General features: G+C 44.8%; 39 protein-coding genes and 1 tRNA gene. 25 read left to right on the top strand and 15 right to left on the bottom strand.

What is annotated here, in order from left to right:
* Positions 1-679: 679 nt before the first annotated feature.
* From J3998_RS10080 to fabB, 4 genes are all read left to right on the top strand, one after another.
* Positions 680-1447 (top strand): type III pantothenate kinase, encoded by a 768-nt coding sequence (locus J3998_RS10080; protein ID WP_208150538.1) that lies wholly within the window; start codon positions 680-682, stop codon positions 1445-1447.
* A gap of 57 nt (positions 1448-1504) precedes the next feature.
* Positions 1505-1580: transfer RNA gene (locus tag J3998_RS10075), tRNA-Thr, on the top strand.
* A gap of 126 nt (positions 1581-1706) precedes the next feature.
* Entirely contained in the window at positions 1707-2222 is a 516-nt protein-coding gene (gene fabA / locus J3998_RS10070; protein WP_208150537.1) for a 3-hydroxyacyl-[acyl-carrier-protein] dehydratase FabA, read from the top strand.
* A 2-nt stretch (positions 2223-2224) separates the two neighbouring features.
* Positions 2225-3445, top strand: coding sequence for a beta-ketoacyl-ACP synthase I (gene fabB, locus J3998_RS10065; protein ID WP_208150536.1), 1221 nt, complete (start codon positions 2225-2227; stop codon positions 3443-3445).
* A 91-nt stretch (positions 3446-3536) separates the two neighbouring features.
* Here fabB and J3998_RS10060 read toward each other — a convergent pair whose 3' ends face one another.
* From J3998_RS10060 to ftsY, 3 genes are read right to left on the bottom strand one after another with little or no spacing between them, the layout of a single operon-like run.
* The gene (locus tag J3998_RS10060; protein WP_208150535.1) at positions 3537-4127 is read right to left on the bottom strand and encodes a transglycosylase SLT domain-containing protein; all 591 of its coding nucleotides are present in this window, start codon (positions 4125-4127) and stop codon (positions 3537-3539) included.
* On the bottom strand, positions 4114-4917 hold the full coding sequence (locus J3998_RS10055) for a DUF2914 domain-containing protein (protein WP_208150534.1): 804 nt from the start codon (positions 4915-4917) through the stop codon (positions 4114-4116). The genes J3998_RS10060 and J3998_RS10055 overlap by 14 nt, the downstream gene beginning before the upstream one ends.
* A 15-nt stretch (positions 4918-4932) precedes the next feature.
* Complete coding sequence (ftsY, locus tag J3998_RS10050) at positions 4933-6189, bottom strand: signal recognition particle-docking protein FtsY (RefSeq protein ID WP_208150533.1); 1257 nt, start codon at positions 6187-6189, stop codon at positions 4933-4935.
* Between the two features lie 165 nt (positions 6190-6354).
* Between ftsY and J3998_RS10045 the strand changes: the two genes are divergently transcribed.
* Together J3998_RS10045 and J3998_RS10040 are read left to right on the top strand one after the other, a co-directional pair.
* Entirely contained in the window at positions 6355-7749 is a 1395-nt protein-coding gene (locus J3998_RS10045; RefSeq protein ID WP_208150532.1) for a M16 family metallopeptidase, read from the top strand.
* The gene (locus J3998_RS10040; protein ID WP_208150531.1) at positions 7749-9083 is read left to right on the top strand and encodes a M16 family metallopeptidase; all 1335 of its coding nucleotides are present in this window, start codon (positions 7749-7751) and stop codon (positions 9081-9083) included. The genes J3998_RS10045 and J3998_RS10040 overlap by 1 nt, the downstream gene beginning before the upstream one ends.
* Before the next feature lie 69 nt (positions 9084-9152).
* Here J3998_RS10040 and olsF read toward each other — a convergent pair whose 3' ends face one another.
* On the bottom strand, positions 9153-10898 hold the full coding sequence (gene olsF / locus J3998_RS10035) for a bifunctional ornithine lipid synthase OlsF (protein WP_208150530.1): 1746 nt from the start codon (positions 10896-10898) through the stop codon (positions 9153-9155).
* Between the two features lie 89 nt (positions 10899-10987).
* Positions 10988-12358 carry an ATP-binding protein gene (locus J3998_RS13510; RefSeq protein ID WP_208150529.1) on the bottom strand — a complete coding sequence of 457 codons (1371 nt, stop codon included), beginning with the start codon at positions 12356-12358 and terminating at the stop codon, positions 10988-10990.
* A 161-nt stretch (positions 12359-12519) separates the two neighbouring features.
* On the opposite strand from J3998_RS13510, the gene J3998_RS10025 reads away from it, so the two are divergent.
* The 6 genes from J3998_RS10025 (at position 12520) to doeB2 (ending at position 17617) form a co-directional block, all read left to right on the top strand.
* Positions 12520-13443, top strand: coding sequence for a LysR family transcriptional regulator (locus tag J3998_RS10025; RefSeq protein WP_208150528.1), 924 nt, complete (start codon positions 12520-12522; stop codon positions 13441-13443).
* A 240-nt stretch (positions 13444-13683) separates the two neighbouring features.
* Positions 13684-14301, top strand: a complete 618-nt coding sequence (gene rsmD / locus J3998_RS10020) for a 16S rRNA (guanine(966)-N(2))-methyltransferase RsmD (protein ID WP_208150527.1) — start codon at positions 13684-13686, stop codon at positions 14299-14301.
* Between the two features lie 129 nt (positions 14302-14430).
* Positions 14431-14913, top strand: coding sequence for a pantetheine-phosphate adenylyltransferase (gene coaD, locus J3998_RS10015; protein WP_208150526.1), 483 nt, complete (start codon positions 14431-14433; stop codon positions 14911-14913).
* Positions 14914-15151: 238 nt separating this feature from the next.
* Complete coding sequence (locus J3998_RS10010; protein WP_208150525.1) at positions 15152-15802, top strand: peroxiredoxin; 651 nt, start codon at positions 15152-15154, stop codon at positions 15800-15802.
* Positions 15803-15899: 97 nt separating this feature from the next.
* On the top strand, positions 15900-16364 hold the full coding sequence (locus J3998_RS10005; RefSeq protein WP_208150524.1) for a hypothetical protein: 465 nt from the start codon (positions 15900-15902) through the stop codon (positions 16362-16364).
* An 80-nt stretch (positions 16365-16444) separates the two neighbouring features.
* Positions 16445-17617, top strand: a complete 1173-nt coding sequence (gene doeB2, locus J3998_RS10000; RefSeq protein ID WP_208150523.1) for a N(2)-acetyl-L-2,4-diaminobutanoate deacetylase DoeB2 — start codon at positions 16445-16447, stop codon at positions 17615-17617.
* Here doeB2 and J3998_RS09995 read toward each other — a convergent pair.
* Positions 17614-18591, bottom strand: coding sequence for an HPP family protein (locus J3998_RS09995; RefSeq protein WP_208150522.1), 978 nt, complete (start codon positions 18589-18591; stop codon positions 17614-17616). The genes doeB2 and J3998_RS09995 overlap by 4 nt on opposite strands.
* A gap of 122 nt (positions 18592-18713) precedes the next feature.
* On the opposite strand from J3998_RS09995, the gene J3998_RS09990 reads away from it, so the two are divergent.
* The 5 genes from J3998_RS09990 (at position 18714) to J3998_RS09970 (ending at position 23099) form a co-directional block, all read left to right on the top strand.
* The gene (locus tag J3998_RS09990; protein ID WP_208150521.1) at positions 18714-19520 is read left to right on the top strand and encodes a TOBE domain-containing protein; all 807 of its coding nucleotides are present in this window, start codon (positions 18714-18716) and stop codon (positions 19518-19520) included.
* A 98-nt stretch (positions 19521-19618) separates the two neighbouring features.
* Positions 19619-20386 (top strand): molybdate ABC transporter substrate-binding protein, encoded by a 768-nt coding sequence (modA, locus tag J3998_RS09985; RefSeq protein WP_208150520.1) that lies wholly within the window; start codon positions 19619-19621, stop codon positions 20384-20386.
* Positions 20387-20412: 26 nt separating this feature from the next.
* Complete coding sequence (gene modB / locus J3998_RS09980) at positions 20413-21108, top strand: molybdate ABC transporter permease subunit (protein ID WP_208150519.1); 696 nt, start codon at positions 20413-20415, stop codon at positions 21106-21108.
* A gap of 125 nt (positions 21109-21233) precedes the next feature.
* Positions 21234-22304 (top strand): molybdenum ABC transporter ATP-binding protein, encoded by a 1071-nt coding sequence (modC, locus tag J3998_RS09975; RefSeq protein ID WP_341829264.1) that lies wholly within the window; start codon positions 21234-21236, stop codon positions 22302-22304.
* Between the two features lie 3 nt (positions 22305-22307).
* On the top strand, positions 22308-23099 hold the full coding sequence (locus J3998_RS09970) for a sulfite exporter TauE/SafE family protein (RefSeq protein WP_208150518.1): 792 nt from the start codon (positions 22308-22310) through the stop codon (positions 23097-23099).
* 58 nt (positions 23100-23157) lie between these two features.
* Here J3998_RS09970 and J3998_RS09965 read toward each other — a convergent pair whose 3' ends face one another.
* From J3998_RS09965 to J3998_RS09950, 4 genes are all read right to left on the bottom strand, one after another.
* A complete protein-coding gene (locus tag J3998_RS09965) occupies positions 23158-23691 on the bottom strand; it encodes a hypothetical protein (RefSeq protein WP_208150517.1) in 534 nt (177 codons plus the stop codon).
* Between the two features lie 256 nt (positions 23692-23947).
* A complete protein-coding gene (locus J3998_RS09960) occupies positions 23948-24460 on the bottom strand; it encodes a hypothetical protein (RefSeq protein WP_208150516.1) in 513 nt (170 codons plus the stop codon).
* A gap of 122 nt (positions 24461-24582) precedes the next feature.
* Entirely contained in the window at positions 24583-25434 is an 852-nt protein-coding gene (gene mutM, locus J3998_RS09955) for a bifunctional DNA-formamidopyrimidine glycosylase/DNA-(apurinic or apyrimidinic site) lyase (protein WP_208150515.1), read from the bottom strand.
* A gap of 46 nt (positions 25435-25480) precedes the next feature.
* Positions 25481-25753, bottom strand: a complete 273-nt coding sequence (locus J3998_RS09950) for a TIGR03643 family protein (RefSeq protein ID WP_208150514.1) — start codon at positions 25751-25753, stop codon at positions 25481-25483.
* Positions 25754-26014: 261 nt separating this feature from the next.
* On the opposite strand from J3998_RS09950, the gene J3998_RS09945 reads away from it, so the two are divergent.
* Together J3998_RS09945 and J3998_RS09940 are read left to right on the top strand one after the other, a co-directional pair.
* Positions 26015-26212 carry a hypothetical protein gene (locus J3998_RS09945; RefSeq protein ID WP_208150513.1) on the top strand — a complete coding sequence of 66 codons (198 nt, stop codon included), beginning with the start codon at positions 26015-26017 and terminating at the stop codon, positions 26210-26212.
* A gap of 125 nt (positions 26213-26337) precedes the next feature.
* The gene (locus J3998_RS09940) at positions 26338-29013 is read left to right on the top strand and encodes a diguanylate cyclase (protein WP_208150512.1); all 2676 of its coding nucleotides are present in this window, start codon (positions 26338-26340) and stop codon (positions 29011-29013) included.
* A gap of 77 nt (positions 29014-29090) precedes the next feature.
* On the opposite strand, the gene rpmG is transcribed toward J3998_RS09940, so the two are convergent.
* From rpmG to J3998_RS09920, 4 genes are all read right to left on the bottom strand, one after another.
* On the bottom strand, positions 29091-29243 hold the full coding sequence (gene rpmG, locus J3998_RS09935; protein ID WP_173274019.1) for a 50S ribosomal protein L33: 153 nt from the start codon (positions 29241-29243) through the stop codon (positions 29091-29093).
* A gap of 12 nt (positions 29244-29255) precedes the next feature.
* Positions 29256-29492, bottom strand: a complete 237-nt coding sequence (rpmB, locus tag J3998_RS09930) for a 50S ribosomal protein L28 (protein ID WP_208150511.1) — start codon at positions 29490-29492, stop codon at positions 29256-29258.
* Between the two features lie 236 nt (positions 29493-29728).
* Positions 29729-31714 (bottom strand): hypothetical protein, encoded by a 1986-nt coding sequence (locus J3998_RS09925; protein WP_208150510.1) that lies wholly within the window; start codon positions 31712-31714, stop codon positions 29729-29731.
* A 75-nt stretch (positions 31715-31789) separates the two neighbouring features.
* Positions 31790-33682 (bottom strand): PhoX family protein, encoded by a 1893-nt coding sequence (locus J3998_RS09920; protein WP_208150509.1) that lies wholly within the window; start codon positions 33680-33682, stop codon positions 31790-31792.
* 414 nt (positions 33683-34096) lie between these two features.
* Between J3998_RS09920 and J3998_RS09915 the strand changes: the two genes are divergently transcribed.
* The 3 genes from J3998_RS09915 to J3998_RS09905 all read left to right on the top strand — a co-directional run bounded on the left by J3998_RS09915 (position 34097) and on the right by J3998_RS09905 (position 39444).
* Positions 34097-36310: a hypothetical protein gene (locus J3998_RS09915; RefSeq protein WP_208150508.1), complete on the top strand. Its 2214-nt coding sequence runs from the start codon at positions 34097-34099 to the stop codon at positions 36308-36310.
* A 95-nt stretch (positions 36311-36405) separates the two neighbouring features.
* Complete coding sequence (locus J3998_RS09910; RefSeq protein ID WP_208150507.1) at positions 36406-37473, top strand: hypothetical protein; 1068 nt, start codon at positions 36406-36408, stop codon at positions 37471-37473.
* Positions 37474-37527: 54 nt separating this feature from the next.
* The gene (locus J3998_RS09905) at positions 37528-39444 is read left to right on the top strand and encodes a PhoX family protein (protein ID WP_208150506.1); all 1917 of its coding nucleotides are present in this window, start codon (positions 37528-37530) and stop codon (positions 39442-39444) included.
* Between the two features lie 6 nt (positions 39445-39450).
* Here the strand turns inward: J3998_RS09905 and radC are convergent, their stop codons facing one another.
* On the bottom strand, positions 39451-40131 hold the full coding sequence (gene radC / locus J3998_RS09900) for a RadC family protein (RefSeq protein WP_208150505.1): 681 nt from the start codon (positions 40129-40131) through the stop codon (positions 39451-39453).
* A 106-nt stretch (positions 40132-40237) separates the two neighbouring features.
* On the opposite strand from radC, the gene J3998_RS09895 reads away from it, so the two are divergent.
* The 3 genes from J3998_RS09895 to J3998_RS09885 all read left to right on the top strand — a co-directional run bounded on the left by J3998_RS09895 (position 40238) and on the right by J3998_RS09885 (position 43203).
* Positions 40238-40636, top strand: coding sequence for an acyl-CoA thioesterase (locus tag J3998_RS09895; RefSeq protein ID WP_208150504.1), 399 nt, complete (start codon positions 40238-40240; stop codon positions 40634-40636).
* Between the two features lie 302 nt (positions 40637-40938).
* Positions 40939-41913, top strand: a complete 975-nt coding sequence (locus J3998_RS09890; RefSeq protein ID WP_208150503.1) for a c-type cytochrome — start codon at positions 40939-40941, stop codon at positions 41911-41913.
* A gap of 9 nt (positions 41914-41922) precedes the next feature.
* Complete coding sequence (locus J3998_RS09885; protein ID WP_208150502.1) at positions 41923-43203, top strand: FAD-dependent oxidoreductase; 1281 nt, start codon at positions 41923-41925, stop codon at positions 43201-43203.
* The last annotated feature ends 416 nt before the right edge of the window (positions 43204-43619 follow it).

Here is a 43619-nt window from a genome sequence, read left to right as displayed (position 1 = left end):
GGGAGGTCCCATGTGAGAGTAGGTCATCGCCAAGCTTATATCCTAAAACCCTGTTAGGTTCTTTTGAACCTGACGGGGTTTTTTTATGTCTTTACGAAATGACCTACGGGAGAGTAGGGCGAGACGCGTATAGAAAATATGCCCAATGGCATATTTTTAGCAAGCGAGCGACCAGGCCTCTGTGCCTGGGCTGGGTCATCGCCAAGGTCTTGTACCCGAATGGGTATATATCCTAAAAAACCGCTGATTCCAGAAGGAACGGCGGTTTTTTTTTGCCTGAAATTCATCCATATTAACCTTGGTAAGCTTCTTCGCTGAGTTTTAAGAAGTTAGTGTGTTCGTTCTGCATTTTCTAGAGATTTAATCCATTGCGTGCCCTTAATATTTCCTTACTTTGCTCTATACTTGCTTGTAAAGCTGTTATTTCAGTAAACCCTGATTAGAAAACTACATGTTTAGTTATATTGTTTAGTGAAGAGCTTATAAATGGTATTTTGCTTAATCTAAAAAACCTTTATTATTTTGTTATCGGCGCTAGGGCTTTTGTGTATGATACGGCACCGATACATATACGATATGTATCCCAACCTTATTGCCTCAGGAGAGTTAAATAGTAGGCGGTAAAGGTTCCTTAGACAAAATCATTCAGGATAGGTCTAACCAGGCCATGAATTGAACTATGAATAGAATTTTTATCGATATCGGCAATAGCCGTATCAAGTATGCCATTGCAGAAAATGGCGACTATGAGTACCTCGGTGCTGAAAACTCACAAGATTTTATTACCAATATTGATGAATTGCTTTTTGCAGAATTCGATCGTGTTGATGAAGTGTATTTTTGCACAGTGGGGAATTTACAAAATCTAGATGATTTAACCGCTGCTATTCAAGATGAATGGAATATTATCCCTACTCAGTTAAGTTCACAGCGTCAGTGTTGTAATTTGGTTTCGGGTTATAAGGATTTCCATAAATTGGGTAGTGATCGTTGGTTAGCGATGCAAGGTGCTTTGGCAATTACCAATGAACCATTTGTTGTGGTTGATGCTGGCACTGCGATGACGGTCGATGCTGTGGTTGATGGTCAGCATAAGGGCGGTTTTATCGTTCCAGGCCTTAAGACGATGCATCATTCGTTGGCCGGTAATACTGCACTATTGGATTTACCGGACTCAGATGATTTACAGGATGAAGAATTATCTGATGAGTTATTGGCGAAGGATACGGCAGGTGCGATTTTGGCAGGTACTTTATATATGTCTGCTGCCTTCGTAAATCAGCTGATTATCGACCTGAATCAACAGATAGGGACGCAGTTTAAAGTCTTCTTAACTGGCGGTGATGCAGCGCAATTAGCATCACTTTTAGATCATCGCTATACCTACATTCCCGATCTGGTTTTGCACGGAATGTATAGCGTTGTTGAGTCAGTTAAAAAATCCTAATTTTTTTAAAAAAAGGCGTTGACAGTAAAATCGATTTCTTTATAATACGCCGCATCAGCCGACATAGCACAATTGGTAGTGCAACTGATTTGTAATCAGTAGGTTTCAAGTTCAAGTCTTGATGTCGGCACCATATTTAAAAAGCCCGCAATCTTAAACTAAAGGTTGCGGGCTTTTTGCGTTAGAAGGCATTGATTTGTACTGCTTTCTTCGGAACTGCTATAATGCACAGGTTTAATTTTTAATATCGGAAGACCGGATGGAACAACAATCTAGTTACAGCAAAGAAGAGCTTTTGGCCTGTGGCCGTGGCGAACTTTTCGGGCCAGGTAATGCACAATTGCCTTTACCACCAATGTTAATGTTTGATCGCATTACACACATTTCTGAAGAAGGTGGCGCTTACGGAAAAGGACAGATTAAAGCGGAATTAGATGTAACTAAAGATCTATGGTTTTTTGAGTGTCACTTCAATGAAGATCCGGTAATGCCAGGTTGTTTAGGTTTAGACGCTATGTGGCAGCTAATCGGTTTCTTCCTAGGTTGGACTGGTGGTCCTGGGCGCGGTCGCGCACTAGGTTCAGGTGAAGTTAAATTCTACGGTCAAGTACTACCAACCGCGAAGAAGGTTGAATATGTTATCGACATGAAACGCGTTATCAAACGTAAGCTATATATGGGCATGGGTGATGCCAAGCTATACGTTGATGGACGTGAAATTTACAGCGCTAGCGATCTTAAAGTTGGCCTATTTACCAATACGGAAAGTTTTTAAGCATGAAACGAGTTGTCATCACAGGAGTTGGGATTGTTTCCAGTCTTGGGAATAATAAAGAAGAAGTGACAGAGTCTCTGAAGAACGGTCAATCGGGTATCGTCTTCGCGCCTGAATATGCAGAAAACGGTATGCGTTCTCAAGTTCATGGTGCTGTTAAAAATCTAGATTTTAAAGACCACATTGATCGCAAACAACTCCGTTTTATGGGCGATGCAGCGGCTTACTCTTATATCGCTATGAAACAAGCGGTAGAAGATTCTGGTCTAAGCGATGAACAAATTTCTAACCCTCGCACCGGTCTAATCGCCGGTTCCGGTGGCGGTTCTAACTCAAATTCGACAGAAGCGGTTGCTATTGCTAAGGAAAAAGGTGTTCGTCGTGTAGGTCCTTACATGGTGACTCGTACTATGGGATCGACTGTTTCGGCATGTCTGGCTACACCTTTTAAAATTCAAGGGATTAATTATTCAATTAGTTCTGCGTGTTCGACTTCTGCGCACTGTATCGGTTCTGCGGTTGAGCAAATCCAGCTTGGTAAGCAAGATGTGGTTTTTGCCGGTGGTGGGGAAGAACTACACTGGACGATGTCTGTTCTATTTGATGCGATGGGTGCACTATCGAGTAAATATAACGATACGCCTGAGAAAGCATCTCGTGCTTATGATGCAGACCGTGACGGTTTTGTCATTGCCGGCGGCGGCGGTATGGTTGTTGTTGAAGAACTAGAACACGCTCTTGCTCGTGGTGCGAAAATCTACGCGGAAATTACCGGTTACGGTGCCAATTCTGATGGTTATGACATGGTTGCTCCTTCTGGTGAAGGTGCGGTACGTTGCATGCAAATGGCGCTTTCTACCGTTGAAGGTCCGGTTGACTATATAAATCCGCATGGTACTTCTACGCCGGTAGGCGATACTAAAGAAGCCGCCGCAATTCGCGAAGTATTTGGTGATAGTATTCCTAAGATTAGCTCGACTAAATCAATGTCGGGTCACTCATTAGGTGCGGCTGGTGTGCATGAGTTTATCTACAGCCTCTGTATGTTGGAAAATGACTTCATCGCACCGTCAATAAATGTTGAAACCTTGGATGAGCAATGTGAAGGTATGCCAATTGTTACCGAGCGTATCGATAACGCTGGCCTAAATCGTGTTATGAGCAACAGCTTCGGTTTCGGCGGTACAAATGCTTGTGTCGTCTTTGAGAAATACAAAGCTTAAGACCTAGCCTCTAGGCATTTTGTCTAGAGATTAAAAAAGCCGAGTAGGTTAGACCTGCTCGGCTTTTTTTGTTTTTAGTCGCTTGATACTTCTAGCGGCATTTTTGATATTGGTTGCGGTACATACGCGCTCGATTGGAAACCTTTTTGGCAATTGGTGGCAACCATTCTTTTTTAAGATAAGATCGTTGTTTATAACCAGTATGACCTTCGTGGTAGGCTAAATAAAGCTTAAAAGTATCATGTTTGGAAATTCCTAAGCGCTTATTCGACTGATTGTTATACCATCCGATAAAATCGAGGGCATCATCTATATCATTGCGTTTAGCACTCCAACGATTGGTGTGTTTTTGATAATCATACCAAGCGGCATCGGTGGCCTGTGCATAGCCATAGGCGCTTGAAGCCCGACCAATTGGTATTCCGAGGAAATACTGCATTTTGGGTTTGGCGTTTGGTTTGAACGTCGATTCCTGGTGTACAAAGGCTAGTTGAATCCATGGCGGCGTTCCCCAGCGTTTATAAGAATTTTGCGCAGCATCAAACCAATCGTCATCGTAATAGAAAATAGAGCAGATATTATCGAGCGATTTTTTTGGTGGCGGGGTCGAGCTACAACCTTGAACCAAAACCACCATTACCGCAAGATGGATACCGAGCCATAAGGATTTAGTGATTTTCATTAAAGGTTCCATAATTAAAGGCCAGACGCGCGAACACTTGTTGTTGTGCGTCGACAAATTCCAAATACCATCGCCCTTGGCGCGCGCTACTCATCTGTTGAACGGATTGCACGCTTTGTTCGCCAGAGCTAAGCTGATAGCGCTGTTTTTGTATGACAATTCCGTCATAGCGCCAGTGCAGCCAAATTGTCTGAGGCTTATTCAAGCTGAGTTGCGCGTTAAATTCAAGCTTTCGCAGGTACTTAGGTACAGAAATCATTGATTTATCAATGCTTTGTGTCGGGGAAATACTTAATTTTTGCTCTTGTCCGCTTAGCGTTGTACTGAGTAATTGCAGGTTAGAGTTATCGCTTAACGGTTGTAATGGTGTGCGTTGCGAGGCGAGCTTCGCTAACTGTTGTTGATGAAATAGCATATCAGTACGTTGCTGTTCACTCATCAATGCGTTGTCTGACGCGGTGCTAGTAGTTTGAGAAAGGGGAACCTGGCTGACCTGTTGTTTCTCTTCAGCGGCTTGTTGCAACATGACCGCGGCGGTAGCAATTCCACCGAGTACCATAATTGAGAACCAGACGATGCGATAGCGCCAATCCGGTTTGGATAGAATGACCTGTTGTTCGGCCATAGCATCTTGTGCCGTTTCTAAACCCTGTGCGAAATATTCGCGTAAATCCCCGTGCTGGCGAATGTCATGCGGCATATGGCTCAGAGTTTTGCCGGCCAGACCATAGCGATAACCGGTTTTAAACGCGCGTTGATGTTCGGGTTTATCGGAATCGGCTATCGGCATGGGACACCTATAAGATTAACTACTCTCTTTCTGGTCGAACAGCGCAGCGGTAAAGTCTTTGCTGTCGAACGGACGTAAGTCATCGATTTTCTCACCGACGCCAATAAAACGAATCGGGATTTGGCATTGTTCGGCCAGAGCATACACAATCCCGCCTTTTGCCGTACCGTCCAGTTTAGTTAAAGTAATGCCGGATACCCCAACCGCATCGTGGAACTGCTTGGTTTGATTGAGAGCGTTTTGACCGGTTCCGGCATCAATCACCAGCATTACTTCATGTGGCGCCGTATCATCAACCTTACCAATAACGCGTTTTACTTTTTTTAATTCTTCCATCAGGTTCGATTGGGTGTGCAAACGACCGGCAGTGTCGGCAATCAATACATCAATGTTTTTCGCTTTAGCAGACTGAACCGCATCAAAAATCACCGCTGCCGAATCTGCCCCGGTTTTTTGCGCGATAACCGGTACATTATTGCGCTCGCCCCAAGTTTGTAGCTGCTCGACGGCTGCGGCACGGAAAGTATCCCCGGCCGCTAGCATCACTGATTTACCTTCCATTTGGAATTTCTTCGCCAGTTTACCGATAGTTGTGGTTTTACCTACACCATTGATACCAACCATCAAGATTACATAAGGCCCGCCGTTTTGTTTTAGGAAATCGTCGATTTCCAATGGACGGCTCATCGGATCGATAATCTGTTCCAGTTGGGCTCTCAGTGCATCAATCAATGCTTGCGGGTCTTTTAGTTCTTTACGCGATACTTGGTCGGTCAGGTTTTGGATAATTCGGTCAGTCGCTTCGATACCAACATCGGCAGTCAAAAGAATCATCTCAAGGTCATCAAGCAGATCGTCATCAATCTCTTTCTTGCCAAGAATCAGTGAACCTAAGCTATCGGTAAAGCTCTTACGCGTTTTGCTTAAACCATCTTTAAGGCGAGCAAAGAACCCTTTTTTCTTTGGTTCTTCTTCAGTGACGTCGACTTTTTTAGGAGCAGGCTGGTGTAGAGGCTCGGGTGTCTCTGCAACTACTGCCTCAGGTTGGGGCTCGGCTTTTACTTCAACCTCTACAAGAGGCTCGACAGTTTTTTCCGGCTCTGAAATAGCAAGGCTTTCTGCTTGGCTTTCTTGTACTGTATTATCGACAACGTCTTGCTGCGGCGCTTCTTGCTTTTCTGGCACCGATTCTGTTGTTTCAACTGCAATTTGGTTGTCTAAATTCTGTTCTGTTTCAGGTTGATTTTTCTTCTTGCGAAAAAAGCTAAACATTGAGCGGGTTTCCTGTTCCAAGGTTTTTTAATACTTGCATTAAAATGCGTGCTTTATTATAAAGCAATTCTTTACTAAATCCTGTGCACATAGTGCGTTTCACGCACGCTGTTATACGGAATGACAAACTCAGGTCTGTCATAACACCAAATTAGGGGATAAGGCATGGCAACTAAGCTAGTAAAAACCTTGCGAAAACAATTTATCGGGCTGATAAGTCTGGGCTTAATGAGTACGTCCGCTTTCGCTCAAGTTAGCTCGTACAAATTAGATAACGGTATGCAGGTTGTAGTCAAACAAGATCACCGTGCGCCTGTGGTCGTTCATCAGGTTTGGTACAAAGTTGGTTCTAATTTTGAACACAGTGGTAAAACCGGTATTTCGCATATGCTGGAACATATGATGTTTAAAGGCACCAAAGAATTGAAGCCGGGCGAGTTTTCGAAAAAAGTGGCGCAGATGGGGGCCAAAGAAAATGCTTTTACCTCGAGCGACTATACCGCTTATTACCAAATTCTCGGTAAACAGCATCTTGGCGAAGTGATGAAGTTGGAAGCCGATCGCATGCGTAATATCGTTCTAACCGATGAAGAGTTTCTGAAGGAGCGTGATGTGGTGACCGAAGAGCGTCGTTGGCGTGTTGAAGATAACCCAAACAGCAAGCTGTATGAAAAATTCAAAGCGGCGGCGTTTATCAATAGCCCGAATCATCATCCGGTCATCGGTTGGATGTCGGATATTCGTAGTTGGACGGCGCAAGATGCGCGCGATTGGTACAAGCAGTGGTATGCACCAAACAATGCCATTTTGGTTGTGGTTGGTGACGTTGAGCCGGATAAGGTCTACCAAATGGCGAAACAGTACTACGGCAAAAATAGCCCGGAAAACATCGAGCCGCCAAAGCCACAGATTGAAGTCAAACAAGAGGGTGAACGCCGTTTAACCATGAAAGGCGCGACCAAATTACCGTCGTTGTTGATTGGTTTCCATGCGCCGACTCTTGTGACCGCAAAAGATGAAGCAGAGCGCCAAGAAGTGTTTGCTCTGAGTGTGATGAGTGACATTCTTTCCGGTGACGATTCTTCGCGTTTTAGTAAAAACTTAATTCGTGGCTCAGAAGTGATAGCGAGTGCCAGTGCCAGCTTTGATCCAACCGACCGTATCACCACATTGTTTACCTTGAGCGCAACGCCAAACCAAGACAAAACCCCGCAACAAGCGGAGCAAGCTTTATGGTCGGAAATCAAAAAACTGCAAGATGAAAAAATCTCGCAACAAGAACTAGACCGTGTTTTGGCGCAGGCCGAAGCGCAGTATGTGTATCACCAAGACTCGATTCAGTCGCAAGCGATTATTATGGGCTCGCTACTTAGTGTTGGTCTGCCTGCGGATACGCTAGATAACTGGGTTGATAATATGCGTAAAGTTACACCGGAAATGATTCAAAAAGTGGCGCAGAAATATTTCAGCATTGACCAGCAGACCGTGGCGACACTACTGCCAAATGGTGAACAAGCGCGTAATAATGGCGCGGCAATTCCAGGCAAAGGAGTGCACTAATGGCGAAATTAGCAAAGTTACAATTTTCTGCACCGGCTTGGCTGGCAAGTTTTATGGTCGTGGCGTTGATGTTGTTCAGCTCCATTAGCCAAGCGTCGGTGAAAATCGAATCTTGGATGACCGAGCAGGGCGCTAAGGTAATGTATGTGCATTCACCGCAGTTGCCGATGTTGGATATTGAAGTCACTTTTGATGCTGGTTCGATTCGCGATGGTGATGATTTCGGTTTGGCATCTTTTACCGCTAGCTTGGTTGGTACCGCGACTAAAACGCAAAGCGAAGATCAGATTGCTGACGGTTTCAATAAGATCGGTGCGCAGTTTGGCGGCAGCGCCAGCCGCGATAATGCTAGCTTCTCTTTGCGTACTTTAACGCGTGATGGTGTTATGCAAGCGGCGTTTGAGCAGTATTTAGATGCTTTGACGCAAGCGCAATTTAAGCCGGAAATTATCGAACGTGAACGTGAGCGTTTGCTATTGGGCATTAAACAGAAATCGGTCAAACCGCAGCAAATCTTAAATGACCAACTGTGGGCGAACTTGTATCCAAATCACCCATACGCACATCCAACTATCGGCACCGAAGCCACAGTGGCGAAATTGGATCAAGCGAAGTTAGAGCAGTTTTACCAAAGCCACTATTTGGCGAATAATGCGGTGATTGCAATTGTCGGTAATATTGATAAGAAGCAAGCTGAGAAGATGGCGCAACAGCTTTCCAGCTCGCTACCAACCGGTGAAAAGCCCGCAGCTTTGGCAAAACCGAAAGCGCTAGCGAAAGCGCAAAGTATCAGCAAGGAATTTCCATCTTCACAGACTTACTATTCGCTAACTCAGTTAGGCATTGAACGCGGCAATAAAGATTATGTGCCACTGTTTGTCGGTAACCATTTATTTGGCGGTAGCGGTTTCGGATCGTATCTAATGGAAGAAGTGCGTGAAAAACGCGGTCTGGTTTATAGCGTGTACAGTTACTTCGCGCCGATGAAGCAGAATGGCCCATTCATTATTGGTTTATCGACTAAAAACGCTTCTGCCAAAGAAGCCGAGCAGGTGGTGCAGCAAACTCTAAAAGATTTCTTAAACGATTTCTCGGAAGAGCGTTTACAGGCGATTAAAGACAACCTAATCGGCGGCTGGCCTCTGCGTATGGACAGCAACTCGAAAATCTTGGGCTATATCTCGATGATCGGTTTCTACGGTATGCCATTGGATTATCTGGAATGGTTCCCGGAGCAGATTAAGAAGGTGACTAAACAAGACATTCTCGATGCATGGAATCGTCAGATTCAACCGGATAAGATGTTGACCATTATGGTTGGACAGCCTGAATAATTGTTTTTCACCAAAAACGAAAAAACCGACATCGATGTCGGTTTTTTTCTTATGCCTGCAAACAAACAATTATGCGACTGAGATTTTTGCTTCACCCATATAACGTTGGCGTTTTTTGTCTTTGACTTTGCTGATATCGACAAAGATAAAGGCATCGATGCAATCGGCGAACAGCGGGTCGATGTTGAAGTCGATAAAACGGCAACCTTTGTCATCGCACAGTTCGGCATACTGTTTAAATAAGGTTGGGAGTTTTACGCCTTCCAAAGCTAAAAGCGCATTAAGCTTTTTCAAACTTGCACTGTAGTCACTGCTAAATTCTTGCTTAGCTATTGCTAGGCTTTCCTCGCTAATCGCAAATGGTTGGCGCGCTTGCACCAGTGATTGGTAATCGCCGAATTGCTGCAAATAGAAAGCGGCGATTAACTCTTTAGCATTTTGCGGATAGGCGTTGCTAAGGCTGACAGGCCCGAACATATATTGGATATTCGGGTGCTGTTTGAGATAAGCACCGATACCGAACCACAGATAATCCAGACTGCGTTTTCCCCAGTATTTTGGTTGTACAAAACTGCGGCCAAGTTCCAAGCAATTTTGCAATTCTGCATGGATACTTGGTTTAAAGTCAAACAGACTGGCGCTGTAGATTTCTGCATCGGTTTTTAGTCTATCTTGTTGTGGGTGGGTGCCTTGCCCCAGTCGGTAAGCGCCGACGATTTCCCATTCACTTTCATCCCATAAAACCAGATGCTGATACAGTGCGTCATAGTGGTCAAGGTCTGAGCTTTTGCCGGTTCCTTCTTGTACGCTGCGAAAGGTCAGTTCGCGCAGGCGGCCAATTTCTTGCATCACCGGTGAGTTAGCATCAAAGTCAAACAGATAGATTTTCTTGCGGTCATTAGTTTCGCCTAATAACTGACCTTGATGAATCGCTTGTTTTAATGCCTTGCGATCAATCGGGTGCGCAATGGTTTCAATGGTTGGTAAAAACGGCTTTTTATTAAGTCTTTTTGGTTTAGCCAAGCGATATAGGTACTTACGGAACTGCTTGGCGACCACTTTAACCGAACTTTCCTTGACCGCTTTTTGCAATGTCTCGGCAGAAATGGGTTTACCGATATGAAACTCGATCTTCTGTGCGGTTTTATTAAACATTTCTTGCACTAAAAATAGCGAACCAAGTGGCTTGTATAGGGTTGATAGCGCATAAAACAAGCTGGAGTTGCGGGCATCAATTTGAATTGGAAGAACCGGTGCTTGGCTACGTTGCGCCAGTTTTAAAAAGCCGCTTTTCCAAGCGCCGTCTTTAACGCCATTGGGACGAATCCGCGACACTTCTCCGGCCGGAAAAATAATCACGGCTTGTTCGCCTTCTAGCGCATTTAACATCGCTTTAAATGCCGCTTTATGTTGGTTACTCGCCATATTATCGACGGGCAAGAAAAGATCTTGTAATGGTTCGATATTGGAGAGTAAATCATTGGCGACGATGCGCACATCGGCGCGCACCGAACGCACCAATTTCAATAGCGCTAAACCATCCAGTGAGCCGATAGGGTGGTTGGCGACAATGATCACTTTGCCTTCCGCAGGAATCCGTTGCAGTTGTTGGCTGTTTACCTGATAACTGAAATCAAAGTGTGCCAGCACCTGATCAAGAAAAGCAAAGCCGCGCAGATGCTGATTCTGTTCGATAAAGTCGTTGATTTCTTTTTCGTGCAGGAGTTTTTTCAGCAGTTTGATAATCAGCGGATAGGCCGGATTATTGGCTAGGTTTGGCCACTTTCCAGTGAGCGCTTGTTCGATATGCAACATGGTGTCACCTCTGACAAAATTTTTAGCAATTGTCGGACTATTAGATGACAGTTAGATGACGTAAAAGTGATGCTTGAGTGAAGCTTTTATCAGTCGGCGGGTTTGCTTAATGGTGCCTTAATCCAGAAGCTGAAGAGACTGCCTTGATTCGTTGCGCTTTGCACGGCAATATCACCGCCCATTAAATCGACTAAACGTTTAGCGATTGATAAGCCTAGTCCTGTTCCACCAAATTGTCGAGTGCTGCTGCCGTCGGCTTGCGTAAAGGCTTCGAAGATTTGCTGTTGTTGAGCAGGTGCGATGCCAATGCCGTAATCCTTAATTTGGCACTCTAATAATTGTTGTTCGGCATCGTATTGTAGATTGACTTCAATACGAGCGTGTTGCGGAGAAAATTTAATTGCATTAGAAAGAAGTTTTGCTATGACCTGTTTCCAACGAAAGACATCAAAATAAAGGTAACTGGGTACCTTGTCCGAGATATCGATTTCAATCAGTAATTCTTTACTATGAACGCTTGGTTGCAATGAATTGACAATGTGTTGCAAGGCTTCCTGAGCAGAAAAATTCCCGGCTTGTAATTGGATATGGTTTTGTTCGATTTTACTGAAATCAAGGATGTCATCAATTAAAAGAGTCAGTTTCTCGCCGCCTTCACGGATATTTTCTAAATACATCAGCCACTCTTTTTTACTGCAATTTAATAACATCAGATCGGTAAAGCCGACAATGGCGTTCAGCGGTGTGCGTAATTCGTGGGAAACGGTGCGCATAAAATCACTTTTCAGGCGGCTATTATTCTCTTCTACTTGTTTCGCTATGGTTAGCTGGTCAATGAGTGCAATGTTCTGTAGGTTGAGATGGATAGCGCGTTCTAAAGAGTTATGGAATTGGCTTGCGGCTTTGAGGGTAAATAGCGCATAAAATAGGAACATTAAACCGAAGACAGCTAAATAGTATTGCTGAAAACTAAAGAATAAAACCGCTAAGGGAACCACTGTGAGCAATAGAAACCCACGAATGTACATTGGGATCGCGGCTAATGAGGAGACGCTCCCTGCTACGATTCCGGCGATGACGATTGCAAACAGTGCGAGAGTTTCAGGGTTTTCTGATTGGTAGAACAGCCAGGGAAACAGTGCCCACATAAAACCTGTAGCGTAGATAAACGGTGCGAATTTGCGGACGTGTAGCCTGGTTTCGGCATGGTTAGGTTTGGTTTTCTTAAAAGCTCGCAATATATTTTGGCCGACTAGATAGCGTGCACTGAGTACTATGACAAATACACTAAACCAAGCTGCAAGCAGTAGCCATTCACCGGTATTGAATTCCAGTACAGAGCCGAGCAGTGCGACACCTAAATTGCCGACTACGCTATTGCGGTTATTTTGTAGTACAAATTGAAATTTCTCTAACAAACTTGCTCTTTGTAACTCTGTAGGCGTTTCGGAATTCGACACGGTTTGATTTCCTGAATGGTTGGCATGAATAAGTTTAGCATTCTGTTTTACAAAGCTATATATTCGAGAACAATTTCTTATGGATAGGCGCTTAGTCTAAAATCCGTTAGAATCACTCCACAATGACAACAAAAATAACCATTCTTAAATAAGGTCTATCTATGGGGGCACAGCTTGATTCGATTAAAATCGAACAACTTTCCATTTTGCTTGCGGCAGTCAAATTAGGCAGTTTTGCGGCAGTTGCTCAAGAGCGTAATATCAGTGCTTCATCTATTTCTAGAACGATCCAAGGTTTAGAAGATCATCTCGGTTTCCAACTGTTTGAACGCAGTACTCGCCATCTGCAATTAACTGAGGCAGGAGCGATTTATTGTGAATCCATTAAACCCGGTTTAGATTGTCTATGCCAAGCGCAAGTCAAAGCACTGGATAGCCAGAATATCGTACAGGGGACTTTACGGATGACTTTTCCTCCAGGGTTTGCCGAACAGCAAATTTTACCGGTTTTAAAGAAATTTCGAAAAAAGCATCCGCAACTCAAATTAGATATTTTAATTGACAGTGAAGTGCTTGATTTAGTGCGTGACCGAATTGATATTGCTGTGCGCGTCGGCGGGCAAGCGCAGACCGGATTAGTGGTGATTCCTTTGAGTACGGTCAATATGAAATTGGTTGCTACGCCAGAATTTTTACAAGATTACCCGATACACAATTTTAAAGATTTAGAGCAAACTCCGATCATCCATTTTCTGGAACATCGGGTCTGGAATTTCACCTCTTACGAAGACGAACAGGATTTCCATGATGTCGAAGTTCCAAGAACCATTTTCGCGAGCAATGTTAATGCGGCGCGAGAACTTTGTCTGCAAGGTTTCGGGGTTTCTTTATTACCGGATTGGTTAATTGGCAAAGAGTTGGCGTCAGGTGAAGTGATTAACTTGATGAGCGAATATCGTGCCGCTTTCGATCGCAATACCTATCGCATTAACTTACTCTATCCGAACACGAATTATCTGCCGATGAAAACGCGTGTTTTTGCTGAGTTTCTTGAGAAAGAATTAAGCGATTTGAGCTTTAAGTAAACCAAGAGTTCGACGCCCGACGGAGTAAGTTGAGGCAAGGGCTTTGTAAAATTTGTCTAAGCGGTGTTGGCCGTTTTGTCAGGTTTAGACATGACGGCACAGCCGCTTTGATTAGCCAAAATTGTACTTTGCCTGAGGACGATTTGGATTTGTTCTGTGTTTCCTTAAATTAAGTTGCTGTTCTCGTCACTGTCCTCTACGGTTATAATTCGGTTCTGTAAATTACAAAGTCTCTCTGAAATGTCTCGTCAACGTCGTTCTCAAAAATCTACTGGTTCTAAAAATGCCCAAGGTATGGGTGAGGTGCGCATAATCGGCGGTGATTTTCGTGGTCGAAAGTTGCCGGTACTTTTAGCCGACGGACTACGTCCAACGTCTGATCGAGTGCGTGAAACTATTTTTAACTGGTTGCAATTTGATATTGCTGGTGCACGCTGCCTAGATGCTTTTGCAGGTTCTGGTGCTATCGGGCTCGAAGCTTTGTCGAGAGGGGCTAAGAAAGTGGTCTTTCTAGATGCTTTGCCGAAAGTGCAAAAACAGCTTCAGCAAAATCTGCAAACGTTGAAAGTTGAATCACAACAAGCACAAGTCATTTGTACTGACGCTGTGCATTGGGCGCAAAGCACAGCCGAGATTCCGTTTGATGTGATTTTCTTAGATCCTCCGTTTCATAAAGATTTGATGCACACGATGTTGCAAAACCTGTTCGACCAAGGCTGGGTTAGCGACCAGACTTTACTCTATCTTGAACAAGAGAAAAGCCTTGCTTGGCCGGAACTGCCGGAAGGTTGGTCTTGTCGCAAAGAAAAGACCACTTCGCAAGTGCGTTTTGGTCTGTTTACGAAACAAGATCAATAACGATTTGGCGATGTCCTTAAATGACACGGTCAATACAAATTTGGGTTCGGTGTCGCAAATGCGATAAATTTCTGTATTATATGTCTCAACTTTTAAGACCCGAGCATAACGCTTGTTAACAACATTCCTATGACTATTACAGCTGTCTATCCCGGTACTTTCGACCCAATTACCAGTGGCCATTTCGATTTAATTGAGCGTGCGGCGCGTTTTTATGACTGTTTAATTATTGCCGTTGCGCAAAACCGTAATAAAAACTCGCTGTTTACGCTGGAAGAGCGTGTCGAACTAGCGAAACAAGTCGTGGCTCATATGCCTAATGTTAAGGTGATCGGCTTTAGTGGTTTGCTGGTGGATTTTGTTAAAAGGGTGGATGGCAACGTGCTTTTACGTGGTCTTCGTGCGGTGTCGGATTTTGAATATGAATTTCAACTGGCATCAATGAACCGCAAATTGGCGCCGGAAGTCGAGACGATGTTTATGACACCGGCAGAGCAGTATGCCTTTATCTCTTCATCACTAGTTCGAGAGATTTCTGCTCTAGGGGGCGACGTGTCCGAATTTGTGCACCCGGTTGTTTCCAAGGCTTTGCAGAGCAAACACGCGCAATAATTTCTTCACATTCCACTGCAATGCATTGTTTTAAGATGAATTTGTATTGACGGTATTAAACCCTTCTAATACAGTAAATTTATTATATGCTTTCAATAAGATAGTTTTTGGCTATCATACACTTCAAAAATTCCTATTGGATTTTTGGCGCTTCGATGTTTAATCTTATCGCCACATTAAACGAGCTTATGAATTTAAGCCGGACTTTACTTAAAAACAACATCTAGGAGATTCTTCGATGGAAGTTACAACTCAAACTGTTGGCCTACCACAGCTAAACAAACCAGCTCCAGCGTTCGACGCAATTACTACTCACGGTCGTAAAACGCTAGAAGACTACAAAGGTAAGTGGCTAATTCTTTTCTCTCACCCTGCTGACTTCACTCCAGTTTGTACAACTGAGTTCATCGGTTTCCAGGAGCGTAAAGATCAGTTTGATGCAATGAACTGTGAACTACTAGGTCTATCTATCGATTCTCACCACTCGCACAACGCTTGGACGCTAAACATCAAAGAAAAATTTGGTGTAGAAATCCAGTTCCCAATCATTGCTGACCTAGACATGAAAGTTGCTATGTCTTACGGCATGATTCACGAAGCAGCAGCAGACACTTCAGCTGTTCGTGCTACCTTCATCATCGATCCAGAAGGTATCTTACGTGCAATGGTTTACTACCCAATGTCTAACGGCCGTCAAATCGATGAGTTCGTTCGTCTATTGAAAGCGATGCAAACTTCTGATTCTAACGCTTGTGCAACTCCAGAAAACTGGCGTGAAGGTGAGAAAGTAATCGTTCCTCCTCCAGCTACTATCGACGAAGCGCGTGCGCGTCTTGAGTCTAACGAGTATGAGTGTACTGACTTCTACTTCTGCAAAAAATCTCTGTAATTTTTTGTAAGTAGGGCATAAGTCTCAGCTTAGAAAACCACAGTCGAAATCTTTTCGGCTGTGGTTTTTTTATATCTATTCTTAAATGGAGAACCTTATGAATTTTCTAAAACAAGGCATGCTTGCCGTTGTGCTAACGCTAGGTAGTTTTGCCGCTCAAGCACAGACTCTTGGTACAGTATCGTTAAATGATCAGTTTGAACAGCCAATTGCTTTTGGTTCCGAGACTAAATGGGTGTTGCTGTCTTCCGAAAAAGACGCCGGTAAATTGGTAAAAGAGACGTTAAATACGCTTGAATTAACGGACTTAGCGGCGCAAGGCGGTATTTATATTGCCGATGTTTCTGCTATGCCGGGCTTGATTACCAAACTGTTCGCGATTCCGAAAATGAAAGATTACGCCTTTAAAATGGCTGTGGTGAATGACGAAGAAATGCTAAAGGATTGGCCAAAACAAGAAGATAAAGTCACTGCGATGCAGCTGGATAATCTAGAAGTGAAGTCGGTCGAATATTTTGATTCTGCCGAAGCTCTGCAAGCGTGGATTAAAGCGCAAATGTAAGCTACACTGCTTGTATCAAAACTAAAAAAGCGCCTTACGAGCGCTTTTTTTGTCGGTCGAATTTTACAAAGGGCATCACTATGCAATGGAATGAGGTCTTAGACGTCGCAATACAACTACGCCACTGGTTTCACCAGCATCCGGAACTGACTTGGCAGGAAGAAAATACTGCCGAGCGTATTCGTAAATGTCTGGATGATTGGGGAATTGAATGGCGCGTCTGTGCAAAATACGGCACCATTGCACAGATAGCTCCGCAGGCCAAACAACAGTATGGCGGTAAGAATATCGCCTTACGAGCTGATATGGATGCTTTGCCGATTAATGAAATCACCGAAGTAGACTTTGCCTCGAAAACGCCGGGAAAAATGCACGCCTGCGGGCATGACGGCCATATGGCGGTATTGTTAGGCACGGCTTTGTGGTTGAAAAGACATGAAGATAAACTGCGTAATACTGTGACCTTGGTTTTCCAGCCAGCCGAAGAGGGCGGGCATGGTGCTAAGAAAATGATTGAAGATGGCGCATTAGATGGCGTCGATGAAATCTACGGCTGGCATAACTGGCCGGCTTTGGCATTCGGTACCGCAGTTTGTCCGGATGGCCCGATTATGTCTGGCAATGGTGGTTTTGAAATCAACGTTCACGGTCTTGGCGGGCACGCTTCTCAGCCGGAGCTGTGCCAGGACCCGTTACTGGCCGGTGCTGCGATGGCGCTTAATTTACAGCAGATTGTCAGTCGTCGTATGCCTCCGCAAGCCGCGGTAGTTATCAGTACAACCCAGTTTGAAACCGATAGTTCGGCAACGAACGTGATTCCGCAAACTGCGACGTTACGTGGCAGTATTCGTGTTTCTGAACCGAAATGGCTACAACCGGCAATGCAGTTAATCGGGCAAATCGCTAAGGATACCGCGCATAGTTATGGCGTGACAGCGGAGAGCGAAGTTAAGGCTTACTATCCAGCGACGATTAATCATCCCGAGCAAGCAGCCAACTATCGCCAAGTATTACAAAATCATCTTGGCGAAGGTTTTGATCAAGTAGACATGATGTTGCCGATTATGGCATCGGAAGACTTTAGCTACTTCCTGCAAGAGAGACCGGGCGCCTTTGCGTTAATAGGAATGTCCGAGCAAGAAGGTCAGAAATACCACCTTTCTTGCCATAACCCGGGATATGAATTCAATGACAAACTGCTTGAATTGGTGATTAAAACATTCAGCAATCTGGTTGGTTTGTCATTTGACTAATATTTCGGCTTACTAATTTTCTTTTGCCAGCCGGAAGTGGCTGGTTCAACCTCGTAAGCAGCCCATTTTAGAAAGTTAGAGACAGTAATGCAGTCGGTTTTTAGTTTTTCCGAACCGGCTTTCTGTTTGAAAATCACCAGCTGTTTTTCACCGACTGCTTGATCGTCTTCCACCAATTCCTTAATTTGGCGCACGCTCCAATCTCGTCCTAAAGCACCGTTACTGTAATAACCGCCGGAATTAAGCTGTTCAGCGATAAGCGGTTGTGTGGGTGCACAAACCTGAGTCAGCTCTAAAATTCGGCGTAATTCCTGTTCGTTGATATCGACAAAACTGTCTATTTCTGCCAGAGCGCTTAGAAACTCTTCATGCGATAGAGCGTCGGGCATTTGTTCTTGGTTTTCTGACCGTTTGCGGAAAGTGTTTTGGGCAAAAAAGACAGGGTATTTTTTGCTGCCAAGGCTGTGAAAGAAAACCGCAATAATCAAAATAACCACTAAATTAAGTAGTAATGGGAAGGCCAGAAAATCAAAGTTGACAGTGCTTGGCGCTTTTTCTGCGGAGAGGACAATCGTTAAGGCCGTTGCTCCGCCCGGCGGGTGTAGACAGCCAAGCGCATACATGGCGAAAATGCTAACACCGACGGTGATTGCGAGGATTAACAGCGGGTCAATCCACGGTAGTAAATAGAGACTGAAGGTCAAAGCGGTAATTGCCGATACCATGTGGCCGCCGAATACCGGCCAAGGTTGTGACATAGGACCGTGCGGTGCGGCAAATAACAAGACTGCCGATGCGCCCATTGAAGCAGTCATCAGCCACGCGCTTTGCGGGTCGGCGTAGTGATGGCTGATAATCGCCACTGCTAAGATGCCGATAAACCCGCCAAGTGCTGAGTAAAGTTTTTCCAGTAGTGAACTATTGGTAAGGGTTGGCGCCAAGATTTGTAGAGTTTTACTTAACCAAGGTTGCACATTAACTCCTTTTAATGCTCGATACATTACGAATAAATATTCTAGCGGATTTAGCATTGCAGTTATTGTATTTGCTGACTATAATGCTTCGTTATTACTTGCAGTATATAAAGCTTTGAATAATGCAGAAACATCAACCGGAACAACTTGTTCAGTCGTTTTTACTTGGTTCTCGCCAGACCCGTTCCGGGCAGCGTCGTCTTGAACTATTGAATAAGGTCGACTCGCTTGGCTCGCTTTCACAAGCGGCTAAAGCGTGTGGTATCACCTATAAAGGGGCGTGGCAAGCGATTGAGGCCATGACCGAAGCAGCCGGTGAAAAATTGGTACATACCCAAAAAGGGGGAGCCGGCGGGGGCGGAATGGTTTTGACTGAATCGGGCAAACAGTTGCTGAACGCTTATTTGCTCTTTCAGGAACAGATGCAACATTGGATGCGTCATCTGGAAGAGCTGTCGCCGGGAATGCTCAGCCAGCTTGATATTATGAGGAAAATTTCCATGAAAACCAGCGCACGTAACTTGTTTCACGGTACGGTTAAATCCATTCAAAAAGGCGAAGTGAACTGTGAGGTTATTCTGGCGGTAGGAAATTCCACTGAAGTCGTCGCGCAAATCACGCCAAGTAGTTTGGAGCGTTTGCATCTAGACGTCGGCAGTGACGTTTATGCGCTGATTAAAGCCAGTTGGGTGATTATTTCTGAAGATGTTGCGGGTATGCGTACCAGTGCTCGTAACCAGTTCTGCGGTGAGATTGTTGAATTGGAACAAGGGTCGGTAAACAGTGATATTACCATTGCATTGGAAGGCGGCAATAAGATTTCGGCCATTGTCACCAATGGCTCGGTTGAAGCCTTAGATTTAAAAGTGGGTGGTAGCGCTTGTGCTTTGGTAAAGGCATCGCATGTACTGCTTGCAGTGGCAGATTAAACGTTTCGTATTGAAAGCCTGGTTTAGATCCAGGTTTTTTTAAAATTTTCGATATATAGTAAGTTACATATAAAGTTATATTCTATTTGGAGTTTTCGATGAAAAATACATTTTTAGCAGGTCTATTTGGCACGGTGGTAATGCTTGTAAGCAGTGGTGCGGCACTAGCGCAAACAGCGACTATTGCAGTGGCAGCAAACTTTACTAAAACAATTGAGGTGATTGGTGACGAATTCACTAAAGAGACAGGGCATAAATTGAAGTTCTCTTTTGGGCCGACCGGAAAGTTATTTGCGCAAATTAAAAACGGCGCGCCGTTTGATGCCTTTTTCGGTGCCGATGAAAAACGTGCGCTAAAAACCATTGAAGATGGTACTGGTGTGAACGGGACTTATTTTGTTTATGCGCAGGGACAAATTGCACTTTACAGTGACAAGTATCCGGTTAAAGAACAGCCGTTAGAGGTTCTTAAAAAAGCTGAGTTTCGTCATATTGCGATGGCCAATCCACGCACTGCGCCTTATGGCGAACGTGCGCAAGCCTATGTGAAAAAGATGGGTTTGTATGACGGCCTAAAAAGTAAAATCGTCAATGGCGAAAGTATCGCGCATGCTTTCCAGTATGTGGCAACTGGCAATGCGCCAATCGGCTTTATCGCGCTATCGCAGATAGTTGATCCGCAAAGCCCTATCTACAAAAAGGGCGAGTATTGGGTTGTGCCGCAAGCCGATTACGCACCAATTAAACAGGGTGCCGTGGTTCTAAAGCGTGGTCAAGACAATACCGCGGTTAAAGCGTTTATGGAATTTGTGCAGTCGCCAAAAGCGATCGAGATTATTCAGTCTTACGGTTATAGTACGCCTTAATTTTTAAATAGAGTTTTTATCGGTTCATGATTGAGATTTTTGGAGTTGAGGTCAGCTTAGACCCAATTTGGTTAACGCTGGAGGTGGCTGCTTGGACCACCTTTATTCTTCTATTGCTTGGTACACCGTTAGCGTGGTGGATGGCACGAATGCAGCATTCATCAAAAATTGTATTAGAAGCGCTGGTTGCCTTACCGTTGGTTTTACCGCCAACGGTTTTGGGGTTTTATCTGCTGATTATTTTTAACCCCAATGGCTATGTGACCGAGTTTTTGCGCTTTTTTGGTTTTGAAGGGCAGCTGACCTTTTCTAAAACCGGTCTGATTGTCGGTTCGGTTTTCTATTCTTTACCGTTCGCCGTACAGCCTTTGATGCACGCTTTTGAAGCGGTGCCGCAAAAATTATTAGATGCCGCTGCGACCATGCGCGCTAATGTTCTAGACCGTTTTTTCACTATTGTTTTACCGCTGTCTCAGCGAGGTTTTTTGGTGGCAGCAACCCTGACCTTTGCGCATACCGTAGGTGAGTTTGGCGTGGTCTTGATGCTTGGCGGTAATATTCCAGGTGAAACGCGCATGGTGTCGATTGATATCTTTGACCACGTGGAAAGTTTGGAATACGACCAAGCGCATGTGCTCTCGGCGATGATGTTGATTTTCTCTCTTATTGTGTTGATGCTTGTGTATGGAATTAATCGACGATTTGGCGTAAAAGTCGGTTAGATTGCGCTAAAAATCCAGCCCTCTGTGTTGCTCATTCACTCATTTATTAATAATAAACTTCGCTCTGAGCGCCTTGATGGCTAGATTTTTATCTGCACTCTAAATGGAATTGTATTGGATTAGATGTGACAACTCTACGTGGAAATTTAAATTTAAAACTCGGTAACTTTGAACTGAATTCTGGCGCTTTTGAACTACCGCTGGAGGGCGTGACGGTTCTTTTTGGCCGTTCCGGTTCGGGTAAATCCACGTTATTGCGTGCCATTAGCGGGCTGGATAAGCATACCGAAGGTGAGCTCTATTTTGGCGATGTCTGTTGGCAAAACGGTAAAACGGCGCTTGCGACGCAGAAGCGTCATATCGGGTTTGTGTTTCAGGATGCAGCGCTATTTCCGCATATGTCGGTGCGTCAAAATCTGATGTATTCGGTTAAGCGTTTGCCAAAATCGGTAGAGCCTGCTGATTTTGATGAAATCGTCACTCGTGTCGGTATTGCCGATAAGCTCGACCGTGGCGTCAATTTCTTGTCCGGCGGCGAGAAACAGCGCGTGGCGATTGCGCGAGCGTTGCTGACGCGTCCGGATATTCTCTGTATGGATGAACCGCTATCGGCACTGGATTGGCGTTCTAAAGCCGAGATGCTAACGCTGATTGAAGACATTGTTGCTGCCTACCAAGTCCCGGTTTTGTATATCACCCATGCTCCTGCGGAAGTAGAGCGTTTGGCGAATCAAATCGTTTTTATGAAAGACGGTGCAATTGAACGTATTGAAACTTTGCAGGAATCGCTATCGCGCGTCGATTCTCCGTTATTTGATGATGAAGGGGCGGTTTCGGTTCTGCAAGGGACGCCACAGGCGATTGAGCAAGGTTTGCGCCCGATTCAGATGGGGCAAAATACCCTATGGTTATCGGATTTAAATGAGCTAAAAAAAGACACGGTGCGCGTGCGCGTTCTGGCAAAAGACGTTTCCTTGGCATTATCCGACCCTGAGCAGTTGAGCATTATTAACCATCTTCCGGCAGAAATTCTGAAAATAGTGCCGGAAGACAATCATCGGGTTTTGGTGCGCTTGCAGTTGCAAGACGGGCAGAAGCTATTTGCCGAGATTACCGAGCATTCGGCACAGCGCTTGCAGTTAGAGGTCGGCACAAAGCTGTTCGCGTTGATTAAATCTGTGGTGTTAGCGGAGTAACCAATGCAATCTCGACGTGGTATTGTGCACAGTTTTATTGGCGGCGGAGCGATTGGTTCGCTCGGTGGTTTAATCGGTCTTGGCGGTGCCGAATTCCGTTTGCCATTACTGATTAGCTATTACGGTTTTGCCGCGATTCAGGCGGTGATGCTGAATAAGGTCATGAGTTTGGTGGTGGTCGCCTCGGCGATTCTATTCCGCAGTGATGTGGTACCGTTTTCTGAATTGTGGGGTCATAACGAAATTATCTTCACTTTACTGGCGGGCAGTCTAATCGGTGCTTGGCTGGGCGCGGATTGGGTCACCAAGCTGGCGAATCAGACGCTGTATAAACTGATTGCCGCGTTGCTTGTAGCTATGGCCGCGTTATTGATTTGGGGGCATTCGTTTTCCGGTCAGGTGAATTGGCAATTGAGTTTTACTGAGCGTTTACTGTTCGGCATTTCGGCCGGTTTTGCCATAGGGGTGGTGGCGTCGGTGATGGGCGTAGCTGGTGGTGAATTGCTGATTCCAACCATTATGCTACTGTTTGGTGCGGATATTATTCTTGCAGGCAGCTTAGCGATGATGGTCAGTTTGCCGACTATGTTGACCGGCTTGGCGCGTTACCGTAAAGATGCGCGTTTTGCGGTGGTCGTAGAGCAAAAACGTTTTGCTTTAGCGATGATTTTCGGCTCGATTGCTGGCGCGGCTTTAGGCGGTTATCTGCTCAGTTTTGTTGAGACCGATATGCTGTTATTGATGCTTGCCGCCTTATTGTTAATCTCGGCCTATAAGGTTTATCGTCACGATTAAAACAACAACGCCAGTCGTACAATTTGCACACCGGCGTTAGGGCTGTCTCAAGCGGCGTTTAATGACGCCAACTCACATTTGAATAATACCCTAAGTGATTCCATTGACGGCGCTGTTTCGGCGTTAACATTTTATGGACTTGGCGTGCTTCTTTACGGTTCATATGACCGTCCCAATGATCTCCCAAAATCACTCTTAAACGCATGTCTTGAAATGGCGATAGGAATAGATCCTGACTTAAAACAATCAACGGTGATACGCGATGGTATTTCCCAGAGCGATAATCGCGGTTGTTTTTGGCATGTTTGCCGTAACGTTCTTGATAAGGATTGTGCTGATAGCGTTGCGACTGTTTGTGAGAGTGGGCATCGTAACGATGTCGGCTTTCATGGCGATGCATTTTCTGTGGAGCCGGTTGCTGGCGTGGCTCTCTATGTTGGCCGCCGAATAATTCGATATCAATCGATAAAACGCCGTTAGTGCGATGTTCTTGCGCCACTGCAGCTCCGCTGGTTAAAAGCAGCGCGCCGGTGAAAAGACCGATTAAGGTATTGCGAACAGTGTTTGTGTGAGTGCTTTGAAAGGTTTGCATAATCTCATCCTCTTTTTATAACGACCGGCTAAAGCGATAGATGATTGGCTTAGCGGTCAATTGAGAGGATTGCTTGCAAACTTGTCATGCTGTCCTCTCGACTCGCTTCCAGTATGCAAACAAAATGTGCAAACTTTGTGTGTTCAATGGGCTGAAAACAGACTAAATCCTTGAGAGAGTTTGTGAACTATTGAGAGGAAAGCGCGAGGCAAGGTGATTAGAGGCATGCAAATTACTTCTAATCCGGCAATAGGTATTAACTACCGCGGTTTGAGGTTTCCAGCAAGAAAGGTACTTGAATTTGTTTACCGTCTTGCTCAAGCATCACTGTTACCTGCCATTCCATTTTCTCGGCAGTACAGAATGCCAGCATCGAGGTTCCGACCCAACGATTTGGTTTGGTTGATGTTAAGGGAACACGGTTATAGCCCATATACATATTGATGCCGGAAATATCCAGCTGTACTTCAGTTGGATTAAGATTTTCTAAGGTGAGTTGTACGCCGAGAGGGCGCGCAATCGGAATCGGCTGCGGATTAATTTGCAAAGTGACTTTAGAGCCATTGTGTTCGATGCTACAAGGGCCTTTATGCAGGTTACAGTTTTGGGCGGTTGGCCATAGATTGGCGTTTTGTTTGGGTTTTTGCTCACAGCCGCTTAAACCGACAGTAAGTATGGATAGAGCGAAAATCGACGTGATGACTTTGCTAAACAGCTTGCTCGACAAAGTGTTTGGCTGTGAGCGATTAAAGCACGACGAAATTTTCATTACTGGTGTCTCCAAAAAATAGACCTTAATGGTAAAGCACAGAGTGGCTTTTGCTCAAGCGCGAAATGTTGTGCTTAAGGGCTTTTCCAAGATTGGCGCTATTTTCCTTAAGCATATAGCCGTTATTTTTTAGGCGCGCGGACGCGTTTTTTCGGCTGACATTGCGGGCAGTAAAAACTGGCTCGTTGATTCAGTATCACTTTTTCCAAGGTTGTTGTACATATCGGACAAGGTTCACCCTCTTTGCCGTAAACATTCAGCTCTTGTACAAAATAGCCCGGTTTACCTTCAGGACTCATAAAGTCTTTTAGCGTGGTGCCGCCTTGTTGAATTGCCTTGGCAAGCACCTCTTTGATATTGCCTACCAGTGTATGGCACTGTGCTTTAGTGAGCGTTTTTGCCGGAGTGGCGGGATGAATACCGCTTAAGAACAGCGATTCATTGGCATAAATATTCCCTGCGCCGACGACGATTTCCGAATTCATCACAATGGTTTTAATGGCGACATTGCGGTTACGGGTTTTGTCGTAAAAGTAATCGCCGTTGAAAGCTTCATCGAACGGCTCTGGTGCCAGTTTGCCCAATAGTTTATGGCTGTTGATGTCGCCGGCTTCTGTCGGGTGCCAAAGGACTGCGCCAAAACGACGTGGGTCGTTCAAGCGCAAGACTTGTCCACTTGTTAACAAGATATCCACATGGTCATGTTTTTTGACCGCGGTATCTTTTGGTAATACCCGCAAAGTGCCGGACATGCCGAGGTGAATCAAAATAGTGCCAGGAGGGGTTTGCAATAAAATGTATTTGCCGCGACGGCTTAAGCTAGTAATCGGTTGTCCAGCCAATAGTTCCGGCAATGCCGGTTCGATTTCCCAGCGTAGTTTTGGCGCGCGTAGAGTAACGGACTCAATAGTGGCATTGTCACAAGCATCGGCAATGCCGCGGCGAGTGGTTTCGACTTCGGGTAATTCAGGCATGTCGGCGTTCGGTTAAATAGTTAAATTGCCCGCTATTATAGGCAATTTACCAACCGCTGCGAATTTTGTATTGTGTGGCACAGTAGCCGCGTGAAATGTCTTTTGAGCGTAGTTGCAAGTGCTTGGTTTTACGGCCGCTGACACGTTCACGCCAAACTTTAAAACTTCTCGGTTTTAATTCGCGTCGCATTAGTTTAATTACATCGGCCTCTTTTAAAGCGTAGTTCAGTTCAATCGCCTCAAAAGGAGTGCGATCCTCCCAAGCCATTTCGATAATCCGTGATATTGCTTCGTTATCTAGAGATACTCTGTTGCGCATAGCTAGTCCTTTAAAAATGCTGAATCAATATTGTATAAGTTTTGTATTGTTTTTTACAGGCACTTCTTGTGATGCTGTGATTTGTCATCGAATTGTTAAGAGCCTTTCATTTTCTTGTCACTTCCCTGAACTTAAATAAAGCAGCAAAATATTTGCTTAAAAACTGGCAAAACCTTTGCTTCAGCCGTTAAAGACAATAGGAACAAAAAAGATGCATGGGATGCAACGAATGACACAAGTAAGACAAGGGAGGAATGAATCATGAAACGCTATGCAATTGAATTTAATGGTTACGATTATGTGATTCTGGATAGAGATAGCGTAATCGCTGCGTTTGCAACCTTGGATGAGGCGTACAATGCGATGCGCGATTTTGAAGAAAAAACCAGTTGTGCAGTTGAGTTGAAAGTGCCTCCTGCCATGCGTTGGGCTAAACAGAATCTTTATGTTCAAGCCTAGGTTTGTTCCGGCAAAAATAGCGAATCGATTTGTCGGGTAATTATTTGCTTAAAAAACCTTTTATTTCCCAAGTTATTTGACTTCTGGTAAGTTGTACGCATATATCATTTTGTACAATTTACTGCATGCAGCTAGCTCCCTTCCCTCCGATTTTTCTTTACCTGTCATTGTGTTTCAGTGTTTTGTTTAGCGCCTCTATTTTAGCGGAGGAATCGCCTGTTTCTAAAAACTCTGCTTTGGTTCCTGTCTCAGTTCAACTTAGTTGGCAGCATCAGTTTGAATTTGCTGGTTTTTACGCGGCCATTCAGCAGGGATACTATCGGCAAGCAGGGCTGGATGTCACCTTGAAGGCTTGGCAGCCGGGAATTCTCGCTACAGATGAAGTCCTGGCGAAGCGTGCTGATTTCGGTGTTGGTTATTCGTCGGTAGTTATCGATGCGGCGAAAGGAAAGCCATTAGATTTGGTGATGGCATCCTTTCAATATTCGCCAATGATTTTGCTCTCACATACTCCGATTGAACACTTACAGCAGCTTTCCGGAGCCAAAGTTATGCATTATGGCGATGTTTTGATTAAAACCTTTATTAAGCGAATTAATGAAGTGGCTCATCTGCCGGTCAAAATGCTTTCGCCCACTGGAAATTTGCAGGATTTTATTGATAAGAAAGTCGATTTGTACGCAGCATTTCAAACCAACGAGCCATATCGACTACGCCAAAAAGGCGTCGAGTTTTATGAGATCGACCCGAAAAGTTTTGGTATTCAATCTTATTCCGATATTTTGGTAACTCATCATGATTTTGCTGCTAACCATTCTCAGATTGTGGCTGCGATGCGTGAGGCGACTATTCTCGGGTGGCAATATGCTTTGCAACATCCTGTTGCTGTTGTCGATTACATTCTGGAGCATTATCCGGTGAATAAAGATCGACAGGCGTTACTGGCCGAAGCGGAGATGACGAAGCGTTTTGTAAAATTGGAAAATATTGCTATCGGTAACTTGAACCCTCTCAAGATCATGGCTCAGGCTTTGGAAGCGCAGCAACATGGTTTTATTAGCAAACAGCAGTTGCAAGATTTTGATGCGCATAAGGTTATTTTTGAAAGTCACAACCTGTATTTGACCGATGCCGAGAGTAAGTTCCTGCGTGAAAACCCAGTGATTAAAGTTGGTGTCGATCCAAGCTGGGAGCCGTTTGAATATATTGATGATAAGGGCAAATGGCACGGTATATCGGCAGACTATTTTCAATTAATGGGACAGCGCCTAGGCGTGGTGTTCGAACCAAGCAGGGCGGCTACTTGGAACCAAGTTTTAATGGATGCCCAAAGCGGTGAAACACAGGTTCTCAGTTGTGCAGTGGCTTCTCCTGAGCGTCAAAAATTTATGAATTTTACCGATCCTTATTTGTCATTTCCGATGGTGCTAGTTGCCGAGCAATCGGTCAGCTATGTCGAGGATTATCATCTATTGAAGGGCAAAACGATTGCTGTGCCGAAAGGGTATTGGGCTCAAGAGTGGTTAGAGACCAATTATCCGGAAATTAATACCTTGCCGGTCGCTTCGGTTACTGAAGGATTGTATGCCGTGATGCACAAGAAAGCCTTTGCATTTTCCGGTAATTTAGCATCAATCAACTTTGCGATTAAGCGCGAAGGGTTAAATGGTTTACGAGTGGTCGGGGATAGCGGTATACGTTTTGATTTAGCGATTGGCACCACTGATAAAGAGCCTGAACTATTATCGATAATGCAGAAAGCTTTGGCGAGTATCGATGAAACGCAGCGCAATAATATTTATAAAAAATGGTTTCAGCTTGAGGTTTTGAATACAACCGACCACGGCACGCTTATTAAGGTGATACTGGCATCGATTTTAATTGCGTCCGTTTTGCTGTGGTTGTCGTGGTGGTTCTACCAACAGAAACGTCGCCAGAGTCTTTATATCAATCGTATCAATGAACTTTCTTTTGCAACTTATACCGATGCAAGCGGTGCTATCCAATGGGCGAGTAACTCTTTTATGGCGTTAGTGGGTTGTAAAAAGTCTGATGTAATAGGGCAGTTGCATCAGAAATTCATTCATCCGGAAGAAGATCCCGAATTATATGAAAAGGTATTTGCAACCATTCTGCAAGGCAAAACCTTTAGCGGAGAAGTTCGCTCCATCGGCTGTAATGGCAAGGATTCTTGGGTGGCGATCACGATGGTACCGGAGTTCAAATATGGGAAAGTGGTCGGGGTTTGGACTACAAGAGTTGATATTACCGATAAGGTCAAATTAAAAGAAGTTGCGATTCGCGATGCCTTGACAGGCTTGTATAACCGCCGCCAATTAAATGAGTTATTTGAGCCTTTATTGCATAAGGCCGAGCGCAATAAATCTCCGTTTGCGATTGCAATGTTCGATATCGACTATTTCAAGCGTATTAATGACCAGTATGGGCATCAGCAGGGTGACGAAGTGCTGGTACAGGTGGCCGGCTTGGCGACTAGGCATTTTTGCCGCGCAAACGACATGCTGTTCCGTGTTGGGGGTGAGGAATTTGTGTTAATTGGTGATTACGAATCAGAGTCGGCGTTTTTGAAGCATCTCGAGCGATTTAGGGAGTTGGTCGCCGGGTTAAATATTGAAAATGCCATGTCGCCTTATAAGGTGATGACAGTGTCTATCGGCGCGCTATATTGTAATAAGGTGTCGGAAGTCGATACCACCTATACCTATTCCGTTATTGACCGTTTACTCTATCAGGCCAAAGAAGAAGGCCGCAACTGCATTGTTAGCGAACAACAGTGTTGAAAGATTTCGCCGGTAAATTTTAGATAAAAAAAAACCCGATCTTGTGGATCGGGTCTCTCAACATAATCTGGGTAAGATTACTTGATTTTAGCTTCTTTGAACAAGACGTGTTTACGAACGATTGGGTCGTATTTCTTGATCTCGAATTTGCCAGCCATGTTCTTCTTATTCTTATCCGTAGTATAGTAATAAGCAGATTCAGTGGACTTTAATTTGATCTTATCGCGCATGATTTAGTCTCCTTAGACCTTCTCACCACGTGAACGCATATCAGCGATCACAGCGTCAATACCGTTCTTGTCGATGTTGCGCATACCAGCAGTTGATACGCGTAGTTTTACAAAACGGCTCTCTGCTTCAGACCAAAAACGGTGCGTGTGCAAGTTTGGTAGGAAGCGACGACGAGTTTTACGGTGAGAGTGGGAAACATTGTTACCGACTACAGGACGTTTTCCTGTTACTTGGCATACTCTAGACATTTCACAATCCCTTCTAGTATGAAATCTTAATTAACTCATTGAATTAACTAAAAAATCGTTAAATAAAAATATTCGAATATTTCTATATTCACCAGCTAAATAACTTTGAGCCAGAAATAAGAACGCGGAATTATCCATGAAAGCTTGGGTAAATGCAAGCGCTTTTCCGTTGTTATTTCAAGCGCTTGCAGGTTATTCATTTGTCTTATTTTTAAGGCGTGTGAATATATAGTGGTTTACTGAAGATAAGGCACATAATCTGGGAAGTAGGTACCGCCTTCGTTAAATGGTTTATCTTCTTCAATTAGTGTGATGCCGTCTCCGGCTTTATAGTCAAAGCGAGTCGGTTCATCCAATTGAATAGAGCGCTCGCTAATGATTTCGCCAAACTGATAAGGCGTACCGTCGTTCTTTACTTCTGCAATTGAGGAATCACGGTAGTGGAGGTAGCTAATCGGCGTTTCCGAAAATACATCTTTACCGTAAATATAACGCTGGGTGGCAACGACTTGACGATAGCGACGAGCATTCTCAATGGCGTCCTCGGCTTCAGGATAAAGCAGGAAACCTTTAATGGTACCGTCTTGATTCAAGTAGTCTTTACTAACAACATATTCACGTAATAGTGTTTGGCGTAAGGTCACGCTCTGTTCGAAATTGACCGCATTATCGGTTTTAATCGCTGTCCAGTTGCTGGAATAACCACTCTCTGTATTAATCGCCGTTTGCAAACCTGCTTCAATGGATTGCGGCATTACACCATAAAGGTTTGCACTGACGGTATGGTTTAACAATAGAGCAAATTCGCCAATATCTGCATGACGATTGATTGGCTCCGGTGTTGTGGAAGTAGCGACACCATCACGAATCTTGGTTCCGAGGTAGTCCATTTCCTGCCAACCTAAATCGGAGTTGAAAGCGCGTGGAAATGACCAAGTACTATCGACAGTATTTCCGGTACCGCTAGTAAAGTTAGGATCTTTGGTCTGGTAGTGGAATCCTGAATGGCAGCCGATACATTGGGTAAGTTCTTGTCGGGTTTGTGGGCGCAAATCGCCGTTTTTATCTTCGATGTAACCGGCTAGTAACCAACCGGAACCATTGTCGACCCAACCTTGTTTATCATTGCCATAGATTTGGTCACCGGTACCGTCCCCCGGTCTGGCTTCCATAGGATTAAAGTCTTCGTCTTTATACATATAACGGACTTCTTTAACACGAGTGGCACGCATACCAGGTAATTTACCGTTGCTTCCGTCGGCAGTGGTGTCGACATAATGCAGCGGGTGTGCCAGTTCTGTGCCTTGCGGATAACTTCCTGCCACCACTTTAATTGCCGATGCGGCGCCGAAATAGTTTGTCGGTGAAGTTTCGGTCAGGCGGTTTTGGATTGCATCGCGTAATAGATCAAGGTTCTGTTGGTAGATGGCTAGGTCGAAGTCTCCAGAACTGTTCTGCATAAACGGTGCGGCGAGACGAATATAAATGCCGGAAACCGAACCGGTCATTGGACTGAAGATGCCGTACGGCATAAAGTTAATGGCGCGCCAACCGGTATTGCCTCCGAAATCATCGTTGAAATAGATGTCTTTGGCATCGTTAGAGCGTACGAAACCGTCATTATCTGCTGGTAGTGCCGCCGGATTGAGGCCAGGCAATAGGCGGAAAGGTTGGTCGTAACCGCTGTCCCAATCGCTGCTTTTGCCAAGTCTTAGGTTATAAGCGGCTTGCCAGTTGTCTTCTTGAATATAGTCCTGCATGTTCCATTCGTTTGGATCAATATCCATAGCAGTGATTGCTGCAAGCAAGGTTTCTGGACTTAGAGTGTTTAACCAGTAGTTTTTGGCGGCGGTCGGCGCTTGCGCGCTGTAGGGGTCAAAACCATAGTCGATTTGAAAATTAACTTGCGGCATGGCGCCGGCTTGCGGATTGTTATTCCCCAGTCCTTGTTTATAAAGGCCGTTGGTATGACAGAAAAGACAGGCATTTTGGCGACCAAGGCTGGTTTCGGTATGACATTGTGCCGGCACTTGCGGGTAAGGGTTACCTTCAAAGACAACCGGATTGATATAACTTCCGATCAGTGCCGACTGCGTTGCCGCAGTTGTCGTACCTTCATCGGTGTTATCGATAAGGTTGGTTGGTGTCTCCGTGACATCGCCGCAAGCGGTCAATAAAAGTGAAATCCCAGCCAACAGGAATGATGTTTTAATGTTATTCATTATGATTCCTATTTACATTGTATAGTGCACAAAAAGCCAGCATAAAGCTGGCTTTTAGAATCCAAAAGTTATGGATTATTTGATAGCTGGCATCCCTTTGATATAACCGAAGTTAGCATCAAATTTATTGATTTTACCAGTTGCTTCAACCGCCGCTTCAACGTCAGCGTTCATTGAGCTGATGTAGTCACCGTGGTGTTGCGAGTTAGACATGATGTATGCATAACCGTTTATATCGTCAACAACTTGCAGACCCGTTGCTTCTGCACCGGCTACGTTAGTCAAGATACGAGAAAGTTGCTTAGTATCGACGTTGTATGCCCATACGAAGTTGTTTACGTGAGTACCAGAGTCTTCACCGACAAACAGAGTGCGCATCTTGTCAGAGAACGCGATGTTATCTGTGTTTGCGATGTAGTTAGGATCTGCAGTGTTACCTAGTGCATCAGTTGCGATATCGCGACCCATTAGTAAGTCTTCAACCATGAAAGAAGTCACTACGTGGTTCGAGTTGATTGCGTTGCTGTCGCTGTCTACTTGACCCGCTTGCATTGGCATAGTGAAGGTTGCACCAGCGTTTACTTTCGCCATTTTTAGGTGTTCCATGTCTGCTGGAAGACCTTGGTCAAGCATGCCTTTATCTAGGTAAGAGATTGCCATGTAAAGTTTGTTGTCGCCAGAGTTAACCGCGATACCTTCCATTTTGTTCCACTCAACGGTAGCACCTTTCAGTGCTGCGTAACGACGTGACTCTAGGAAAGCGGCTGCTTGTTCTTTACCAGGTTTAACGGCTAGACATTCATCGAAAGTTGAACCGGCACGAACATGTGTTGTTTGGACGCCGTCAACAGCTGGACAAGTTTCAGTTGCTGTATCGAATGCAGCATTGTAGAAAATGTCATCAAAAGTATTGTTGTCCGCTAGCGTTTTAACTTCAGTATCCGTCGCTGAGCCAAGTTTAATCCAAGACATATTTCCTGCGTAATCACCGGTTTGAGCGACTTTACCAGCGTATAGAGAGCCAGAAGATAGGTCGCCTGCTGTGTCAGCAACGTACATGAATAGTGCAACGTTAGTACCGTCGTCACCGTAGTAAACCGTGCGTGAATCCGGCATGACTTTACCTGCTTCCCAAGTACCGCGACCCATTGAATAGTGCTTAACGACTTCGTTTGAACCGTCTTCGTTAACTGTTACTTCAGGGAAGTAACCATAGTGGTAAGGGTTAGCCGTTTTCGTGTTGTTGAAGTACATGCTAGACATGACTTCGATTGCCGCTTCAGTGCGTGAGTAGCTGCTGTTTAGCGGGTTGTACTGCATGTCGTAATCTTCTTCCGAACCTAGGTGAGTGTTCCAAGGTGTTTGTGAACCGAAACATGGAATCCATAGACCGTCAACACCAGAGAAGTCGATTGGTTTTTGGTCAACTGCATCAAGATCACCGGTTGCAGCATCTTGCGAGATCGAAGTTTGCAGCATACCCATTGGCGCACGCGAAGAAGCACGAGTACCGTCAGCATATAGCCAGTCATATTCAAGGTGAGAAACTAGGAAGATGTTATCGCCAACTTTAAGTAGGCTGTTTGAGTCAGGTGTTTCGGCTAGAAGTGGCGCGCCGTTTGGATCGAAAAGCGGTGAGCCGTCCATGTCATAAAGCTGACCAGCTGGGTAGGCGTTGTTACCAACAGTATCTAGAGTCGTGAATAGTTTTTCGTACTCAAGATCGAAAGTTTCTGAAGTACCGTCTTCATACTTAACGATAGCTTTAGAAGTGGTATAAGTCATAGCCATTTCTTCAGCAGTGCTAGGTGCTGGCGTGCTAGTGAATTCGACTGATTGAACCGCTTTTACTTCTGTTTCTGTGGTAGGTGTTGTGACTAGAACGGATTCGTCAATACAGCCTACTAAAGAAAGCGTACTTCCTGTAAGCACGGTCGCTAAAGCAATAGATAGCTTATTAAGTTTCATTGTGTTGGTTCCTTGCTGGTGATGTTGAACAATAAAAACAGCGAAGATATTAGCTAAGGAGTGTTACGAAAAAATGGCGCCTAAGTTTCATAATTAAGAAGCTTTTATGACGGGCTACATTGTGTGGAGTTGGGGAGAAAATGATCTTTTTATTCGGGCAGAAGTTTAACTTTCAAATGAGTTGTGACTTTAAGTTTTCTTAACCGGATACTTATTTCGCTTGCTGGCTGGTTTTGATTACAAATTAAATCCAATTTGGTTTTTTATGTTGGTCGGCATATGAAGATTTTGTTAAACATCGTGTTATGCAATAAATCTTTTATTTTTATGCTTTTTAATAGTGCTCATTAATTTTTGCGCTGCTTGATTGCTGTCGCGATCTATTTCATTTGAAATCATTCAAACGAGGATGTTATGACCACTAAATTTTTCAAACGCTCAATTCTCGGGTCAGCGATTATTGCCGCTTCTGTAAGCCTTTCTGGATGTTTTTCCGGTTCCGATAATGACACTAATACAGAATTTTCCGGCGCAACCGTTTCCGGTGTCGCTGCTAAAGGGATCGTAAAGAACGGCGTAATTTCTGTTCAAGAGTTAGGGGCGGCTAAGCAAACACTAAGAACGTTTACATCAGTCGACACCGATGAAAATGGTTTTTACAGCGTAACTATTCCGGGTAATTATGGCGGCGGCCCGCTTCAAATTACTTTGTCTTTGGATGAAGATTCGCAAATGAAATGTGATGCAGTCGAAGGCTGTGGCGACCGTCCATCCGATGATGGCATCGAAGATAATAATGGAATAATTGATTTCGGTGAATGGTTTAAACCGGGCGCCGGCGCTTTCTTGATGACAGCCTTGCTAGATAAAGCGCAATCGAATGCACATGAAATTAAAGTGAGTATCACACCGTTTTCTCACATGGCTGCTGAAAAAGCCAAAGCTACGGCAAATTTCGATGCCGCTGCAATTCTTTTGGCCAATGCAGAAGTCAGCGCTTTATTAAACCTAAATATTCTCAATGTATTTCCAGCCGATATCACCGATGCCAATGCGGTTGACGATCAGGCAATTGTGTTGGCAGCACTTTCGGCAGCCTTAGCTAATCTTGCCAAGGATAACGGTACAACCTTGCAGGAAGAGATGGTGAAACTGATCAGTTCTTATATTGACACAGGCTCGTTAGTTGGAACGGATGAATCCGACCAAGCTATCTCTTTACAAGACATTATTGATCAGGCGAAACGAACGATGGAGCATGCCGGCATTAATAATGCCAATGTAGATGAAGCCTTTAAGGATTTGCAAGATGATGCAGATAATTCCGGTTCCGGAAGCGTTCCGAATACGCCATTAGATTCGGCTACCGCAGACGCCGTCGGTAAAGCTAAGGCTTTGGTTGCTGATATTCGCGATTATGCACAAAACACCGAAGCGACCATTACCGATCCGAATTTCGGTACTAGCTTTACCACCGAAGTCGATTCGGCGGTAACTTTGCTAAATAACTTGGAAACGGCAGATAATCCAGTTGTTTCAATGGTTCATGTGTTTAATGTTCTGTCTTCAGCGATTCAGTCACTAAAATTTGACGAAAACGGTCAACTTGATGAAAACAAGACCTTTACCGAAGACGATGATTTCGAGTTCGATTCAGGCTCGGTAAGCATTAGCGCTGCAAACGATAGCGAGACGGGCGATTTCTCGGGAACTTTGACTTTTACCGATGCGGATACCGGTTCTCAGTTGGTTAATCTGACATTGAGTTTTACCGGTAATTATCTGGATTCGGATAGCAGTGTAAATTTTGAACTTTCGACTTCCGCTGCGAACGGTGTCATTGTCACGTCTTCGACCGTTCTTGAGTTAGAAGACAGCGCTTTGTCTCTTGCTATTAATGGTGCGAGCGATTCGACTTTGACAGATGGTTCTTTAGCGGTTGATTTTCAATCTGGTGTTAGTTTGACGGTTGCGACTTCAGAGAGTAGTGATGTGGTTTTCGGTGGGACTATTTCGAGTGATTTCGCAACTTACTATAGCGAACAGCAAACCCAAAACGCCGGTGAATATTTGGTTAAAGCTGTGGCGTTACCGAAATCTTTCTCTTTCAGCGGTTCTGTGACTGCCGGAGAGCAAGCAACGGATTTAAGTTTTTCGGCGAGCTTGCCGGATATTGCTGATTTCTACGATGCGGATAATAATCACTTGATTGACGAAACGGCGGATGCATTTATGGCATTTAATGCAAGTCTAGTTTTTGCGTTAGACCTTGGTGAATTGTCGGATGTTACCGTTTCTCTAGAAAGTAATCGTACGGCATTGCGTACCGGCGAAACTAGCCTGACTCTACGTCAGGGTGAACGCTCTTTAACGCTTGATACTGCTGTTACCTTGGCAACCACCAAAGCGGATGCGATGGCAATTATCTATGACATCATGATTGCTTCAATCAACGAAGATATTGTGATTACTGACCAAAACGGTACTCAGTTGATAGTTAATGATTCCTATGCTGCCGGTGAAATCGCGCATATTATGGTCGATGGTCTGACGGTAGGTGTTATCGAAGAAACTGATAGTGGTCTAATCAAAGTGAGCTATAAAGACGGTTCTTTCGAATTCCTGTAATCGTCATCTAAATTTAGCTTAAGCTGCTGATCGAGGCGGTATATTGCAGTTTATTGCGATATACCGCCTTTTTTATTTTTTAGCATCTGAGTTTTATGAAACAGCACTTATCTAAATTTTTATTTCCGCTTCTAAGCTTCACTGCATTGAATGTCTCTGCGGCTGATTACCAAGTTTATTTTGAAGTTGAAGGGTTTAACCATAGCGAGCCAATGGCGATTTTTGAATTTGCTGGGGACTGGCAAGGACAATTGTACAACGGTGACCAAGCGATTTCTTTAAATCGTGCCGAAATCGGTTTTAGCAAGGATCAATGGTCGCTCGGTTTATTTGTGCGCAGCGATATGTTGTTGGAGTTTCCCGGCGATACGGCTGAATTCTATTATTTAGCGGTCAACCAATTACCGATTGAAACCGACCGTGTTTATGACATCAATATCGATACTAACTTTTTTACCGCGACCGGTTTGAAGCTCGGTTATCAGGGTCGTTGGCAAAAATTTGATTGGCAACTTGATTTGTCTTATTTGCAAGCGCATCGTATGACTTATGGCTCTTACCAATCGACAGCTGAATACGATAGTAATGCGGATTACCATCTTGCTTTGGATGTAGATTACTACTATGACAATGATGTGCTGTTTGATCGTGATGTGCAACAAAAGCCGGAAGGGCATGGTTACGCTATCGATTTTGCCGTAGGAGGACAAGTCACGGAAAACTGGTCGGCGGGCTTAGCGGTTAAAGATCTGTTTGCGGCAATCTATTGGGATCAGGCGCCGCGCACTATTTATACCGGCGAAGCGGTTCGTGGTTCGGGCGATAATCTCTTTGAATACACGACTAACAGCGGCTTGGAGAGCAATGAGCACTTAACTCAGGATATTCCGGCAAAGGTGTTTGTGAATAGTGAATACCGCTTTTTTGAAAACCATCGTATACGCTTCGATTATAACTACTATGCCATCAAGGGTTTCTTTAGCAGTAGCTACCTTTACCAGTACGGCACGCATAATTTCCGTATCGGATATAACCTTAGCGCTGAAGCGATTGAATTGGGATATAACAATGACTGGTTGAAAGTACAGTTGATTGCCGATGAATTTAATCCGAACACCGCCAGAACTTTAGCGGGTGCCTTGTCTGTTTACTACCGCTTTTAAAAATCTGGCAAAATAAGCGCTTATTTGCCATAACCAACCGCAGTGAGTTTGAACATGAAAGCTAAGAACGATTTTGACAAGCAGCAACATACCGCTCTAAGTCATGATGGGGTGGATGAAATCATTCGTCCTGCACCTGATAAGGTTGGTTTTGAAGAGGTGCTGGAAAAGGCGTTAAGCCGTCGCGATTTCTTTAAAGGCAGTGCCTTGTTATTTGGCAGTAGTCTGTTTTTTAAATCGTCAATTGGCAATGCTGAAAGTGCAGAGTCAAAAGCGTTTGATGTCTTCGATTTTGAACCGGTCGCGGCGAATGTCGAGGATACCGTGACCTTGCCGCAAGGTTACCAATGGCGGCCATTGGTCAGTTGGGGGCAGCCAATGTGGTCAAAAGGAAAAACTTTTGATGCCGAACAGCTACTGACAAGCGAGGAACAAGCATTGGCCTTTGGCGATAACAATGACGGCATGAAGCATTTCACTGTTCAGGGTCGTGAGCTATTGGCAATTAATAATGAGTATGTGAATTTCTCGGGCTTTTTCAGCAACCGCAAAAGCGGCGCGCCGGAAACCTTAGACGATGTGCTGAAAACTCAGCAAGCGGTTGGGGTATCGATTGTTGAAATCCAACAAGTTAAAAACGGTTGGCAGATAGTGCAAGACTCGCCGTTTAATCGCCGTATTACCGCACACACGCCAATGGAAATTACCGGGCCTGCACGCGGTCATTTATTAATGAAAACGCCACAAGATCCGCAAGGTGTTGAAGCGCTCGGTACTTGGGCGAACTGCGGTAGCGGAACAACGCCGTGGGGAACATATTTGACCTGCGAAGAGAATTTCAATGGTTACTACGCTTCTAGCGATAGCGGACTGGAGATCAGTCCCGAGTTACAGCGCTACGGTCTTGCGCATCAAGGTTATGGTTACGATTGGCATAAGGTCGATGAACGTTTTGATTTGGCGAAAGGAATGAATGAACCGAACCGCTCCGGCTATGTGGTTGAGATTGACCCGAGCAACCCGAATTCCAAACCGAAAAAACGCACTGCTTTAGGTCGTTTTAAACATGAAAATGCGGAAATGGTGATTGCCGAAAGTGGGCAAATCGTCGTCTATATGGGCGATGATGAACGCGGCGAATTTCTGTATCGCTATGTTTCTAACAACGTTTTTAAAGCGGACGCGGATATTGATGATTTAATGGAAAACGGCATTCTGTATGCTGCTAAGTTTGCAGAAGACGGCAGCGGTACTTGGTTGCCTCTAACGCCGAAAAGTACCGGAATGAGTTTGGCAGAAATTTGTATTCACACTCGTCAGGCGGCATCCAAAGTGGGCGCAACCACCATGGACCGTCCGGAATGGGTCGCGGTGAATCCGAATAAAATCGAAGTCTATTGTTCTTTAACCAATAATAAAATTCGCGGTTTAAAACCAAATAAAGGCGGTGATGCGCAACCGGTCGGCGGGCCAAATCCGCGTCAAGACAATAAATATGGGCAAGTTGTGCGCTGGACTCCTGAGAAGGGTGATCATGCTGCCAATGAATTTATTTGGAATCTATTTGTGTTGGCGGGTAATCCTGACGTGCACAAAACCGGTTTGCAGGCCGGTTCGGATAACGTTGATGTCAGTAATATGTTTAACTCACCGGACGGTGTGCATTTCGATAGCCAAGGTAAGCTTTGGATTCAAACTGACGGCAAAACTACGAACCAAGGCGATTTTGCCGGTATGGGTAATAGTCAGATGTTATTGGCGAATCCTTACAGCGGCGAGATTAAACGCTTTATGGTCGCGCCAAAGGGGGCGGAAGTGACAGGTTTTGCCTACAGCAACGACCGTAAGACGATTTTTGTCGGCATTCAACATCCGGGCGAATGGGGCATTGAATCAACATTCCCTAATGGTGATGTGCCGCGCTCAACGGTTATCGCCATTAGCCATAAGAACGGCTATCAAATCGCGTAATAATTTTTAGGGCATCTGATTACTTTGCGCGAGCGAATGCCAGCGGCCGTTGTCGCCGAGGATAATATGGTCTAGGGTTCGTACATCAATCATATTTAGTGCGTCGCTGAGTTGTTTGGTGAGTTGAATGTCGGCTTGGCTCGGCGTTGGGTCGCCGGAAGGATGGTTATGCGCCAAAATAATGGCGGCAGCACTCTGTTCTAGAGCGGCTTTGACCACTTCGCGAGGATAGACGCTGGCTTGATTTAAGGTGCCGGTGAACAAACTTTGATATTTGATTAGATGGTGCTGTTGGTCGAGTAGCAATACGCCGAAGGTTTCGCGTTGTTGGTGACCGATTTGATGTTCTAGAAAGCGCGCAACCAGTTCCGGTGACTGCATGGCATCGCCTTTTTGTAGGCCGCTTTCAAAATGACGCCGCGACATTTCTAGCACGGCTTGCAGTTGTACGAATTTGGCGTCGCCTAAGCCTTTGGCTTGGCAAAACTCGGCTTTATCCGCATTCAATAATGCATTTAAAGAACCAAAATGGTCTAATAAACTCTGCGCTAAATCGACGGCGCTGAGTCCTTTGACGCCCACCCTTAAGAAAATCGCCAGTAATTCTGCATCGCTTAAACTGTGCGCGCCTTGCGCCAATAGCTTTTCTCGCGGGCGTTCCGATTCGTGCCAGTCCAGAATGGTCATAATTTTGCTCCTTATTGGGTATGCCCCAAGCTAAGGTCTAAAAATCATTTACATAGGGTACACTGCTTTAGATAGTAATGTTTAATTAATAACGGAGAAATTTGCAATGTTTAGTATACAAATGCAGGTAAGAGATTATGAGTGCGATTTGCAAGGCGTAGTCAATAACGCCAACTATATGCACTATTTTGAACACGCCAGACACCAGTATCTGCACGATTTAGGAATTAATTTTGCGGATTACACCGCGCAACAGATTCATTTGATGTTGGTCCGTGCAGAACTGGATTTCAAAGCGTCATTACGGCCGAATGATGAATTTACGGTTACGGTGACGATGGAGCGCGAATCACGCATTAAATATGCTTTTGTGCAGACGATTATTCGTAATGAAGATCAAAAAGTGATGTGTGTCGGCCGTAATATCGGCGTTGCGCTTAATCCAAATGGTCGTCCGGTGGTTTTTGAGCCTTTTGAAGCAGTGCTTGAAGAAGCTATAAAATAATTAATGGGCTTTAGTCGGATTATTCATGGCTAATGCTGAATTTTGAATAAATTACGGTATTTTTATTTCTTTTTTAATTGAGATATTCGCTTTTCTATCCGCAATGGTGATAACGCTATATCTCGCTGCACAAGGAAAAACTTTACAGATATAGGCGGTTTGTTAGAGCTTCAGACATTTGTCTTATTGGACATTTGCCGCTTGTCGTGCCTGATTTGCCTAAGCATACTCGATTCAACTTTAAAGCGAACGCCACCAAGAGCGTTATGAAGTTACTAATTTAAGTAATCGAGGAGCTTATTATGGCTTACCACCGTTTATCTGGCTATTTGTCAGTTATCCCTCTTTCTTTAATGCTCGGTGCTTGTGGCGGCGGTGGAACTGATTCCACAACCGCTAGCGCAACACCGGCATCGGTTGAACTGTCCGGAACTGTGCCGGGAACCTTTATCCAAGCGTTTTGTACCGATGGCAGTAACCCATCTGTTTATTCAGTCCAGAATGGTACTGCAGAGCATCCGTTCACACTGAATCTTCCATATCAAACCGACTGCCGTATTGTCATGATTACCAATGAAGGAACGGCTGAACAAGTTATTACGCCGCTTACCTTTAACGGCGATTCTATTATCAATATGCGTACTGAATTTGACTTAGGCTTTGTGCCTTTGGCTATGTCGCCGGATGACATTGTCGATAGCAACGGCGATAGTGTTGCTGATACGCCTTTGGATATTGCGGTCACGACTGTTGACGGTGTTGCAGTTTATAGTCTGAATGACGACCCAATGGATAAAGATGATAATCAGATTCCAGATTATTACGACGACGATGACGACGATGGGGTTAGTAATTATCAAGATGACGATTATGAACATGATGGCGATAGCGATCGTGACGGTATCGATGATGAGTATGACCGAGACGATGATAACGATGGTCATGACGATGATGATTACACATCCAGCAGCAATGATATTCCGGTTGCCAATTATGTTGTTACACGCGGTCGTTTATTAGCATCGCAATGTTTCCAATGCCACGGTAGCAATGGTCGTTCGGTAACTGGTTGGGACAGCATTGCCGGCGAGAGCTATGGCGAGATCATGGAATACATGACGAGTGAATACAGCGTTACCCATATTATGGGCGCGGCAGTGGTTGGCTATAGTCAACAAGAACGTGAAGATATCGCAACCTATATCGCCAATGGAAGTACGTCTGGTGATTACAGTGAGTCGGATGATGATTACGACGATGATCGTGATGACGACTAGGAGAGCAGCATGAAAAAAACAACTGAAAACAATCAATTTTCCCGTCGTAGTTTATTGAAAATGCTAGGCATCGGTGCGACTGCAGCGATTGCACCGAGTTTAGCGATGCGAACGCAAGCGGCGACCATTCCTCATGTTGTGGTTGTTGGCGGTGGTTTCGCCGGCTCTACAGCGGCGAAATACATCAAACAATGGGGCGGCCAAGGCGTGCAGGTCACCATGATTGAGCCGAACAGTAATTATGTGTCGCCAATTCTTAGTAACTTGGTATTGAATGGTCAAAAAACCACTGCCGGACTGACCTTTAATTATCAGGCTCAGCAGGGTCGTGGCGTAAATATGATTAATAGCTCGGTGACGGCAATTGATAAAGCCAACCGCACCATTACCTTGGCGAATGGCTCAAGCATGAGTTACGACCGTTTGGTGTTAGCGCCGGGTATCGATTTTGATTATGTTGACGGTCACGATGAAACACGGGTGCCGCATGCATGGAAAGCCGGCGAGCAGACAAATCTGCTGAAATCTCAGTTAGATGCAATGGGCAGCGGTCAGCACTTCGTTATGACCATCCCTGTTGCGCCTTATCGTTGTCCTCCGGGGCCTTATGAGCGTGCTTGTGTGGTGTCTGATGTATTGAACTATGCACGTGGTCTTAGTGCCAAGGTAACAGTGTTGGATGCTAACCCAGGGATTACTGTTGAAGCGGATTCATTTGGTGCTCGTTTTGAGATGTATGGCATTGAATATATCCCGAATGCGGTGGTCACTGCGGTTGATTCGAACACGCGCAGTGTTTCCTATAGTGTCAGTGGCGGTGCAACGCAAACAATCGATGCCGATGTTCTGAACGTCATCCCGAACCAGAAAGCCGGCCAGATTATTTTCGATGCCGGTTTGAATAGTGGTAATTGGGCGCCTGTTAATCCAATGACCTATGAATCGACGCTTGCTAGCAATATTCATATTATTGGCGATTCGCAAGGTACCGGCCAACCTAAAGCCGGCCATATCGGCAATGGGGAAGCGAAAGTTTGCGCAGATGCGATTCTGCGCCTGTTGAACAATATTGCCCCAGATCCGGCGCCAAAAACCAACTCGGCTTGTTATAGCCCAGTGTCCCGCACTGAAGCGACATGGTTGACGGCCGCCTATGAATACAACGCGACTACCGGTGCAATGCAGTTAGTCAGTGGTGCGGGTTATCCGTATTCGAGCGCACCGAGCACACGTAATTACGGCGATATGTTCGATTGGGCCGGCAACCTATTTAACGATACTTTTTCATAAAGTCCTTAGGATCCATTAATTTGAACAATTAATGGATCGGTATTTAGGGGTTTCCCAGTTTGTCCAGACGCCGTCGGTGCTCTGGACTTTTTTATTTGCCATGAAAAGTGTGCCGTTCTAAGTTGTTCTTAACAATAAGCTTTTCATTTTTTCTCGCATCCTTTTGGATATGGCAATGCAGTTCACTTAATGAGCTTGTTTATTAAAATAGGAGACTGCCACTGTCCATAAACAAGAATGGACCTAGCAACGACGTTCATTGCGAACGGAGTGAAGCAATCTTTATGACTTAAGTGAATAGCAGCATTGCCTTACTGGTGGGGTAATCATCCCATTTTTAAACTCTGTTAAAAGTAGAAGTTAAGCAGCCATCAAAGGTGGTTTACCTCCGTTGGCTTTATGTGGTCGTTCGTGAT

It is taken from the genome of Thiomicrorhabdus marina, from assembly GCF_017571465.1.
Lineage (GTDB): Bacteria > Pseudomonadota > Gammaproteobacteria > Thiomicrospirales > Thiomicrospiraceae > Thiomicrorhabdus > Thiomicrorhabdus marina.
The sequence above is the reverse complement of the archived record's forward strand: the minus strand, read 5'-3'. Positions and strand labels throughout refer to the sequence as shown.

What these genes read in the sequence shown, in the direction of transcription:
- J3998_RS10080 (WP_208150538.1), top strand. Translation starts at nt 680, where the DNA reads ATGAATAGAATTTTTATCGATATCGGCAATAGCCGTATCAAGTATGCC.
- fabA (WP_208150537.1), top strand. Translation starts at nt 1,707, where the DNA reads ATGGAACAACAATCTAGTTACAGCAAAGAAGAGCTTTTGGCCTGTGGC.
- fabB (WP_208150536.1), top strand. Translation starts at nt 2,225, where the DNA reads ATGAAACGAGTTGTCATCACAGGAGTTGGGATTGTTTCCAGTCTTGGG.
- J3998_RS10060 (WP_208150535.1), bottom strand. Translation starts at nt 4,127, where the DNA reads ATGAAAATCACTAAATCCTTATGGCTCGGTATCCATCTTGCGGTAATG.
- J3998_RS10055 (WP_208150534.1), bottom strand. Translation starts at nt 4,917, where the DNA reads ATGCCGATAGCCGATTCCGATAAACCCGAACATCAACGCGCGTTTAAA.
- ftsY (WP_208150533.1), bottom strand. Translation starts at nt 6,189, where the DNA reads ATGTTTAGCTTTTTTCGCAAGAAGAAAAATCAACCTGAAACAGAACAG.
- J3998_RS10045 (WP_208150532.1), top strand. Translation starts at nt 6,355, where the DNA reads ATGGCAACTAAGCTAGTAAAAACCTTGCGAAAACAATTTATCGGGCTG.
- J3998_RS10040 (WP_208150531.1), top strand. Translation starts at nt 7,749, where the DNA reads ATGGCGAAATTAGCAAAGTTACAATTTTCTGCACCGGCTTGGCTGGCA.
- olsF (WP_208150530.1), bottom strand. Translation starts at nt 10,898, where the DNA reads ATGTTGCATATCGAACAAGCGCTCACTGGAAAGTGGCCAAACCTAGCC.
- J3998_RS10025 (WP_208150528.1), top strand. Translation starts at nt 12,520, where the DNA reads ATGGGGGCACAGCTTGATTCGATTAAAATCGAACAACTTTCCATTTTG.
- rsmD (WP_208150527.1), top strand. Translation starts at nt 13,684, where the DNA reads ATGTCTCGTCAACGTCGTTCTCAAAAATCTACTGGTTCTAAAAATGCC.
- coaD (WP_208150526.1), top strand. Translation starts at nt 14,431, where the DNA reads ATGACTATTACAGCTGTCTATCCCGGTACTTTCGACCCAATTACCAGT.
- J3998_RS10010 (WP_208150525.1), top strand. Translation starts at nt 15,152, where the DNA reads ATGGAAGTTACAACTCAAACTGTTGGCCTACCACAGCTAAACAAACCA.
- J3998_RS10005 (WP_208150524.1), top strand. Translation starts at nt 15,900, where the DNA reads ATGAATTTTCTAAAACAAGGCATGCTTGCCGTTGTGCTAACGCTAGGT.
- doeB2 (WP_208150523.1), top strand. Translation starts at nt 16,445, where the DNA reads ATGCAATGGAATGAGGTCTTAGACGTCGCAATACAACTACGCCACTGG.
- J3998_RS09990 (WP_208150521.1), top strand. Translation starts at nt 18,714, where the DNA reads ATGCAGAAACATCAACCGGAACAACTTGTTCAGTCGTTTTTACTTGGT.
- modA (WP_208150520.1), top strand. Translation starts at nt 19,619, where the DNA reads ATGAAAAATACATTTTTAGCAGGTCTATTTGGCACGGTGGTAATGCTT.
- modB (WP_208150519.1), top strand. Translation starts at nt 20,413, where the DNA reads ATGATTGAGATTTTTGGAGTTGAGGTCAGCTTAGACCCAATTTGGTTA.
- J3998_RS09970 (WP_208150518.1), top strand. Translation starts at nt 22,308, where the DNA reads ATGCAATCTCGACGTGGTATTGTGCACAGTTTTATTGGCGGCGGAGCG.
- J3998_RS09965 (WP_208150517.1), bottom strand. Translation starts at nt 23,691, where the DNA reads ATGCAAACCTTTCAAAGCACTCACACAAACACTGTTCGCAATACCTTA.
- J3998_RS09960 (WP_208150516.1), bottom strand. Translation starts at nt 24,460, where the DNA reads ATGAAAATTTCGTCGTGCTTTAATCGCTCACAGCCAAACACTTTGTCG.
- mutM (WP_208150515.1), bottom strand. Translation starts at nt 25,434, where the DNA reads ATGCCTGAATTACCCGAAGTCGAAACCACTCGCCGCGGCATTGCCGAT.
- J3998_RS09950 (WP_208150514.1), bottom strand. Translation starts at nt 25,753, where the DNA reads ATGCGCAACAGAGTATCTCTAGATAACGAAGCAATATCACGGATTATC.
- J3998_RS09945 (WP_208150513.1), top strand. Translation starts at nt 26,015, where the DNA reads ATGAAACGCTATGCAATTGAATTTAATGGTTACGATTATGTGATTCTG.
- J3998_RS09940 (WP_208150512.1), top strand. Translation starts at nt 26,338, where the DNA reads ATGCAGCTAGCTCCCTTCCCTCCGATTTTTCTTTACCTGTCATTGTGT.
- rpmG (WP_173274019.1), bottom strand. Translation starts at nt 29,243, where the DNA reads ATGCGCGATAAGATCAAATTAAAGTCCACTGAATCTGCTTATTACTAT.
- rpmB (WP_208150511.1), bottom strand. Translation starts at nt 29,492, where the DNA reads ATGTCTAGAGTATGCCAAGTAACAGGAAAACGTCCTGTAGTCGGTAAC.
- J3998_RS09925 (WP_208150510.1), bottom strand. Translation starts at nt 31,714, where the DNA reads ATGAATAACATTAAAACATCATTCCTGTTGGCTGGGATTTCACTTTTA.
- J3998_RS09920 (WP_208150509.1), bottom strand. Translation starts at nt 33,682, where the DNA reads ATGAAACTTAATAAGCTATCTATTGCTTTAGCGACCGTGCTTACAGGA.
- J3998_RS09915 (WP_208150508.1), top strand. Translation starts at nt 34,097, where the DNA reads ATGACCACTAAATTTTTCAAACGCTCAATTCTCGGGTCAGCGATTATT.
- J3998_RS09910 (WP_208150507.1), top strand. Translation starts at nt 36,406, where the DNA reads ATGAAACAGCACTTATCTAAATTTTTATTTCCGCTTCTAAGCTTCACT.
- J3998_RS09905 (WP_208150506.1), top strand. Translation starts at nt 37,528, where the DNA reads ATGAAAGCTAAGAACGATTTTGACAAGCAGCAACATACCGCTCTAAGT.
- radC (WP_208150505.1), bottom strand. Translation starts at nt 40,131, where the DNA reads ATGACCATTCTGGACTGGCACGAATCGGAACGCCCGCGAGAAAAGCTA.
- J3998_RS09895 (WP_208150504.1), top strand. Translation starts at nt 40,238, where the DNA reads ATGTTTAGTATACAAATGCAGGTAAGAGATTATGAGTGCGATTTGCAA.
- J3998_RS09890 (WP_208150503.1), top strand. Translation starts at nt 40,939, where the DNA reads ATGGCTTACCACCGTTTATCTGGCTATTTGTCAGTTATCCCTCTTTCT.
- J3998_RS09885 (WP_208150502.1), top strand. Translation starts at nt 41,923, where the DNA reads ATGAAAAAAACAACTGAAAACAATCAATTTTCCCGTCGTAGTTTATTG.